The organism is Streptomyces sp. NBC_01298, from assembly GCF_035978755.1.
In the GTDB taxonomy this organism is placed as follows: Bacteria; Actinomycetota; Actinomycetes; order Streptomycetales; family Streptomycetaceae; genus Streptomyces.
The window spans coordinates 6943486-7000539 of record NZ_CP108414.1; the positions used below are offsets into that span (position 1 = coordinate 6943486).

Annotated in this window: 50 protein-coding genes, 3 rRNA genes and 1 pseudogene (2 of these 54 cut by a window edge); 35 read left to right on the top strand and 19 right to left on the bottom strand. The window is 70.5% G+C overall.

Annotation, left to right across the window (positions count from 1 at the left end; genetic code table 11):
- A protein-coding gene (locus tag OG730_RS31565; RefSeq protein ID WP_327307416.1) for a zinc-dependent alcohol dehydrogenase family protein crosses the window boundary here: on the top strand, window positions 1–622 show its 3' portion. 422 nt of this gene lie to the left of the window's left edge; the window shows 622 of its 1044 coding nt (coding positions 423–1044); its start codon lies beyond the left edge, outside the window; its stop codon occupies window positions 620–622.
- An 86-nt stretch (window positions 623–708) separates the two neighbouring features.
- Here OG730_RS31565 and OG730_RS31570 read toward each other — a convergent pair whose 3' ends face one another.
- Window positions 709–2256 carry a S8 family serine peptidase gene (locus OG730_RS31570; protein ID WP_327307417.1) on the bottom strand — a complete coding sequence of 516 codons (1548 nt, stop codon included), beginning with the start codon at window positions 2254–2256 and terminating at the stop codon, window positions 709–711.
- A 276-nt stretch (window positions 2257–2532) separates the two neighbouring features.
- Here OG730_RS31570 and OG730_RS31575 point away from each other — a divergent pair, with 276 nt between their 5' ends.
- The 3 genes from OG730_RS31575 (at window position 2533) to moaA (ending at window position 5760) form a co-directional block, all read left to right on the top strand.
- Window positions 2533–2907, top strand: coding sequence for a DUF485 domain-containing protein (locus OG730_RS31575; protein WP_327307418.1), 375 nt, complete (start codon window positions 2533–2535; stop codon window positions 2905–2907).
- The gene (locus OG730_RS31580) at window positions 2904–4559 is read left to right on the top strand and encodes a monocarboxylic acid transporter (RefSeq protein WP_327307419.1); all 1656 of its coding nucleotides are present in this window, start codon (window positions 2904–2906) and stop codon (window positions 4557–4559) included. The genes OG730_RS31575 and OG730_RS31580 overlap by 4 nt, the downstream gene beginning before the upstream one ends.
- A gap of 211 nt (window positions 4560–4770) precedes the next feature.
- Window positions 4771–5760: a GTP 3',8-cyclase MoaA gene (moaA, locus tag OG730_RS31585; RefSeq protein ID WP_327307420.1), complete on the top strand. Its 990-nt coding sequence runs from the start codon at window positions 4771–4773 to the stop codon at window positions 5758–5760.
- A gap of 52 nt (window positions 5761–5812) precedes the next feature.
- Here the strand turns inward: moaA and OG730_RS31590 are convergent, their stop codons facing one another.
- Window positions 5813–6052, bottom strand: coding sequence for a hypothetical protein (locus OG730_RS31590; protein WP_327307421.1), 240 nt, complete (start codon window positions 6050–6052; stop codon window positions 5813–5815).
- Window positions 6053–6209: 157 nt separating this feature from the next.
- Window positions 6210–6542 (bottom strand): DUF3099 domain-containing protein, encoded by a 333-nt coding sequence (locus OG730_RS31595; RefSeq protein ID WP_327307422.1) that lies wholly within the window; start codon window positions 6540–6542, stop codon window positions 6210–6212.
- 178 nt (window positions 6543–6720) lie between these two features.
- Here OG730_RS31595 and OG730_RS31600 point away from each other — a divergent pair, with 178 nt between their 5' ends.
- Entirely contained in the window at window positions 6721–6999 is a 279-nt protein-coding gene (locus OG730_RS31600; RefSeq protein WP_327307423.1) for a GlsB/YeaQ/YmgE family stress response membrane protein, read from the top strand.
- A gap of 116 nt (window positions 7000–7115) precedes the next feature.
- Here OG730_RS31600 and tyrS read toward each other — a convergent pair whose 3' ends face one another.
- The 3 genes from tyrS to OG730_RS31615 form a co-directional block, all read right to left on the bottom strand.
- A complete protein-coding gene (gene tyrS, locus OG730_RS31605; protein WP_327307424.1) occupies window positions 7116–8381 on the bottom strand; it encodes a tyrosine--tRNA ligase in 1266 nt (421 codons plus the stop codon).
- 155 nt (window positions 8382–8536) lie between these two features.
- Window positions 8537–9937: a metallopeptidase TldD-related protein gene (locus OG730_RS31610; protein WP_327307425.1), complete on the bottom strand. Its 1401-nt coding sequence runs from the start codon at window positions 9935–9937 to the stop codon at window positions 8537–8539.
- On the bottom strand, window positions 9934–11457 hold the full coding sequence (locus OG730_RS31615) for a TldD/PmbA family protein (protein WP_327307426.1): 1524 nt from the start codon (window positions 11455–11457) through the stop codon (window positions 9934–9936). The genes OG730_RS31610 and OG730_RS31615 overlap by 4 nt, the downstream gene beginning before the upstream one ends.
- 185 nt (window positions 11458–11642) lie before the next feature.
- Between OG730_RS31615 and fabG the strand changes: the two genes are divergently transcribed.
- The 3 genes from fabG (at window position 11643) to OG730_RS31630 (ending at window position 13841) form a co-directional block, all read left to right on the top strand.
- Window positions 11643–12362, top strand: coding sequence for a 3-oxoacyl-[acyl-carrier-protein] reductase (gene fabG, locus OG730_RS31620; RefSeq protein WP_327307427.1), 720 nt, complete (start codon window positions 11643–11645; stop codon window positions 12360–12362).
- 5 nt (window positions 12363–12367) lie between these two features.
- Window positions 12368–13141, top strand: a complete 774-nt coding sequence (gene fabI / locus OG730_RS31625; protein WP_327307428.1) for an enoyl-ACP reductase FabI — start codon at window positions 12368–12370, stop codon at window positions 13139–13141.
- 244 nt (window positions 13142–13385) lie between these two features.
- A complete protein-coding gene (locus tag OG730_RS31630; RefSeq protein WP_327307429.1) occupies window positions 13386–13841 on the top strand; it encodes a hypothetical protein in 456 nt (151 codons plus the stop codon).
- Here OG730_RS31630 and OG730_RS31635 read toward each other — a convergent pair.
- Window positions 13822–14529 carry a FadR/GntR family transcriptional regulator gene (locus tag OG730_RS31635; protein WP_327307430.1) on the bottom strand — a complete coding sequence of 236 codons (708 nt, stop codon included), beginning with the start codon at window positions 14527–14529 and terminating at the stop codon, window positions 13822–13824. The genes OG730_RS31630 and OG730_RS31635 overlap by 20 nt on opposite strands.
- Before the next feature lie 99 nt (window positions 14530–14628).
- Here OG730_RS31635 and OG730_RS31640 point away from each other — a divergent pair, with 99 nt between their 5' ends.
- The 4 genes from OG730_RS31640 to OG730_RS31655 all read left to right on the top strand — a co-directional run bounded on the left by OG730_RS31640 (window position 14629) and on the right by OG730_RS31655 (window position 17078).
- Window positions 14629–15924, top strand: coding sequence for a CynX/NimT family MFS transporter (locus OG730_RS31640; protein ID WP_327307431.1), 1296 nt, complete (start codon window positions 14629–14631; stop codon window positions 15922–15924).
- Window positions 15925–15929: 5 nt separating this feature from the next.
- A complete protein-coding gene (locus tag OG730_RS31645; protein WP_327307432.1) occupies window positions 15930–16049 on the top strand; it encodes an SGM_5486 family transporter-associated protein in 120 nt (39 codons plus the stop codon).
- A gap of 149 nt (window positions 16050–16198) precedes the next feature.
- Window positions 16199–16429: a hypothetical protein gene (locus OG730_RS31650; protein ID WP_327307433.1), complete on the top strand. Its 231-nt coding sequence runs from the start codon at window positions 16199–16201 to the stop codon at window positions 16427–16429.
- Window positions 16430–16559: 130 nt separating this feature from the next.
- The gene (locus tag OG730_RS31655) at window positions 16560–17078 is read left to right on the top strand and encodes a SixA phosphatase family protein (protein ID WP_327307434.1); all 519 of its coding nucleotides are present in this window, start codon (window positions 16560–16562) and stop codon (window positions 17076–17078) included.
- A gap of 111 nt (window positions 17079–17189) precedes the next feature.
- Here OG730_RS31655 and serB read toward each other — a convergent pair whose 3' ends face one another.
- Entirely contained in the window at window positions 17190–18389 is a 1200-nt protein-coding gene (serB, locus tag OG730_RS31660; RefSeq protein WP_327307435.1) for a phosphoserine phosphatase SerB, read from the bottom strand.
- 66 nt (window positions 18390–18455) lie between these two features.
- Window positions 18456–20027: a glycosyltransferase family 39 protein gene (locus OG730_RS31665; protein ID WP_327307436.1), complete on the bottom strand. Its 1572-nt coding sequence runs from the start codon at window positions 20025–20027 to the stop codon at window positions 18456–18458.
- A gap of 354 nt (window positions 20028–20381) precedes the next feature.
- Between OG730_RS31665 and OG730_RS31670 the strand changes: the two genes are divergently transcribed.
- A complete protein-coding gene (locus OG730_RS31670; RefSeq protein WP_327307437.1) occupies window positions 20382–22913 on the top strand; it encodes an ABC transporter ATP-binding protein/permease in 2532 nt (843 codons plus the stop codon).
- Between the two features lie 121 nt (window positions 22914–23034).
- Here OG730_RS31670 and OG730_RS31675 read toward each other — a convergent pair whose 3' ends face one another.
- The 3 genes from OG730_RS31675 to OG730_RS31685 all read right to left on the bottom strand — a co-directional run bounded on the left by OG730_RS31675 (window position 23035) and on the right by OG730_RS31685 (window position 25950).
- The gene (locus tag OG730_RS31675) at window positions 23035–23736 is read right to left on the bottom strand and encodes a transglycosylase SLT domain-containing protein (RefSeq protein ID WP_327307438.1); all 702 of its coding nucleotides are present in this window, start codon (window positions 23734–23736) and stop codon (window positions 23035–23037) included.
- 307 nt (window positions 23737–24043) lie between these two features.
- Window positions 24044–25156 (bottom strand): S-adenosylmethionine:tRNA ribosyltransferase-isomerase, encoded by a 1113-nt coding sequence (locus OG730_RS31680; RefSeq protein ID WP_327307439.1) that lies wholly within the window; start codon window positions 25154–25156, stop codon window positions 24044–24046.
- Window positions 25153–25950: an SDR family NAD(P)-dependent oxidoreductase gene (locus OG730_RS31685; RefSeq protein WP_327307440.1), complete on the bottom strand. Its 798-nt coding sequence runs from the start codon at window positions 25948–25950 to the stop codon at window positions 25153–25155. The genes OG730_RS31680 and OG730_RS31685 overlap by 4 nt, the downstream gene beginning before the upstream one ends.
- Before the next feature lie 221 nt (window positions 25951–26171).
- Between OG730_RS31685 and OG730_RS31690 the strand changes: the two genes are divergently transcribed.
- The 3 genes from OG730_RS31690 to OG730_RS31700 all read left to right on the top strand — a co-directional run bounded on the left by OG730_RS31690 (window position 26172) and on the right by OG730_RS31700 (window position 28324).
- Complete coding sequence (locus OG730_RS31690; RefSeq protein ID WP_327309504.1) at window positions 26172–27329, top strand: GAF domain-containing sensor histidine kinase; 1158 nt, start codon at window positions 26172–26174, stop codon at window positions 27327–27329.
- Complete coding sequence (locus OG730_RS31695) at window positions 27322–27966, top strand: response regulator (protein WP_327307441.1); 645 nt, start codon at window positions 27322–27324, stop codon at window positions 27964–27966. Before OG730_RS31690 ends, OG730_RS31695 begins: the two co-directional genes overlap by 8 nt.
- A 112-nt stretch (window positions 27967–28078) precedes the next feature.
- Window positions 28079–28324, top strand: coding sequence for a chaplin (locus OG730_RS31700; RefSeq protein ID WP_327309505.1), 246 nt, complete (start codon window positions 28079–28081; stop codon window positions 28322–28324).
- Window positions 28325–28750: 426 nt separating this feature from the next.
- Here OG730_RS31700 and OG730_RS31705 read toward each other — a convergent pair whose 3' ends face one another.
- Window positions 28751–29530 carry an Rv1486c family protein gene (locus OG730_RS31705; protein WP_327307442.1) on the bottom strand — a complete coding sequence of 260 codons (780 nt, stop codon included), beginning with the start codon at window positions 29528–29530 and terminating at the stop codon, window positions 28751–28753.
- 142 nt (window positions 29531–29672) lie between these two features.
- Here OG730_RS31705 and OG730_RS31710 point away from each other — a divergent pair, with 142 nt between their 5' ends.
- The 4 genes from OG730_RS31710 (at window position 29673) to OG730_RS31725 (ending at window position 33006) form a co-directional block, all read left to right on the top strand.
- Window positions 29673–30467, top strand: coding sequence for an ABC transporter ATP-binding protein (locus OG730_RS31710; protein WP_327307443.1), 795 nt, complete (start codon window positions 29673–29675; stop codon window positions 30465–30467).
- A 96-nt stretch (window positions 30468–30563) separates the two neighbouring features.
- Window positions 30564–30995 (top strand): NfeD family protein, encoded by a 432-nt coding sequence (locus OG730_RS31715; RefSeq protein WP_327307444.1) that lies wholly within the window; start codon window positions 30564–30566, stop codon window positions 30993–30995.
- Between the two features lie 154 nt (window positions 30996–31149).
- The gene (locus OG730_RS31720; RefSeq protein WP_327307445.1) at window positions 31150–32145 is read left to right on the top strand and encodes an SPFH domain-containing protein; all 996 of its coding nucleotides are present in this window, start codon (window positions 31150–31152) and stop codon (window positions 32143–32145) included.
- Between the two features lie 90 nt (window positions 32146–32235).
- On the top strand, window positions 32236–33006 hold the full coding sequence (locus OG730_RS31725; protein ID WP_327307446.1) for a sulfite exporter TauE/SafE family protein: 771 nt from the start codon (window positions 32236–32238) through the stop codon (window positions 33004–33006).
- 79 nt (window positions 33007–33085) lie between these two features.
- On the opposite strand, the gene OG730_RS31730 is transcribed toward OG730_RS31725, so the two are convergent.
- The 3 genes from OG730_RS31730 to OG730_RS31740 form a co-directional block, all read right to left on the bottom strand.
- On the bottom strand, window positions 33086–33589 hold the full coding sequence (locus OG730_RS31730) for an HNH endonuclease (protein ID WP_250742212.1): 504 nt from the start codon (window positions 33587–33589) through the stop codon (window positions 33086–33088).
- 161 nt (window positions 33590–33750) lie between these two features.
- A complete protein-coding gene (locus OG730_RS31735; protein ID WP_327307447.1) occupies window positions 33751–34284 on the bottom strand; it encodes a YbhB/YbcL family Raf kinase inhibitor-like protein in 534 nt (177 codons plus the stop codon).
- 77 nt (window positions 34285–34361) lie between these two features.
- A complete protein-coding gene (locus OG730_RS31740; RefSeq protein WP_327307448.1) occupies window positions 34362–35144 on the bottom strand; it encodes a sporulation protein in 783 nt (260 codons plus the stop codon).
- Between the two features lie 165 nt (window positions 35145–35309).
- On the opposite strand from OG730_RS31740, the gene OG730_RS31745 reads away from it, so the two are divergent.
- The 6 genes and pseudogenes from OG730_RS31745 (at window position 35310) to OG730_RS31770 (ending at window position 44366) form a co-directional block, all read left to right on the top strand.
- Window positions 35310–35951 carry a DNA-3-methyladenine glycosylase gene (locus tag OG730_RS31745; RefSeq protein ID WP_327307449.1) on the top strand — a complete coding sequence of 214 codons (642 nt, stop codon included), beginning with the start codon at window positions 35310–35312 and terminating at the stop codon, window positions 35949–35951.
- Window positions 35952–36488: 537 nt separating this feature from the next.
- Window positions 36489–38013, top strand: a 16S ribosomal RNA gene (locus OG730_RS31750).
- Between the two features lie 286 nt (window positions 38014–38299).
- A 23S ribosomal RNA gene (locus OG730_RS31755) occupies window positions 38300–41422 on the top strand.
- Window positions 41423–41529: 107 nt separating this feature from the next.
- Window positions 41530–41646 (top strand): 5S ribosomal RNA (gene rrf, locus OG730_RS31760).
- The 16S, 23S and 5S rRNA genes sit together here, the layout of an rRNA operon.
- A 233-nt stretch (window positions 41647–41879) precedes the next feature.
- Window positions 41880–43406: pseudogene (locus OG730_RS44355) on the top strand (hypothetical protein); the annotation flags it as partial.
- Between the two features lie 87 nt (window positions 43407–43493).
- Window positions 43494–44366 (top strand): tetratricopeptide repeat protein, encoded by an 873-nt coding sequence (locus OG730_RS31770; protein WP_327309506.1) that lies wholly within the window; start codon window positions 43494–43496, stop codon window positions 44364–44366.
- Between the two features lie 64 nt (window positions 44367–44430).
- Here OG730_RS31770 and OG730_RS31775 read toward each other — a convergent pair whose 3' ends face one another.
- Window positions 44431–45702, bottom strand: a complete 1272-nt coding sequence (locus OG730_RS31775) for a DUF1015 family protein (RefSeq protein ID WP_327307450.1) — start codon at window positions 45700–45702, stop codon at window positions 44431–44433.
- A gap of 114 nt (window positions 45703–45816) precedes the next feature.
- On the opposite strand from OG730_RS31775, the gene OG730_RS31780 reads away from it, so the two are divergent.
- From OG730_RS31780 to OG730_RS31795, 4 genes are all read left to right on the top strand, one after another.
- The gene (locus OG730_RS31780) at window positions 45817–46866 is read left to right on the top strand and encodes an HAD-IIA family hydrolase (RefSeq protein WP_327307451.1); all 1050 of its coding nucleotides are present in this window, start codon (window positions 45817–45819) and stop codon (window positions 46864–46866) included.
- An 85-nt stretch (window positions 46867–46951) separates the two neighbouring features.
- Window positions 46952–48001 carry a FecCD family ABC transporter permease gene (locus OG730_RS31785; protein ID WP_327307452.1) on the top strand — a complete coding sequence of 350 codons (1050 nt, stop codon included), beginning with the start codon at window positions 46952–46954 and terminating at the stop codon, window positions 47999–48001.
- Entirely contained in the window at window positions 47998–49074 is a 1077-nt protein-coding gene (locus OG730_RS31790; protein WP_327307453.1) for a FecCD family ABC transporter permease, read from the top strand. Before OG730_RS31785 ends, OG730_RS31790 begins: the two co-directional genes overlap by 4 nt.
- Window positions 49071–49934: an ABC transporter ATP-binding protein gene (locus OG730_RS31795; protein WP_327307454.1), complete on the top strand. Its 864-nt coding sequence runs from the start codon at window positions 49071–49073 to the stop codon at window positions 49932–49934. The genes OG730_RS31790 and OG730_RS31795 overlap by 4 nt, the downstream gene beginning before the upstream one ends.
- 25 nt (window positions 49935–49959) lie before the next feature.
- Here OG730_RS31795 and OG730_RS31800 read toward each other — a convergent pair whose 3' ends face one another.
- A complete protein-coding gene (locus tag OG730_RS31800; RefSeq protein ID WP_327307455.1) occupies window positions 49960–50307 on the bottom strand; it encodes a sterol-binding protein in 348 nt (115 codons plus the stop codon).
- 66 nt (window positions 50308–50373) lie between these two features.
- Between OG730_RS31800 and OG730_RS31805 the strand changes: the two genes are divergently transcribed.
- The 5 genes from OG730_RS31805 to OG730_RS31825 all read left to right on the top strand — a co-directional run bounded on the left by OG730_RS31805 (window position 50374) and on the right by OG730_RS31825 (window position 55583).
- A complete protein-coding gene (locus tag OG730_RS31805; protein ID WP_327307456.1) occupies window positions 50374–50634 on the top strand; it encodes a hypothetical protein in 261 nt (86 codons plus the stop codon).
- 7 nt (window positions 50635–50641) lie between these two features.
- Window positions 50642–51457, top strand: a complete 816-nt coding sequence (locus OG730_RS31810) for a TlyA family RNA methyltransferase (RefSeq protein ID WP_327307457.1) — start codon at window positions 50642–50644, stop codon at window positions 51455–51457.
- The gene (locus OG730_RS31815; protein WP_327307458.1) at window positions 51454–52440 is read left to right on the top strand and encodes an NAD kinase; all 987 of its coding nucleotides are present in this window, start codon (window positions 51454–51456) and stop codon (window positions 52438–52440) included. The genes OG730_RS31810 and OG730_RS31815 overlap by 4 nt, the downstream gene beginning before the upstream one ends.
- 144 nt (window positions 52441–52584) lie before the next feature.
- Window positions 52585–54312 carry a DNA repair protein RecN gene (gene recN / locus OG730_RS31820; protein WP_327309507.1) on the top strand — a complete coding sequence of 576 codons (1728 nt, stop codon included), beginning with the start codon at window positions 52585–52587 and terminating at the stop codon, window positions 54310–54312.
- 182 nt (window positions 54313–54494) lie between these two features.
- Window positions 54495–55583, top strand: a complete 1089-nt coding sequence (locus OG730_RS31825; RefSeq protein ID WP_327307459.1) for a glycosyltransferase family 4 protein — start codon at window positions 54495–54497, stop codon at window positions 55581–55583.
- 350 nt (window positions 55584–55933) lie between these two features.
- On the opposite strand, the gene OG730_RS31830 is transcribed toward OG730_RS31825, so the two are convergent.
- Window positions 55934–57054 carry the 3' portion of a PucR family transcriptional regulator gene (locus OG730_RS31830; RefSeq protein ID WP_327307460.1) on the bottom strand. It continues 502 nt past the right edge of the window, so the window shows 1121 of its 1623 coding nt (coding positions 503–1623); its start codon lies off the right edge, out of view; it ends in the stop codon at window positions 55934–55936.

Below are 57054 nucleotides of genomic sequence, written 5' to 3' on the forward strand. Positions count from 1 at the left end.
CGACCACCTGCTGACCGCGCTCCTCGCGCTGTCCGACGTCATGGGCACCGGCCACCACGCCGCGCTCGGCGCGGGGGTCCGCAAGGGCTCCACGGTCGCCGTCGTCGGCGACGGCGCGGTCGGCCTGTGCGGGGTCCTCGCGGCCAAGCGCCTGGGCGCCGACCGGATCATCGCACTGGGCCGGCACGCCGTCCGTACGGACATCGCCAAGCTCTTCGGAGCCACCGACGTGGTCGCCGAGCGCGGCGAGGCCGCCGAGGCGGCCGTGCGCGAGCTCACCGGCGGCCAGGGCGCCCACTCCGTCATCGAGGCGGTCGGCACCGAGCAGTCCATGCGCACCGCGGTGAACATCGCCCGCGACGGCGGGGCCATCGGCTACGTCGGCGTGCCGCACGGCAGCGGCACCGGCCTCGACCTCGGTGTCATGTTCGACCGCAACCTCACCCTGCGGGGCGGGGTCGCGCCGGTCCGCGCGTACATCCCCGAGCTGCTCGCGGACGTGCTCAGCGGTGCGATCGACCCGTCGCCGGTCTTCGACCGGGCCGTCACCCTGGACGAGGTCCCGGAGGGCTACCGGGCGATGGACGACCGCAGCGCGCTGAAGGTCATGATCAAGCCCTGACCGACGCGGCAACGTACTGAAGGGCCGGGCGGGATGTTCCCCGCCCGGCCCTTCAGCGTGTCAGCGTGTCAGCGGGTTCAGCCGGCTTACTTGACGGCCTTCAGCGCGTCGACCACGCCGTAGCCGTCGTAGCTGTTCTGGCCCCACTTGCTGTTGCAGGTGGTGGCGTCGACCAGCACGCCCGTGGCGTCGTAGACCTGCTCGGGGCAGGCCGTCTTCGTGGCCTGGGCCTTGAGGAGCAGCTGGAGCTGCGCCGGGGTCGCCCACGGGTGGCGGCTCTTGAGCAGGGCCGCGACACCGGCGACGTGCGGGCCGGCCATCGAGGTGCCCTGCTTGTAGCCGTAGCCGCCGCCCGGGAGGGTGGACAGCACGCGGCCGTTGGCGTCCGGGGTGGCGGGTATCTGCCACTTGTCGCCGCCGGGGGCCGCGACGTCGACGACGCCCAGGCCGTAGCTGGAGTAGTACGACTTGAAGCCCTTGTCGCCGGTCGCGCTGACCGTGACCACGCCCGGGAGCTGGGTGGGCATGTCCAGGCAGACGTGCGGGTCGATCGTGCGGGGCACCGGGGTGGCGTCGTCCGGGCTGGTGTCGTCCAGGATGGCGTCGGACGCCAGGTCGTGGTTCGAGTTGCCCGCCGAGGCCACGCTGAGCACGCCCTTGCGCTCGGAGTACTGCGTCGCCCGGCTGAGGGCCTCCACCAGCGCCTTCTGGTCGTCGTCCGACTTGCAGTTGTAGAGCCAGGGGTCGACGTAGTAGCTGTTGTTGGTCACCTCGATCCCCTTCTCGGCGGCGAACATGAAGGCGCAGACGACGGCCTCGGTGTAGAAGAGGCTGGTCGCCGGCTCGCTCACCTTGATCGCGGCCACCTGCACGCCGGGCGCCACACCGCTGATGCCGACCCCGTTGCGCGGGGCCGCGATGGTGCCCGCCACGTGGGTGCCGTGGTCGCTGCCGTCGGCGTACGGGCGCCAGGCGCCCTCGGTGGTGTCGGCGACGCCGCCGACACAGTTGGCGGACTGGCCCTTGGAGAAGTTCGCGGCGAGATCCGGGTGAGTGTCATCGACACCCGTGTCGATGACGCCCACCGTCACGTTCCGGCTGCCATCGTTGATCTTGTGAGCCTGGTCGGCCTTGATCGCGCGCAGGTCCCACTGGTTGGACTCCAGGGGCTCCTGCCCGGGCTCGGCCTGCGCCGAGGCCTTGGCGGCGTCCGCGTCGCTGAGGCGCTGCGTCGAGCCCTCCTCGTCGGTCTGCACGACCGACAGGGGGGCGACGCGGGTGGCGCCGACCGAGGCGAACAGGCTCCGCTGGCCGCGCAGCTGCTTGGCGAAGTCCGGGTTCTGCGAGTGGGCTACGACCACTCCGATCTGCTCATATGCGATCACCACGGTGCCACCGGCACGTTCGATCGACTTCTTCGCCTGCTTCACGCTTCCGTACGAGGTCAAGTTGGCCACGTAGGACAGCTTGGGGCCGGAGGTGTCGGGCGTGGCGGTGGCCGAGGCGTCAGCCGTGATGCCGAGCGGAGCGGCGGAGGCCGCGACCGAAGGCAGGAAGGCGAGCGAGGCCGTGAGCGCCAGGCCGACCGGAACGGCGAGAGCGCGCCGCCGGTTACCGGTTCCCAGATGAGCCATGGGTTCTCCACATCATCGTGAAAAAGCCGTGCGGGCGCGGTCGCGCCCGACGGGTTCATGTCACGTGAACCTAGTGCCGACGTTCGACTTCGCGCCATCAGTTCGAGGAATCAGTTCGAGGAATCAGTTCCCAAAGAAACACACAGGTGTTGAACCGCCCCGACGCGCCGGCCGTGCCGTTGACAGGGGGATCGGCACCACCGTCCCCACACGGAGGTTGTTTTGTCCGCCGTCCCCGCTGTCCCCACCGCCCCCGCGTCACAAGGAGAGTCCCCCGTGACCACCGAAGCAGCGCCGCCCCCGGGCAGCGCGGGAACGCCGCCGGCGAGCCCCGCGGCCCCCACGGCCGAAGAGTTCGTACGCGTCCAGCAGAGCGAGGAGTTCGCCGAACTGCGCCGGGCCCACCGCTCCTTCGCCTTCCCGCTCACCGTGGCGTTCATCGCCTGGTACCTGCTCTACGTCCTGCTCTCCAACTACGCGGGCGACTTCATGGGGACGAAGCTCTTCGGCAACATCAACGTCGCCCTCGTGCTGGGCCTCGGCCAGTTCGCGACGACCTTCCTCATCGCCTGGCTGTACTCGCGCCACGCGGCGACCCAGCTCGACCCCAGGGCCTCGGCCATCAAGGCAAGGATGGAGGCCGGCGAATGAGCGCCCCGCTGTACGTGGCGGTCGCCGGTGCGGCCACGGCGGGTACGACCACCGCCGCCGGCGCCTCCGAGCACCGCCCGCTGATCATCACCCTGTTCGGGGCGTTCGTCATCGCCACCCTGGCCATCACCATCTGGGCCGGACGCCAGACCAAGGACGCCGCCGACTTCTACGCGGGCGGCCGCCAGTTCACCGGATTCCAGAACGGCCTGGCCATCTCCGGCGACTACATGTCCGCCGCGTCCTTCCTCGGCATCGCCGGAGCCATCGCGCTCTTCGGCTACGACGGCTTCCTCTACTCGATCGGGTTCCTCGTCGCCTGGCTGGTGGCCCTGCTCCTGGTCGCCGAGCCGCTGCGCAACTCCGGCCGCTACACGATGGGCGACGTGCTCGCGTACCGGATGCGCCAGCGCCCCGTACGCACGGCCGCCGGCACCTCCACCATCGTGGTCTCGATCTTCTACCTGCTCGCCCAGATGGCCGGCGCCGGCGTGCTCGTCTCGCTGCTCCTCGGCATCACCAGCGACTTCGGCAAGGTCGTGATCGTCTCGCTGGTCGGCGTCCTGATGATCCTCTACGTCACCATCGGCGGGATGAAGGGCACCACCTGGGTCCAGATGATCAAGGCCGTGCTGCTGATCGCGGGCACCCTGCTGATCACCTTCCTGGTCCTGTGGAAGTTCAACTTCAACATCTCCGACCTGCTGGGCAAGGCCGCCGACAACAGCGGCCAGGGCGTGAAGTTCCTGGAGCCGGGCCTGAAGTACGGCAAGGACTCGCTCTCGAAGCTGGACTTCCTCTCGCTGGGCCTCGCCCTGGTCCTGGGCACCGCCGGCCTGCCGCACATCCTGATCCGCTTCTACACGGTCCCCACGGCCAAGGCCGCCCGTAAGTCCGTGAACTGGGCCATCGGCATCATCGGCGCCTTCTACCTGATGACGATCGTCCTCGGCTTCGGCGCCGCGGCCCTGCTCAAGCGGGCCGACATCATCGCCTCCAACAAGGCCGGCACCACCGCGGCCCCGCTGCTCGCCCAGGAGATCGGCGGCGGCTCGGGCTCCACCGGCGGCGCCGTCCTGCTCGCCGTGATCTCGGCGGTGGCCTTCGCCACGATCCTCGCGGTCGTCGCGGGCCTGACGCTGGCCTCCTCCTCGTCCTTCGCGCACGACATCTACGTGAACGTGATCCGCAAGGGCAAGGCCACCGAGAAGGAAGAGGTACGGGCGGCCCGCTGGTCCACCGTGGTCATCGGAGCCGTGGCCATCGGTCTCGGCGCCCTGGCCCGCGACCTCAACGTGGCCGGCCTCGTCGCCCTCGCCTTCGCGGTCGCCGCCTCCGCCAACCTGCCGACGATCCTCTACAGCCTCTTCTGGAAGCGCTTCACCACCCAGGGCGCGCTGTGGTCGATCTACGGAGGCCTGATCTCCTCGGTCGTCCTGGTGCTCTTCTCGCCGGTCGTCTCCGGCAAGCCCACCTCGATGTTCAAGGGCGCCGACTTCTACTGGTTCCCCCTGGAGAACCCCGGCATCGTCTCCATCCCGCTCGGCTTCCTGCTGGGCTGGCTGGGAACCGTCCTGTCCAAGGAGAAGGCCGACCCGCGGAAGTTCGCCGAGCTCGAAGTCCGCTCGCTGACCGGAACCGGCGCGCACTGACACGCTGCGCCTCAGCGGCAGTACACCTGAAGCGAATGTACGAACACCCAGCGTGGCCGTGTCGTATTTCCCTACGACACGGCCACGTCCCGTCTCGTTCATTCGGGCACCCCTACAAGTCACGGGTGTCGCGTAGGCTCGTTGATAGCGCTCGTACTCTCATCCATCACGGCGCGAACCTCTACAAACCGGACAGGGGAGGGGGCTTACAGTGCTTCTCGACACCTACGGCCGCGTAGCCACTGACCTGCGCGTCTCACTCACCGACCGGTGCAATCTGCGCTGCACTTACTGCATGCCCGAGGAGGGTCTGCAGTGGCTCGGCAAATCGGATCTGCTCAGTGACGACGAGATCGTCCGCCTGATCCGCATCGCGGTCACCCAGCTCGGCATCAAGGAAGTCCGCTTCACCGGCGGCGAACCGCTGCTCCGCCCCGGCCTCGTCGGGATCGTCGAGCAGTGCGCGGCCCTGGAGCCCCGCCCCAAGATGTCGCTGACCACCAACGGCATCGGCCTCAAGCGCACCGCGCAGGCCCTCAAGGCCGCCGGCCTGGACCGGGTAAACGTTTCCCTGGACACCCTGCGGCCCGAGGTCTTCAAGACCCTGACCCGGCGCGACCGCCACAAGGACGTCATCGAGGGCATGGCCGCCGCCCGCGACGCCGGCCTCACCCCCGTCAAGGTCAACGCCGTGCTGATGCCCGGACTCAACGACGACGAGGCCCCCGACCTGCTGGCCTGGGCCGTCGAGAACGAGTACGAGCTCCGCTTCATCGAGCAGATGCCGCTCGACGCCCAGCACGGCTGGAAGCGCGACGGCATGATCACCGCCGGTGACATCCTGGAATCCCTGCGCACCCGCTTCACCCTCACCGAGGAGGGTTCCGAGGAGCGGGGCTCCGCCCCGGCCGAGCGCTGGGTCGTCGACGGCGGTCCGGCCACCGTCGGCGTCATCGCCTCGGTCACCCGCCCCTTCTGCGGAGCCTGCGACCGTACGCGCCTCACGGCCGACGGCCAGATCCGTACGTGCCTCTTCGCCACCGAGGAGTCCGACCTGCGCGCCGCCCTGCGCTCGGGCGCCCCGGACGAGGAGATCGGCCGCCTGTGGAAGGTGGCGATGTGGGGCAAGAAGGCCGGGTCCGGCCTCGACGACCCGACCTTCCTGCAGCCCGACCGCCCGATGTCGGCGATCGGCGGCTGATCCCGCACCGCCCTGACCGGCGGTTTCGAGCGAACCCGAGGGCTCGCGGTGGCTACGGCCGCTGCGAGCCCTCGGGCGCTTCCCACTCGTCGAGCTTCACGACGTCCTTGAGGAAACCGCGGACCCCCAGGAACTGGGACAGGTGCTCGCGGTGCTCCTCGCACGCCAGCCAGGTCTTGCGGCGCTCGGGGGTGTGTAGCTTCGGGTTGTTCCACGCCAGGACCCAGACGGCCGCCTCGCGGCAGGCCTTGGCGGAACAGGTGGGCGCTTCCGCGGCGGAAGAGTCGTTCATGAGTGCGTCTAGGGGAGTCACGGCTCAACCCTAAGACGGAATGGCGACGCCGAGCAGCCACGGGGGGAGCTGCCCGGCGTCGGTCCGTCGCTCCGACGGGGGATGCGGAGCGCGTAGGCAGTATGTCACGCAGGACCCGGTGCGGTGCACTGGAACTTCATGATTGATCTGAGCTTTTCTTGAGGTTTCCGTCACCCACCGCGGGGCGCACGGGCGCCGGAACGAAGTGGGACGGCAGGGAGGGCGTCGATTCGCGCCCCGCGTTGGCGATGACCACCGCGATGTACGGCAGCAGCGCCCCCGCGACGAGCGTCACGACGGCCACGGGCCGCTGCACGTTCCACAACACGATCGTCGCGATGACCGACAGGGTCCGGATCAGCATCGAGATCACGTACCGGCGCTGGCGTCCCCGTACGTCCTCGGCGAGGCTCATCCGCGCCCCCGTGATCCGGAAGACCTCGGACCCGTTCCGCTTCGTCCGCTCCACAACCCACCACCCGATCGATCGCCGGACACTCCCCGGCCCGGACGCCTCCACGGTACGCCGCGTGCCCGCCGACGGGCAGAGGGGGTGTCCCCCGAATGGAGGTGCCCGAAATGCGCAGTAGGCCGGACGGGTCGAGACTGGGCCCACATGCGCACAACGCGCCAGGAGGAGGCTCGACATGGGTTGGTTGTGGGCGATCATCGTCGGCTTTGTACTGGGACTGATTGCCCGGGCGATCCTGCCGGGCAAGCAGCACCAGCCCCTTTGGCTGACCACCATCTTCGGCATCATCGGCGCCGTCCTCGGCAACGCCGTGGCCACGTGGATCGGCGTCAACGAGACGCGCGGCGTCGACTGGATCCGGCACCTGCTGCAGCTCGCCGGAGCCGTGGTCGTGGTCGGGCTCGGCGACCTGATCTACAGCTCGCTGCGCGGCGGCAAGAAGCAGATGACCTGAGACCGAGGGCTCCCGCCCGCCTCCGCGGCGGAGCACGACGCAGGGGCCGGCCCGGACACAGTGTCCGGGCCGGCCCCTCCGTCGTGCCTGCGAGGTTCGGGGGTGGCGAGCCGGCCCTAGCCGGTGACCTCGACCGCCGCCAGGTTCTTCTTGCCGCGGCGCAGCACCAGCCAGCGCCCGTGCAGCAGGTCCTCCTTGGCGGGGACCGCGTCCTCGGAGGCGACCTTCACGTTGTTCACGTAGGCGCCGCCCTCCTTGACGGTCCGGCGGGCCGCCGACTTGCTCGCGACCAGTCCGGTCTCCGCCAGCAGGTCGATGACCAGGCCCGGCTCCGCCACCTTCGCGTGCGGCAGCTCGGACAGGGCCGCGGCCAGCGTGGCCTCGTCCAGGTCCGCCAGCTCGCCCTGGCCGAACAGCGCCTTGGACGCCGCGATCACGGCGGCGCACTGGTCGGCGCCGTGCACCAGCGTGGTCAGCTCCTGCGCCAGCGCCCGCTGGGCGGCACGCGCCTGCGGCCGCTCGGCGGTCTGCGCCTCCAGCGCCTCCAGCTCTTCCTGGGTCTGGAAGGACAGGATGCGCATGTAGGTGGAGACGTCACGGTCGTCCACGTTCAGCCAGAACTGGTAGAACGCGTATGGGGTGGTCATCTCCGGGTCGAGCCAGACGGCGCCGCTCTCGGACTTGCCGAACTTGGTGCCGTCCGCCTTGACCATCAGCGGGGTCGCGATGGCGTGGACGTGCGCGTCCGGCTCCACCCGGTGGATCAGGTCGAGACCGGCCGTCAGGTTGCCCCACTGGTCGGACCCGCCCTGCTGGAGCACGCAGCCGTGCCGGCGGTACAGCTCCAGGAAGTCCATGCCCTGGAGCAGCTGGTAGCTGAACTCCGTGTAGCTGATGCCCTGGTCGGACTCCAGCCGCTTGGCGACCGAGTCCTTCGTCAGCATCTTGTTCACGCGGAAGTGCTTGCCGATGTCCCGGAGGAACTCGATGGCGGACAGGCCCGCCGTCCAGTCCAGGTTGTTGACCATGAGCGCCGCGTTCTCGCCCTCGAAGGACAGGAACGGCTCGATCTGGGTGCGCAGGCGCGTCACCCAGTTCGCGACGGTCTCCGGGTCGTTCAGGGTGCGCTCGGCGGTCGGGCGCGGGTCGCCGATCTGCCCGGTGGCCCCGCCGACCAGCGCCAGCGGACGGTGGCCCGCCTGCTGGAGCCGGCGCACGGTGAGGACCTGCACCAGGTGACCCACGTGCAGCGAGGCCGCCGTCGGGTCGAAGCCGCAATAGAACGTGACGGGACCGTCCGCGAAGGCCTTGCGCAGCGCTTCTTCATCGGTGGACTGGGCGAAGAGCCCGCGCCACTTCAGTTCGTCGACGATGTCCGTCACGGTTCTGGGTCTCCTTGAACGAGATGCAACGAGGTGAAACGAGGTGAAAACGGAAAGCTGAGGTTTCCCCGCCAGTCTAGGCGGGGAAGGCCCGCACCTCTCACGCTTTGTTGATCCATCCCGTTGGTCGGACGCCGTTGATCAGACTCGGTTGATCAAACGCCCTTGCTGACCGAGCTCATGTTGAAGTCCGGGATGCGCAGCGCCGGCATCGCGGTCCGGGTGAACCAGTCGTTCCATTCGCGCGGCAGGGTCTTCTCGGTCCGCCCGGCCTCCGAGGCCCGGGACAGCAGGTCCACGGGGGACTCGTTGAACCGGAAGTTGTTGACCTCGCCGACGACCTGGCCGTTCTCCACCAGGTAGACGCCGTCCCGGGTGAGCCCGGTGAGCAGCAGCGTCGCCGGGTCCACCTCGCGGATGTACCAGAGGCAGGTCAGCAGCAACCCGCGTTCGGTGGCGGCGACCATCTCCTCCAGCGACTTCTCCCCGCCCGCGTCCAGGATCAGGTTCCCGAACGACGGGGCGACCGGCAGCCCGGTCAGTTCCGCCGTGTGCCGGGTCGTGGTCAGCCGGGCCAGCTCGCCGTCCTTGATCCACTCGGTCGCCGGGACCGGCAGGCCGTTGTCGAAGACGGAGGCGTCGTCCCCGGAGCTGTGCGCGATGACGAACGGCGCGGACTCCAGGCCCGGCGCGTTCGGGTCGCTGCGCAGGTTCAGCGGCAGCGGGGAGAGCCGCTCGCCGATCCGGGTGCCGCCGCCGGGCTTGGAGAAGACCGTCCGGCCCTCCACCGCGTCCCGGGCCGCCGCCGACCACATCTGGTAGATCACCAGGTCGGCCACGGCCGTGGGGGGCAGCAGCGTCTCGTACCGTCCGGCCGGCAGGTCGATCTTCCGCTCCGCCCAGCCGAGCCGGACGGCCAGCTCCGCGTCCAGCGCGGTCGGGTCCACGTCCTTGAAGTCCCGCGTCGCCCGGCCGGCCCAGGCGGAGCGCTGGCGGTCCGGGGACTTCGCGTTGAGCTCCAGGGTGCCGTTGGGCTGGTCGTGGCGCAGGCGCAGCCCCGTAGAGGTGCCCACGTAGGTGGAGACCAGCTCGTGGTTGGCGAACCCGTACAGCTCGCGGCCGCCCGCGCGGGCCCGGGCGAAGGCCTCGCCGAGGGCCGGGGCGAAGTCCGCGAACACCGCCGAGGAGGTCTCGGCGGGGGCGTCGGCGAAGTCCGGTGAGGACGGGGTGCCGGTGACCAGCGGCCGGGCGTCCTCCGCCGGTCCGGCGCCGCGGGCGGCCGCCTCGGCGGCCCGGACCAGCGGCTCCAGTTCCGCGGCCGTGACGGCGGAGCGCGAGACGACCCCCGAGGCCGTGCCCTCCTTGCCGTCGACGGTCGCGATGACCGTGAGGGTCCGGCCGCGGGTGACCCCGTTGGTGGTCAGGGCGTTGCCCGCCCAGCGCAGGTTCGCGCTGGACTCCTCGTCGGCGATGACGACGCAGCCGTCCGCGGTGGACAGCTCCAGCGCGCGCTCGACGATCTCATGGGGCTTGGTGGTACGAATCGACGAGCTCATCGCCCGGCCTCCTGCGTGGTGTTCAGGATGTTCACGTCGCGGAACAGCGCGGACGGGCAGCCGTGCGAGACCGCCGCGACCTGGCCCGGCTGGGCCTTGCCGCAGTTGAAGGCGCCGCCCAGGACGTAGGTCTGCGGACCGCCGACCTTCTCCATCGAGCCCCAGAACTCCGTGGTCGTGGCCTGGTAGGCGACGTCGCGCAGCTGCCCGGCGAGCTTCCCGTTCTCGATGCGGAAGAAGCGCTGCCCGGTGAACTGGAAGTTGTAGCGCTGCATGTCGATGGACCAGGAGCGGTCGCCGACCACGTAGATCCCGCGTTCCACCCCGCCGATCAGGTCCAAGGTGGAGAGTCCGCCCGGATCCGGCTGGAGCGAGACGTTCGCCATGCGCTGGACGGGCACGTGCCCGGGGGAGTCGGCGTAGGCGCAGCCGTTGGAACGGCCGAGGCCGGTCAGCTTCGCGATCCGCCGGTCCGTCTGGTAGCCGGCCAGGGTGCCGTCCTTGACCAGGTCCCAGCTCTGCGCCTCGACGCCCTCGTCGTCGTACCCGATGGTCGCCAGCCCGTGCTCGGCGGTCCGGTCGCCCGTCACGTTCATGATCGGGGAGCCGTACGCCAGCTTGCCCAGCTGGTCGAAGGTGGCGAAGGAGGTCCCGGCGTACGCGGCCTCGTAGCCCAGCGCCCGGTCCAGCTCGGTGGCGTGGCCGATGGACTCGTGGATGGTGAGCCACAGGTTCGAGGGGTCCACGACCAGGTCGTAGCGCCCGGCCTCGACGCTCGGCGCCCGCATCTTCTCGGCGAGCAGCCCGGGGATCGCCTCCAGTTCGGAGTTCCAGTCCCAGCCGGTGCCCGTCAGGTACTCCCAGCCGCGCCCGGCCGGCGGGGCGATGGTGCGCATCGAGTCGAACTCGCCCGTGGTGGCGTTCACGGAGACGGCGGTGAGCTGCGGGTGGATGCGGACCCGCTGCTGGGTGGTGGAGGTGCCCGCGGTGTCGGCGTAGAACTTGTTCTCGTGGACCGCGAGCAGCGAGGCGTCCACGTGGGCCACCCCGTCGGCCGCCAGGAGGCGCGCGCTGAAGTCGGCGAGCAGCGCGGCCTTCTCCGTGTCGGGAACCTCGAAGGGGTTCACGTCGTAGGCGGAGATCCAGGTCTTGTCGGCGTGCACCGGCTCGGCGGCGAGCTCGACCCGCTCGTCCGATCCGGCCGCCTTGATGATCTGGGCGGAGAGCTTCGCCATGGCCACGGCCTGCGAGGCCACCTTGGCGGCGGCGTCCATGGTCAGGTCCACGCCGGAGGCGAACCCCCAGCTGCCCCCGTGCACCACGCGGACCGCGTAGCCGAGGTCCGTGGTGTCGGAACCGCCGGAGGGCTTGGCGTCGCGCAGCCGCCAGGAGGCGCTGCGGATGCGTTCCAGCCGGAAATCGGCGTGATCGGCGCCCAGCGCGCGCGCCCGCGCGAGCGCCGCGTCGGCGAGCGCCCGCAAGGGCAGCGCGGTGAAGGCCGCGTCGATGGAATGGGGCACGGAGGTCCTCCCGGGGGTTGGGGCAGCTGGCACGATCATGTCGCGCCGGGGCTCGCGGTGCCTACATCTTTCTGTAGGGACTCGACAGAGCGCGTACCGAGGCCCTGTCGGAGCCGGATTCTCCGTAAGGGGTACTTGACCTATAGGTTTTTGGTATTCAGACCGCTAGTCGAAAGGGTGATCCGTTGAGCCGCTCGGTTCTCGTCACCGGAGGTAACCGGGGCATCGGCCTCGCCATCGCCCGAGCCTTCGCGGAAGCGGGGGACAAGGTCGCGATCACGTACCGGTCGGGCGAGCCCCCCGCGGAGCTCACGGCCCTGGGCGTCCTGGCGGTCCGCTGCGACATCACGGACTCCGACCAGGTCGACCAGGCCTACAAGCAGGTCGAGGACGCGCACGGCGCGGTCGAGGTCCTGGTGGCCAATGCCGGCATCACCAAGGACACGCTGCTGATGCGCATGTCCGAGGACGATTTCGCCTCGGTGGTCGACACCAACCTCACCGGCACCTTCCGGGTGGTCAAGCGCGCGAACCGCGGCATGCTCCGTGCCAAGAAGGGCCGCGTCGTCCTGATCTCCTCGGTCGTCGGCCTCCTCGGCTCGGCCGGTCAGGCCAACTACGCCGCCTCCAAGTCGGCGCTGGTCGGCTTCGCCCGTTCCCTCGCCCGCGAGCTGGGCTCCCGCAACATCACCTTCAACGTCGTCGCGCCCGGCTTCGTGGACACCGACATGACGAAGGTGCTCACCGACGAGCAGCGGGCCGGCATCGTCGGCCAGGTGCCCCTGGGGCGCTACGCGCAGCCCGAGGAGATCGCGGCCGCTGTCAGCTTCCTGGCGTCCGACAACGCCGCGTACATCACTGGTGCCGTCATTCCCGTTGACGGCGGATTGGGCATGGGTCACTGATCACCATGAGCGGAATTCTCGACGGCAAGCGCATCCTCGTCTCCGGGGTGCTGATGGAGTCCTCCATCGCCTTCCACGTCGCCAAGCTGGCTCAGGAGCAGGGCGCCGAGGTCATCCTCACCGCGTTCCCGCGTCCGACGCTGACCGAGCGCATCGCCCGCAAGCTGCCCAAGCCCGCCAAGGTGATCGAGCTCGACGTCACCAACGACGAGCACCTGGCCCGCGTGGAGGAGCTCGTCCGTGCGGAGCTCGGCGGCCTCGACGGCGTCGTCCACTCCATCGGCTTCGCGCCGCAGGACGCGCTCGGCGGCAACTTCCTGAACACCCCGTTCGAGTCGGTCGCCACCGCCATGCACGTCTCGGCGTTCTCGCTGAAGTCGCTGACCATGGCCTGCAAGCCGCTCTTCCCGGAGAACGAGGGCGCCTCGGTCGTCGGCCTCACCTTCGACGCGCAGTACGCGTGGCCGCAGTACGACTGGATGGGCCCGGCCAAGGCCGCCCTGGAGGCCACCAGTCGCTACCTCGCCCGTGACCTGGGCAAGGAGAAGATCCGCTGCAACCTGATCTCGGCGGGTCCGATCGGCTCGATGGCCGCGAAGTCCATCCCGGGCTTCTCCGGCCTCGCGGACATCTGGGACCAGCGTTCCCCGATGGCCTGGGACATGTCGGACCCGGAGCCGGCCGCCAAGGGCGTCGTCGCCCTGCTGTCGGACTGGTTCCCCAGCACCACCGGCGAGATCATCCACGTCGACGGCGGCCTGCACGCCGTGGGTGCCTGACCCTCGCGAGCGTTCCGTTCCGCCCGATCCGGGCGGCCCGTTCCATCCGTACGGCGGCGGCCGCGTCTTCCCTTCCGGGAGGCGCGGCCGCCGCCGTTCCGGTGCGCGGGGTGGGGGCCGTACGGGATGGCTCGATCAGATGTCCGCCCCCGGAGCGGATCTTCCCGAGTCGAAAATCAGGACATTTCCCTGCAAACTGGGCCTGTCGGGATCTTCCCGGCTCCTGCGGGGAGGGGGTACGGGAGTGCGCGCGAGGCGGAGCCGAGCGGTATCCCTGCTGGTCACCTCGGTGGTCCTGACCGGATTCCTGCTCCCGGGAGCCGTCGCGCGGGACGAGGGGCCGGCCCCGATGCCCGGTACCGACCTCCAGGCCCCCGGGCCCGGTACGGACGTGCAGGCTCCGGCCGTGGTCGATCTGGCCCAGATCCCCGCCGAGCCGCCCGTACAGCCCGCGAAGCCCGCCAAGGAGCTCTTCGGGGCCGACTGCGACACCGAGATCAACGGCTCCCAGGTGGTGGCGTTCTGCCACAACGGCTACCCCCAGACCGACCTGGTCCGCCTGCACGTGGAGTGCGACCGCTGGTGGGACGTGGACGGGGACGGCGCCGCCGTGGCCGTCGGACCGGCCGGCCGGGTGGAGCTCTCCGGCCGCTGCTGGAAGGAAGTCCGCTCCGCCTGGGTCAGCCACCAGCGGCAGTGACCCCCGTGGGCCGCCGCCCCTCCTCGGCCAGGCAGACGAACGGGTAGCCGGCCGCCTCCGAGGCCGCCGCGTCCCCGTCGCCGCGCCGGATCGCCTCGATCAGCCGCTCGTGGTCCAGGTGCGAGGCGGGATCGAGCTCCGTCCCCACGTCGGTGCGCAGCCAGTCGGCCACCAGGTCGCCGAGGTCCGCGTACAGCTCGATCAGCACCTCGTTGTGCGAGGCCGCCACCACCGCCATGTGCAGGGCCACGTCCGCCGCGATGAACGGCTCCGCGTCCCCGCCCCGCCACGCCTCCTCGCGCCGCGCCAGCAGCGCGTCCAGCTGTACGAGGTCCCGCGCGGTCCGCCGCTCCGCCGCGAGACGGGCCGCCGAGGACTCCAGCGTCGAGCGCAGCTCCGCGATGTGCCGGGGGTCGGCGCCGGCGAAGCGGCGGTGCATGACCCCGGCCAGCTCGCTGGTGGCGATGACGTAGGTCCCCGAGCCCTGGCGAATGTCGAGGAGGCCGTTGTGCGCGAGGGCCCGGACGGCCTCCCGGACCGTGTTGCGGGCGACTCCCATCAGCTCCACGAGCTCCGGCTCGGTCGGGATGCGGGAGCCCACGGGCCATTCGCCGGTGGTGATCTGGTTCCTGAGCTGGGCGATCACCTGGTCGACGAGGGCGGATCGCCGGGGCGAGGTCAGCGGCATGCGGTCGGGGTTCCTCTCGGGGCGTGCGCGATGGGGGCGGGGGTCACGATACGGCCGCGGGGTGGACAACCAATCATCCCATGATTCTATGATGGTTGTATGCCCGACGAAGAAGTCCAGACCCTGAACCGGCCCCAGGCCGCCCGCACGGCTGCCCCGCGGTCCCTTCCCGCCCCCGCCGCCGCCCCGCAGCCGGCGTGGCTCGGACCCGTGCTCCTCGTCGGCATCGTGCTGGCCGCCCTCAACCTGCGGCCCGCCATCACCAGCCTCGGCGCCCTGTTCGAGGAGACCCGCGAGGGCCTCGGCATGAGCGGGACCGTCGCCGGACTCGTCACCTCCGTACCCGCCCTCTGCTTCGCCGTCTTCGGCGTCACCGCGCCCCGGCTCTCCCGCCGCTTCGGCCCGGCCGCCGTCGTCTGCGCCGGCATGGCCGCCGTCGCCGCGGGCCTGCTGATCCGGCCCTTCGCCACCAACGCCGCCGGATTCCTCGCGGCCAGCGCCCTGACCCTGGCGGGCATAGCCCTGACCAACGTGCTGCTCCCGGTCATCGTCAAGCGCTGGTTCCCCGACCGGGTCGGCACCATGACGGGGCTCTACTCCATGGCCCTGGCCGCCGGCACCTCGCTCGCCGCCGCCGCGACCGTCCCGATGACCCGGGGCCTCGGCGGCAGCTGGCGCACCGGCCTGCTGGTCTGGGCCTTCCTCGCCCTGGTCGCCGTCCTGCCCTGGCTGGCCATCGCCGCGGCGGCCCGCAAGGAGAAGGCCGCGGCCACCGGCGTACCCGCCGCCCGCCCCGACGCCGGACCCGGCGTCGTGCGCAGCCGCACCGCGTGGGCCCTCGCCTGCTACTTCGGGCTCCAGGCCACGGGCGCGTACATCACCATGGGCTGGCTCCCGCAGATCTTCCGCGACGCCGGGGTCTCCGCCTCCACCGCGGGCATCCTGCTCGCCGTCACCATGGTCATGGGCGTCCCGCTGGCCTTCATCATCCCCGGCCTGGCGGGCCGGATGAAGAACCAGGGGCCCATCGCGGTCGTCCTCGGCCTCTTCGGCCTCGCCGGCTACCTCGGGCTCTACTTCGCCCCCGCCGCCGGGGCCTGGGCCTGGGTCCTGATGCTCGGCGTCTCCAACTGCGCCTTCCCGCTCGTCATCACGATGATCGGGCTGCGCGCCAAGTCCCCGGCGGGCGTGGTCAAGCTCTCCGCCTTCGCCCAGAGCACCGGGTACCTCATCTCCATCCCCGGACCGCTCGTCGTCGGCGTCCTCTACCAGCACAGCGGCGGCTGGGACCTTCCCCTCGCCCTGATGGCCGGTCTGCTCGTCCCGCAGATCGTGCTCGGGATCCTCGCGGGCCGGGACCGCACGATCGAGGACGAATGCGGCATGCGAGACTGATCGGCATGTCGCCCGTACTTGAACCGAACCCCCAGAACGGCCACCGCAAGCTCGGCCTCGTGCTGGGCGCGATGCTCCTGGTGACCGTGGTCATCGCCGTCATCGCGACCCTCGCCTCCCCGTAGGAGCGTCGTGGGGGTGGGGTTAACCCCCCAACCCCTAGGGGGTCAGGCTCAGGGACATCTGGGGTGCGTCCCGGATGGGAACCGCCAGCTCGAATCCTTAGATTCGAAGAGCAAGAGCGAGCCCGTCCGACGCACCCACGGAGGCGGCCATGTCGGCCCCCACGCAGCTGGCCCCCACAGGCCAGGCCCCCCGCCACCGGTCCTCTCCCCGCGCCGCCGGGGCCGAGGCCCGGCTGCCCTGGTGGGCGCTCGCCCTGCCCGCCCTCGGATTCGGCCTCCTGCTCATACTCCTCGCCGGATCCGGCCCGGCCCACGCGGCCTCCGGCGACGGCTCCGTGCTCGTCCACGTCACCGAACGGCTGCTGAGCGCCGTCGGCTGACGAGGCGCCAGCCACGGGGAGCCCGCCCGCGCGGCCGCGCGCCGGGGTGCGCCCCACACCCGCCACACCTGCGGGGGGACCCTCTCAACACCCTGCGCCCCGTGGCTCGATTCATGCGAAGCTGGGAGCCATGAGCGCCGACACACCCCGCAGGATCGTCCTCCTCCGGCACGCCAAGGCCGAATGGTCGGACGGCACGGACCACGACCGCCCCCTGGCGGAGCGAGGCCGTCACGACGCCCCGGCCGCGGGCCAGAAGCTGGCCCAGACCGGCATCACCTTCGACCTGGCCCTCTGCTCCAGTGCGGCCCGGACCAGGGAGACCTGGAAGCTGGCCGTCCAGGAGCTGCCGCACCGGCCGAAGACCACGTACGAGGAACGGCTCTACGAGGCCTCGCTGGGCGAGCTCATCGCCCTGGTCAACGAGACCTCCGACGAGGTCGAGAACCTCCTCGTCATCGGCCACAACCCCGGCATGCACGCCCTGGCCGACGCCCTCGCCGGGAGCGCGCAGGGCGATGCGCTCGCCCGGATGAACCGCAGCGGCTTCCCGACCTCCGGGATCGCCGTCGTCTCCTTCACCGGCTCGTGGAAGTCCGTGGAACACGGAGTGGGCACCCTGCTGGACTTCTGGACCCCGCACGGCTGACACGCTCGCCCCGCCGACCACACCGACCCATACCGGCCACGCCGACGCGGCGGGCCCCGGCACTGTGGAAGTGCCGGGGCCCGCCGCCTCGTAGGAAGCCGGACGTCTTCGTCACGCCAGGTCGGCGGCCTCTACCTCTTCGCGGGTGATCCCGAGCAGGTAGAGCACCGCGTCCAGGAAGGGCACGTTCACCGCGGTGTGCGCTGCCTGGCGGACCACCGGCTTGGCACAGAAGGCCACGCCCAGCCCGGCGGCGTTCAGCATGTCCAGGTCGTTGGCACCGTCGCCGATGGCCACCGTCTGGGCCAGCGGTACGCCGGCCTCCGCGGCGAAGCGGCGCAGCAGCCGGGCCTTGCCGGCCCGGTCCACGATCTCTCCGGTGACCTTGCCCGTCAGCTTTCCGTCGACGATCTCCAGGGTGTTGGCCGAGGCGAAGTCCAGCCCGAGCCGCTCCCGCAGATCGTCCGTCACCTGCGTGAACCCGCCGGACACCACGCCCACCTGGTACCCGAGGCGCTTGAGCGTACGGATCAGGGTCCGCGCACCCGGAGTGAGGCGCACCTCGGAGCGGACCTTGTCCACCACGGAGGCGTCCAGCCCCGCCAGCAGCGCGACCCGGGCGTGCAGGGACTGCTCGAAGTCCAGCTCCCCGCGCATGGCCCGCTCGGTCACCTCGGCGACCTCGGCCTCACAGCCGGCGTGCGCGGCGAAGAGCTCGATGACCTCGTCCTGGATCAGGGTCGAGTCCACGTCCATGACGACGAGGCGCTGGGCCCGCCGGTGCAGCCCGGCCGAGACCACGGCCACGTCGACGCCGATCTGCGCGGCGGCGGTGGCCAGCGCCGTGCGCAGCGGCTCGGTCGCGGTGCCGGAGACGGCGAACTCCACGGCCGTCACCGGATACTTCGCGAGCCGGAAGATGCGGTCGATGTTGCCGCCGGTCGAGGTGATCCGCGCGGCGATGGCGGCCGTGGACTCGGCGGTGAGCGGATGCCCGAGCACGGTGACGTGCGAACGGCCACTTCCGCGCGGCCGGTTGTCACCGGTGCCGGAGAGGATCTCGGCCTGCAGTTTGAGGGACTCGGCCCAGCTGTGGACAGTGGCCCGCAGCTCGCCCTCGGTGCCGGCCGTCGGGTGGGTGACGAGGGCGCACAGGACGATGCGGCCCCGGGTGACGACCTGCTCGATGTCGACGACGTCGACGGAGTAGGCGGCGAGGGTGTCGAACAGCCCGGCGGTGATCCCGGGACGGTCCTTGCCGAAGATCTTGACGAGGAGGGTGGGGACGTCGGAGGTCTGCGAAGCGCTCATGGTGCCCTCACCGTATCTTCCCCGCCCCCGGCTCAGGACCCCCGTCCCACCCTCCGGGACCGGATGTCAGCGGTGCACGAGCAGGGCGACGGAAATGCCGGAGACCTGCCGGTAGCTCTTCTGCGCGTACCGGTCCTGGAGGACCTTGGCGTAGGGGGGCGGCAGGGTCGAGAAGGGGTCGCCGCCGTCATCCTTGGAGACCAGCCAGATCCGCGGGGGCGCGACGGCGTCCAGCGTCGCGGCGGGGTCGGTGGACAGGGTCGGCCACAGGTCGTTGAGCTGTTCGCCGCTCTGGCCCGTCAGCATGTCCCGCAGGTGGACGCGCGACGGCAGGTAGTACGCGACACCGGTGTCCACGCCCCACCACGGGGAGAACTGCTGCTGCCCGTACGCCGCCGCGTCGCCCGGCTTGTAGCCCGCCGCGACGATCTCCGCCGCCGCCCGGTAGTCCAGCGGCGTGAACCAGGTGACCGGCTCGGGGTAGGTGTACGCGCCGTGCGAGAGCGGCCCGTGCACGGCCACGTGGTCCGGGGCCACCAGCACCACCACCGCCAGCAGCGCCGCCACCGTCCCGCGCACCCGGACCAGCGCGAGGCCGGCGCCGGCCAGCACCGCCCACGCGGGCAGTACGAAGAACAGGTACTTCGGCATGAAGTAGGAGACGTCGGCCCGCTGCGAGATCGCCCACAGCGCGAGGACCGGCAGCAGCGCCGAGACCGTGCCGAAGAGCACCGACCGCCTGCGGTCGCTGCCCCAGGCGAGCGCGGCGGCCAGGAACAGCACCGCAGCCATCGCCGTGCTGGAGAAGATCTGCGGCCAGACCTCCGCCAGGTCGCCCGGCCGCGGCTTGGCTATCCACCCGATCTGCCGGCCGGCCTGCCCCTCGCCCAGCGTGATCAGCGGGTAGGTGCAGGCCACGCCCAGTCCGGCCGCCAGGACGAAGCCGACGGGGATCCGCCACTGGCTCCGCTCCTTCCACCAGTACAGGGCGACGCCGACCGCGTGGGCGCCGAGGAAGACCAGCGACACCAGGTGGAAGTAGCCGGCGGCCGCCACCGAGGCCCCGTAGCAGAGCCAGCGCACCGGGCCGGGCCGCTCCAGGGCGCGCAGCAGCAGGAGCAGCGCCGCTGCCGCGACCAGCACCACGAAGGCGTACGACCGGGCCTCCTGCGCGTACCGGGTGACGGACGGGATCAGCGCGAAGAGGAGGCCGCCGGTCAGTCCGGCGCGCGCACCGAACATCCGCTTGCCGGCGAGCGCCGCGCAGGCCGCCGAGGCGGCCATCGCCAGCACGGTGGGGAGCCGGAGCATCGCGGGGGAGTCGCCGAAGAGACCGATCCAGTAGTGCAGCAGCAGGTAGTAGGCGCCGTGCACGGCGTCCACGTTCTGCAGCATGGCCAGCAGCGCGCCCACGGGACGGCGGACCACCGTGAGGGTCGCCAGCTCGTCGTGCCACAGCACCGGGGTGCTGATCCGGTACAGGCCGGCGCCGAGGGTGGCCAGCGCGGGCAGCAGCCAGACCAGCGCGGCAGCCGGGCCCTGCCGCAGCGCCCGGCGGGCCCTGAGGGCGGAGCTCCGGGGGCCGGGCGGCGGAGGTCGCTCGGTCTCGGTCCGCGCGGCGTGGTCTGTACGCGTCATTGCAGTCCTGGGGGGTGGAGCGGGGGCGTGGGGGAGCGGACGTCCATGGTCCGATAACCATTGTGTCGGGACCGGCGAGCGTACGCCGAAACCGGCCGTTCCGGCTGTCAGGGCCGTCCTGCCGGGCGGACCTGTCCCGATCCGAGGGCGAGGCCCGGCCCGCACGCGGGCGAGAAGTCCCCTTATCGCACTCTCCGGGTGTCTTTCGGCCCCCTCCGTCCGTCCTTTCGGACACCCCCGGCGGGGCCGGATTCCCCTTGTGGCCGTGCGCCTGAAATAGTTCCCCCGGATGTTCGCCATCCCTAGACTCCCTGACGTCATGGGGGATTCTCGGGGGACTTAAGTGGGGCTGGAGTGCCGGAACTCGTACTGGAATTGAATGGAAGGACCTGGACGCTCGATTCGTCCAGGTCGTACTCGCTGGGGCGCGATCCCCAGGGAGATGTGGTGATCGATGATGCCCGGGTGTCGTGGCGGCACGCCACCATCGCCTGGAACGGGCGAGGTTGGGGAATCGAGGACCACGGCAGCACCAACGGCACGTACGTGCGCGGGGCGCGGGTCCAGCACGCCGAGCTCGTACCCGGCACGCCGGTGCACCTGGGCAACGCCACCGACGGGCCGAGGCTGAACCCCGTCGCGGGCGCGGCCGCCCCGGCGCCGCAGCCGGCGGCCGCCCAGGCGTACGCGCAGCAGCCGCAGGCGCAGCAGGCGCAGCCGCAGGCCTGGGAACAGCAGGTGCAGCAGGCCCCGCCGTTCCCGCAGCAGCAGGCCCAGCAGCCGCACCAGGCGCAGCCGTTCCCGCAGCAGCAGGCTCAGCAGCACCAGCCGCCCCAGCAGCAGGGCGGCGGCGGTACCCCGGGCTACGGCGACCACCGCAGCCCGACGACGTTCCACCAGCTCGCGCTGGGCCACGTCATGCGCATCGGCCGTGCGCTGGAGAACGAACTGGTGGTCTCCGACCTCCAGGTCTCCCGCCACCACGCCGAGTTCCACTCGATGCCGGGCGGCCGCTTCGAGATCCGCGACCTCGGCAGCCACAACGGCACCTACGTCAACGGCCAGCCGCTGGCGAAGTCGGGCACCGCGCTGCTCGGCCCGAACGACATCGTCGGCGTCGGCCACTCGACTTTCCGGATCGTCGGCGACCGCCTCGAGGAGTTCGTCGACACCGGTGACGTCTCCTTCTCGGCCCGCCACCTCACGGTCACGGTCGACGGCGGCAAGCAGATCCTCAAGGACGTCACCTTCGGCGTCCCCGAGAAGTCGCTGATCGGCGTCATCGGCCCCTCCGGCTCCGGCAAGTCGACGCTGCTCAAGGCACTGACCGGCTACCGTCCGGCCAACCAGGGCGACGTCCTGTACGACAACCGCAACCTGTACAAGCAGTTCGCGGAGCTCCGCCAGCGCATCGGCCTGGTCCCGCAGGACGACATCCTGCACAAGGAGCTGCGGGTCCGCACCGCCCTGAAGTACGCGGCCAAGCTGCGCTTCCCGGCGGACACCACCGAGTCCGAGCGCGCGGCCCGCATCGACGAGGTGCTGCGCGAGCTCAAGCTCGACATCCACAAGGACAAGAAGATCACCGCGCTCTCGGGTGGTCAGCGCAAGCGCGTGTCCGTGGCCCTGGAGCTGCTCACCAAGCCGTCGCTGATCTTCCTGGACGAGCCCACCTCGGGCCTCGACCCGGGCATGGACCGCGACGTCATGCAGCTGCTGCGCGGCCTCGCCGACGACGGCCGCACGGTCCTCGTCGTCACGCACTCGGTCGCCGAGCTGGCCATCTGCGACAAGCTGCTGGTCATGGCCCCGGGCGGTTCGGTCGCGTACTTCGGCCCGCCGGACGAGGCGCTGAACTTCTTCGGCTACTCCACCTGGGCCGATGTGTTCTCCGCCTTCGAGAGCTACCGCGACTACGACTGGGCCGGCCGCTGGAAGGGCTCGCAGCACTACCAGCTCTACGCCGCCGACATCGACGCGGTCGCCCCGCAGTCGGTGCAGCCCGCCGTGCAGCAGACCCGGCCGCCGAAGCCGCAGGGCTGGGGCTCCCAGCTCTGGACGCTGATGCGCCGCTACATGTCGGTCATCGCGTCCGACAAGGGCTTCATCGGGCTGATGCTGATCCTCCCGGCGGTCCTCGGCGTGGTCTCCGTCGTCATCCCCGCGAAGTTCGGGCTCGCGCCGCCCGTGGCCCCGTCCCGCTTCAACGGCGACGCCGGCACGATCATGCTGATCCTCGCGGTCGGCATGTGCTTCTCGGGCGCCGCGAACTCGGTCCGCGAGCTGATCAAGGAACGCGTGATCTACGAACGCGAGCGCGCGACCGGCCTGTCCCGGTCGGCGTACCTCGCCTCGAAGGTGATCGTCCTCGGGTTCATCACGGCCATCCAGGGCGTGATCATCTGCGCGATCGGCTTCTACCCGCGCGACCTGCCCGCCGAGGGTCTGCTGATGCCGCCGGCCGTGGAGATCTGCCTCTCGGTCATCGCGCTCGGCTTCACGTCCATGATGTTCGGCCTGGTGATCTCCTCGCTGGTGAAGACCGCCGAGAAGACCATGCCGCTGCTCGTCATGTTCGCGATCGTCCAGGTCGTGTTCACCGGCATCCTCTTCCAGGTCTACGACTCCCCGGGCCTGGAGCAGTTCGCCTGGCTGATGCCGTCGCGCTGGGCGATCGCCGCCGCCGGCACCACGCTGAACCTCGGGGTGCTCATGCCGCCGTGGGACGCGGAGAACCCGACCAACACCGACCCGCTCTGGGACGCCACGGCCGGCCAGTGGGGCCTGAACATCACGATCCTGCTGCTCCTCGGCGTCGCGTGCGGCTTCGCCGTCCAGCGTCTGCTGCGCCGCCACGAGCCCGAGGTCATGCGCGCGGGCAAGTAGGCCGGCGGGCAAGTGAGCCGGCGGGCACGCCGGTGATCGAACACGCACGAACGCCTCAGGGCGGCTCCGGAACACCGGGGCCGCCCTGAGGCGCATGGGGGGCTGGAAGGACGCCAGAGGCCTAGTAGGCGCTGTTGACGTTGTCCATGGAGCCGTAGCGGTCGGCCGCGTAGTTGCAGGCCGCGACGATGTTGGCGACCGGGTCGTACAGGTCGAACTTGGTGCCCTTGACGTGGTACGCCTTGAAGGTCGGGGCGATGACCTGGAGCAGACCCTTGCTGGGGATGCCGTTCTGGGCGTTGATGTCCCAGTTGTTGATCGCCATCGGGTTACCGCTGGACTCGCGCATGATGTTCTTGTGGATCCCGGCGTAGGTGCCCGGAATGCCCTCCCGCTTCATGATGAAGAGGGCTTCCTTGATCCAGCCGTCCAGGTTGTTCGCGAAGACCGGCGCGCGGTTCGCGGAACGGCTGGCGGCCGCCTTCTGCTCGCGGTCCTTCTTCGCGTCCGCCTCGGCCTTGGCCTTCGCGGCTGTGTCCTTGGCGGCCTGGGCGGCCTGGGCGGCCTTCGCGACCTTGGCCTGCTGGTCCGCGACGACCTGCTGAACGGTGAGGTGCTGCTGCACGGCCTGCGTCTGCGCGCCGTCGACGACCTTGGACCAGGCGACCGGGGCAGCGGCGACGACCGTCTGCGTCTCGGCGGCGTTGGCCGGCACGAGGGAGAAGGCGAGGGCCGCGGCGCCCAGGGTGGCTACACCGGCGACGGAAAGCTTGTGGGCCTTCGTCAGACGACGACTGTGGCCGGGAGTGGTGGTCTCGGTCATGAGTAGCAACCTCTTCGAATAGCGGGGGCCGCAGGAAAGCGCCTGCCGGATCCGAGATCCGCGGCGCTGTGCGGCGAGAGCAATTCTTAGCGGTGGCAAAATCCTGTGGCAAAGGTGTGACGTACGATCCCGCTTAGTGGATCAGGGCCCGCGACCGGGCCCCGATTTCGGGGCCCGGTGCATACGAAACCAGCGCTAACAGGGTCCTTACGCGTCCACTAGGGAGCTTCGTAAGTGATGTGCGTCCTATGTGCGGGCTCACATCGGGCATGTATCAATCTCACCAACCGTTGCGGCAGCAATCCACTCAGTGACCGTTCTCATCCTTGAGTAGCAGATGAACGTCTCCGAACTCATGCCAAAGGCACAGGTTCGCTACGGCTGAGGCGTACCCGCGCAGTACGGCCTCCCGTCCGGCCACCGCCTCCAGCATCAGCAGGTGCGAGGCCTCGGGCTCGTGCAGCCCGGTCAGCAGCCCGTCCACCACCCGCACCCCGCGCTCCGGCGTCACGACGAGGCCGGTCCAGCCCCCGGCGGCCCGCACCACCCCGTCCCCGCCGGCGGCCGACTCCAGCGCCCGCACCGCCGTGGTCCCCACCCCGATCACCCGCCCGCCCGCCGCCTTCGCCGCGTTCACCAGCCGGGCCGTGACCGCGGGCACCTCGTACCGCTCCGGGTACGGCGGCTCGTGCGCCTCCTGGGAGGCCACCCCCGTGTGCAGGGTCAGCGGGGCCAACAGCACCCCCCGGCGCACCAGCTCCGCCACCAGCTCCGCCGTGAAGGGCCGGCCCGCGCTCGGCATCTCCGCCGAACCCGCCCCGTCGGCCCGGGGCACCGCGAAGACCGTCTGGTACGCCGACAGCGGCTGGTCCCGCTCCGTGTAGGCGTACCGGATCGGCCGCCCGTACGAGCCCAGCAGCGCCGGCACCTCCTCCGGACGCCCCCCGGGCGGTGCCGGCCGCGCCCACCACAGCCGGTCCGCCCTCGGAACCAGCGGCTCCTCCAGTACGAGGCGCCACCCGCCCGGCAGCTCCACGACGCCCCCGGCGGGCCCGCCGGCCCGGGGCACGGTCGTCCCCCGTGCGAACCGGTCCCGGCCGCGCAGCTCCACCGCCCAGCGGCCGTCGTTCCCGTGCGTGGAGAAGTGCACGACGAGCTCCTCGCCGCCGAGCCGCCCGTCGACGGCGGCCGCCAGCGTCACCGAGGTGTTCACCACCAGCACGTCCCCGGCGCGCAGCAGCCCCGGCAGCTCCCGGAAGGCGCGCAGGGACACCTCGGAGGCGCCCTGCGAGACCAGCAGCCGCACCGAGTCCCGCCCCCGGCCCGGCCCCCGCTGCTCGGCGGGAACCCGGGCCGCAAGACCCGGCGAAATGTCCCTTATATACAGTCCCTTTTCCCGTAGCCCTTGCTCCCCGCTCACCGCTCCACCCCGTCCGCCTTGTCCGCCCCGGCTGCCGCGGAGGCGCCGTCGGCGTGGCCTTCCGCCCCGGCGTGGCCCTCCACGCCGTCGCGCCGCCCCCGCGACCCGGCGAGCTCCTCGGCCGTGTACCGCCCGCTGGGCGCGGGTGCCGTCAGCAGGGTCAGCAGCACCGGAGCCACCTCCTGCGGAGTCGGCAGCCCCGTCAGGTCCTCCCCGGGCTCGGCCGCCGCCATCATCCGCGTCCGCATCGAGCCGGGGTCCGCCCACCACACGCGCAGCCCCGGCTCCTCCACCGCCAGGACCGCCGACATCAGGTCCCCCGCCGCCTTGGTCGCCCCGTAGCCGCCCCAGGTCCGGTAAGGCACCACCGCCGCGTCCGAGCTGATGTTCAGCACCGCCCCGGCGGCCGACGCCCGCAGCAGCGGCAGCGCCTCCTGGACCAGCCCCAGCGGTCCCACCACGTTCACCTCGAACGCCTCGCGCAGCCCCTCCAGCGGGTGCACCGCCAGCGGCACCAGCGGCTCCGCGCCCAGCACGCCCGCGTTGTTCACCAGCAGGTCCAGCCCGCCCAGCGCCCGCGCCGCCGCCACCAGCTCCGCCCGGTGCGCCCCCGAGGACACGTCCCCGGCCACCACCGAGACCCGCGCCCCCGCGGCCCGCAGGGCCTCCCCGGCCTCCGCGAGCGGGCCCGCGCCCCGTGCGCTCAGCACCAGGTCCCAGCCCCGGGCCGCCAGCTCCCCGGCCACCGCCCGCCCCAGCCCCCTCGACGCCCCCGTCACCATCGCCACAGACATGACCGCACCCTCGCCTTCCGAACCGCCCGGCAGATGCCCCCAACGTAGGAACCCGGCCACCCCCGCCGCCTCGGCCACGGGCCACCCCCCTTCAGGTCCCTTCGGCCTAGGCCGAGCCCTAGGCCGAGCCCTAGGCCACGACCCCGCCGGGCCTACGCCCAGGGCCCGATCCGCCCGGCCGGCGCCGCGAGTACGGTGAGGCCATGAACTCGCGCGAGGCCATGCACTGCGGACCCCGAGGCCCCCGCGGGGGCGGCCTGGCCGCCGTGAGCACCGCACTGCTCGCCATGAGCCGCCGGCTGGAGGTCCGCGACGTGCTGCGCACGATCGTCGCCTCGGCCCGCGAACTGCTCGACGCCGAGTACGCGGCGCTGGGAGTCCCGGACGACCACGGCGGCTTCGCCCAGTTCGTCGTGGACGGCATCAGCGAGGAGCAGTGGCGCGCGATCGGCCCGCTGCCCCGCCAGCACGGCATCCTCGCCGCGATGCTGCACGAGGACGGCCCCGAGCGGCTGGCCGACGTGCGCGAGGACCCGCGCTTCGAGGGCTGGCCCTCCGCCCACCCCGACATGTCCGACTTCCTGGGCATGCCCATCCGGGACGGCGAGGAGACCCTCGGCGCGCTCTTCCTCGCGAACAAGCGAAGCGCCCCGGGCAGCGGACGCGGCTTCACCGACGCGGACGAGGAGCTCCTCTCCCTGCTCGCCCAGCACGCGGCGATCGCCCTCACCAACGCCCGCCTCTACGAGCGCAGCCGCGAGCTGACCATCGCCGAGGAGCGCTCCCGCCTGGCCCACGAGCTGCACGACGCGGTCAGCCAGAAGCTCTTCTCCCTCCGTCTCACCGCCCAGGCCGCCGCCGCCCTGGTGGACCGCGACCCGGCCCGTGCCAAGGACGAGCTCCAGCAGGTCGCCCTCCTCGCGGCCGAGGCCGCCGACGAACTGCGCGAGGCCGTCACCGAGCTCCGCCCCGCCGCCCTGGACGAGGACGGCCTGATCGCGACCCTCCGCAACCAGGTCCGGGTCCTGGACCGGGCCCACACCGCGCACGTCACCTTCACCTGCGACGGCGTACGGGCCCTGCCCGCGGCCCAGGAGGAGGCGGTCCTGCGCGTGGCCCAGGAGGCCCTGCACAACGCCCTGCGCCACTCGGCGGGCGAGCGGATCGAGGTCACCCTGACCCGCCGCGAGACCGGAGGGGCCCTGCTCCGGGTGACCGACGACGGTTCCGGCTTCTCCCCTCCCACCGTCCGCCGGGCGGGCCGGCACCTCGGCCTGGTCTCCATGCGGGACCGGGCCGCCGGAGTCGGCGGCCGGCTCACCGTACGGTCCGAGCCCGGCACCGGCACCACGATCGAACTGGAGGTACCCGGTGGCTGAGCGAGGCATCAAAGTACTGCTCGTGGACGACCACCAGGTGGTCCGTCGGGGACTGCGCACCTTCCTGGAGGTCCAGGACGACATCGAGGTGGTCGGCGAGGCCGCCGACGGCGACGAGGGCGTCGACCGAGCCGAGGAACTGCGCCCCGACGTCATCCTCATGGACATCAAGATGCCGGGCACCGACGGCATCGAGGCCCTGCGCAGGCTGCGTACGCTGGCGAACCCGGCGCGCGTGCTCATCGTCACCAGCTTCACCGAGCAGCGCACGGTGGTCCCGGCCCTGCGCGCGGGCGCGGCCGGCTACGTGTACAAGGACATCGACCCCGATGCCCTGGCCGCCGCCATCCGCTCGGTGCACGCGGGCCACGTCCTCCTCCAGCCGGAGGTCGCCGGAGCACTGCTCGCCGAGGAGGGCGCCGGCCCGTCATCCGGCCGCGGCGGCAACCTGACGGACCGCGAGCGCGAGGTGCTGCAGCACATAGCGGACGGACGCTCGAACCGGGAGATCGCCCGCGCGCTGGTCCTCTCGGAGAAGACGGTCAAGACGCACGTATCGAACATCCTGATGAAGCTGGACCTCGCGGACCGTACGCAGGCGGCGCTGTGGGCGGTCAGACACGGCATCGCGCCGTGATTCATACGGTCGGGTGTACGTAGCCCACATGGCGTATCCCGTTCGTCGGATGAGCGTTCTTCATGACGTGCCGCGGCGGCTGGCCGCGGCAGACGTACTGGAGGACGAGAACGTGAAGAACTTCAAGAAGGCCACCGCCGTCACCATGATCGCGGGTGGCCTCCTGGCCGCCGGCGCCGGTGTCTCGTCGGCGCACGGCGGTGCGTCGGCGCAGGGTGAGGCCCTGAACTCGCCCGGCGTGGCCGCGGGGAACCAGGTCCAGCTCCCCGTGCACATCCCCGCGAACGTCGTGGGCAACTCGGTCAACGTGATCGGCCTGCTGAACGGCGCCTTCGGCAACACGGGCGTGAACAACTAGCCCGCCCCCTTTTAGACGCGGCGCTCACACTGCTCCGCAGGCTTCGCCCCGCTGCGCCGGCCTCCGGCCGGCATGGCAGTCGGGCCCCGCGTGGCGGCCTCGCGCCCCGGCCCCGCTTCCCCTCCTCTCCCTGGGAAGCGGGGCCGTGTCATGTCCGTCGCGGGTACGGGTACGGGGCGGCCGGCCTTGCACCCCCGGTGAGCCGGGCACGCTTGCGCACGCAGCATCGGCCCGATGGCGCAGCCGGCCAAAATCAGCCCCTCCGGCGTTCGAGGAGCGGGGTCCGGGGCGGCGCCCCGGAAGCCCCGGCGCGGCCGGGGCCGCTCGCGCGGCGCTGCCGCACGGGACTCCTCCCACCGCCGGAGGCAGGCGCAGCCGGGGCCGCTCGGGCAGCGAAGCCGCACCCCACCCCCGCGCGGCCAGCGCCTAGCGCAACCGCTCCTCGACGGCCGAGTTGTACGCCGCGACCAGCGCCCGCCGGGCGACCCGCTCCACCGGCCGCAGCGCCTCCGCCCGGGCCGCCATCTCCGAGGCGGCCACCGCCGCGCCGTGCCCCCGCTCGGTCGCCAGCGACACCATCAGGTCCACCCGCTGCGCCAGCGAGAGGACCCGTACCGCCCGCGCCGGATACCCCGGCGCCAGCGCGTCCCGTCCGGCCTCCGTCCGCGCCCGGTACGCGGACAGCGCCGCGTCCGCGACCGGCCCGGATCCGGCCACGTCCAGCCGGGTCAGCACCACCGTGGCCTCGCGCAGCGCCTCCGCCAGTTCCCGTTCCGCCTCCCCGAGCGACGGCACGTCCGCCGGCGGGGCCTCCCGTACCGGCAGGCAGTGCCAGGTCACCGACACGTGCACATCACCCGCGGGTCCCACCTCGCGCACGTCCGGCACCAGCCCGAGCGCCGCCCCCACCGCGACGACCGCCTCCTGCGCGTCCAGCGCCCTCGCGTTGAACTCCGGCGGTCCGCTCAGCCCCAGCGGATGCCCGGGCGCCGGGAGCGCGATCCGCAGCCCGGTCACCCCCAGCGCCCGCAGCCGGCCCAGCGCCAGGGTCAGACCCACCGGGCCGGATTCCCCGGGCAGCCCTTCCACCCGGTGCACCGAGTCCTCGCCCACGATCGACACCACGGCCTCGTCGGGCGAGACGAGACCGGCCAGCAGAGCGTTCCCCCAGGCGGCCAGCCGCCCTGAACGTGGTTCGAAAAGCATCCCCCCACTTTACGGACGACCCCCTGGACCCGGGCCCGCGCCCGGACCCCTCCCCGAGTGGCGTAGGTTTTCCCCTGGGGCTGCGCCCACGGACGGGGCGGCGCACAGACGTACCGAGACTGCAAGGGGAGACAACACGCTCATGAGCGATGTTCTGGAGCTGGTGGACGTATCCGTGGTCCGCGAGGGCCGGGCTCTGGTGGACCAGGTCTCCTGGTCGGTCAAGGAGGGGGAGCGCTGGGTGATCCTCGGCCCCAACGGCGCCGGCAAGACCACGCTGCTGAACCTCGCCTCCAGCTACCTCTTCCCCACCAAGGGTTCCGCCACCATCCTCGGCAGCACCCTCGGCAAGGTCGACGTCTTCGAGCTGCGCCCCCGCATCGGCATGGCCGGCATCGCGATGGCGGACAAGCTGCCCAGGCGCCAGACCGTCCTGGAGACCGTCCTCACCGCCGCGTACGGCATGACGGCCACCTGGCAGGAGGAGTACGAGGAGATCGACGAGCAGCGCGCCCGCGCCTTCCTCGACCGCCTCGGCATGACGCCCTACCTCGACCGGAAGTTCGGCACCCTTTCCGAGGGCGAGCGCAAGCGCACCCTGATCGCCCGCGCGCTGATGACCGACCCCGAGCTGCTGCTGCTCGACGAGCCCGCCGCCGGGCTCGACCTCGGCGGTCGCGAGGACCTCGTACGGCGCCTCGGCCGGCTCGCCCGCGATCCGCTCGCCCCGTCGATGATCATGGTCACGCACCACGTCGAGGAGATCGCCCCCGGCTTCACCCACGTCCTGATGATCCGTCAGGGCAAGGTGGTCGCGGCCGGACCCGTCGAGCTCGAACTGACCTCCCGCAACCTCTCCCTCTGCTTCGGCCTGCCGCTCGTCGTCGAGCGCAACGACAGTGACCGCTGGACCGCCCAGGGCCTGCCCCTGCGGTAGTTGGCGTACGGGGCCCTGTCGTCAGCGGGGTCCCGCACGCCGGCCGGGCCTCCCGCACCCTGTCCGGACCGCGCCCACCCGACCTACCATGACCATGTGGACATCGACGCGTGGGTGTGGTGGCTCATCGGCGCGGTCGGACTGGGCATACCCCTCGTCCTGACCGCGATGCCCGAATTCGGCATGTTCGCCGCCGGAGCGGTGGCGGCCGCCGTCACGGCGGCCCTCGGCGGGGGACTGGTCGCCCAGATCCTGGTCTCCGTGGCCGTGTCGGTCGCACTCCTCGCGGTCGTCCGCCCGATCGCCGCCCGACATCGCAACCAAAAACCCCAACACCGCAGCGGAATCGATGCGTTGAGGGGCCGCAGCGCCCTCGTCCTGGAACGCGTGGACGCGGGCGGCGGGGGCAGGATCAAGCTCGCCGGCGAGATCTGGTCGGCGCGCTCCCTGGACGCCGACACCACCTTCGAACCGGGCCAGTCCGTCGACGTCGTGGAGATCGACGGGGCGACCGCCGTCGTCATGTGACGGATCATGTGATGGATCATGTGACGGACCAGCACGTGAGCAACTCCCCTGTGTGCACGCCACATGTGGGCAAGCAGCCGACCCGCGGCCCCGGGGTCTGCGAGACTCCGCTGAACGGGGCAGCACAGACAGCCGGAAGGGCACGGGGAACCGCATGCAACCGATCATCATCGTTCTGATCATTCTGGTGGTTCTGGTCTTCATCGCACTGGTCAAGACGATCCAGGTGATCCCGCAGGCCAGCGCCGCCATCGTCGAACGGTTCGGGCGCTACACCCGCACCCTCAACGCGGGCCTCAACATCGTCGTCCCGTTCATCGACTCGATCCGCAACCGGATCGACCTCCGCGAGCAGGTCGTTCCCTTCCCGCCGCAGCCCGTCATCACCCAGGACAACCTGGTCGTCAACATCGACACCGTCATCTACTACCAGGTGACCGACGCCCGCGCCGCGACCTACGAGGTGGCCAGCTACATTCAGGCCATCGAGCAGCTCACCGTCACCACGCTGCGCAACATCATCGGCGGCATGGACCTGGAGCGGACCCTGACCTCCCGCGAGGAGATCAACGCGGCCCTGCGCGGAGTCCTCGACGAGGCCACCGGCAAGTGGGGCATCCGCGTCAACCGCGTCGAGCTGAAGGCCATCGAGCCGCCGACCTCCATCCAGGACTCGATGGAGAAGCAGATGCGCGCCGACCGCGACAAGCGCGCCGCGATCCTCCAGGCCGAAGGTGTCCGCCAGTCCGAGATCCTGCGCGCCGAGGGCGAGAAGCAGTCCTCCATCCTGCGCGCCGAGGGTGACGCCAAGGCCGCGGCCCTGCGCGCCGAGGGCGAGGCCCAGGCCATCCGTACGGTCTTCGAGTCCATCCACGCCGGCGATGCCGACCAGAAGCTGCTCGCCTACCAGTACCTCCAGATGCTCCCGAAGCTCGCCGAGGGCGATGCCAACAAGCTCTGGATCGTCCCGAGCGAGATCGGCGACGCCCTCAAGGGCCTCTCCGGAGCGATGGGCAACTTCGGCCCGATGGGCGCCGCATCCGGCTTCAACCCGCAGAACACCGGTAAGGACGGCGGCGGCAGCGGCGGGATCCCCGCCGCCCGCGACAAGGACGCCGCGGAACGCCGCGAGCAGCCCCCCATCGACTGAACGGGCCGTCCCCTCCGGCATGATCAGTGAGGCCCCCCGACCTTCACGGCGGGGAGGCGACTCACTCATGCAAAGGGGACGACCCCTCCCATGTCCATCTGGGAATCACTCGCGGTCTTCGCGGCCGGCATCGGCGCCGGCACCATCAACACCATCGTCGGTTCCGGCACCCTGATCACCTTCCCGGTGCTCCTGGCCACCGGCCTGCCGCCCGTCACGGCCAATGTGTCCAACACCCTGGGCCTCGTACCGGGTTCCATCAGCGGAGCCATCGGCTACCGCAAGGAGCTCCAGGGCCAGCGCGCCCGCATCATCCGGCTCGGCGCCGTCTCCCTCGTCGGCGGGCTCGCCGGCGCGATCCTGCTCCTCACCCTGCCGTCGGACTCCTTCGACACGATCGTGCCCGTCCTGATCGGCCTGGCCCTCGTGCTCGTCGTCTTCCAGCCCCGGCTCGCCGCCGCCCTGCGCAGGCGCCAGGAGGCGGCCGGAGGCGACACGAGCCACCCGGACGGCGGCCCGCTGCTGCTGTCGGGCATGCTGCTCTCCAGCGCGTACGGGGGCTACTTCGGCGCCGCCCAGGGAGTGCTCTACGTCGGCCTGATGGGCCTGCTGCTGCGCGAGGACCTCCAGCGGATCAACGCGGTGAAGAACGTCGTCGCGGCGATGGTGAACGGCATCGCGGCCGTCTTCTTCCTCTTCGTCGCGGAGTTCGACTGGACGGCCGTCCTGCTCATCGCCGTCGGCTCCACCATCGGCGGCCAGCTCGGCGCCAAGGTGGGCCGCCGCCTGCCGCCGACCGTGCTGCGCGCGGTCATCGTGACGGTAGGGATCATCGCGATCGTCCAGTTGCTGCTCCGCTGAGCGACGTAGAAAACGTACGTCGCCCAGCGCAGCCGTCTATCCGGCGGGACGATCCCGCCCTACGCGATCACTGACCGCCCTACGCGGAACGCTCCAGCCACTCCGGCAGCGCGTCCCGCCCGCCCACCCCCAGCGCGAGCAGCATCGCGTCGGCCGGCGAGGGCACGAAGGGCTTCCGGAGGAGCGGCATCCCCGCCTCCTCCGGAGTCCGGGCCGCCTTGCGGTGGTTGTCCTCGGAGCAGGAGGCCACCGTGTTCAGCCAGGTGTCCCCACCGCCCTGAGCCCGCGGAAGCACGTGGTCCACGGTCGTCGCACGCTTCCCGCAGTAGGCGCACCGGTGTTGGTCCCGGATCAGCACCCCCCTCCGTGACCAGGGAGCATGTCTCCGGAAGGGCACCCGGACGTACCGGCAGAGTCTGATCACCCGTGGCAGCGGAAGCTCCATCGTGGCCGCGCGCACACGGAACTCGGGATGCGCCTGTTCAACCACGGCCTTGTCCTGGAGCACCAGCACCACAGCCCGGTTCATCGTCACCGTCGACAGCGGCTCGAAGCTCGCGTTCAGCACCAGCGTGTCCCGCATCTCGCCCACCTCCCGTGTGCAGGCCCGCGACCACCCTGGCGGCAAGGCCCGCGACCACTCTGGTCGCGCGCGCCACGCGGGACAACGCAATAAAAATGCCCGGTCCCGGCCGTCTTTAGACCAGGACCGGGCAAACACCCGGAGAACGGAGTCGGGAATGCTCAGCTGGCGGGAGCCTCGTACTCACCGACGAGCTGCGCACGCCCCAGCGTGTGGAACCGCAGATTGAACCCGACGGCGGCCGGCGACACGTCCGCACCGGGACCGAGCTTCTCCTGGTCCACCGCGTACACGGTGAACACGTAACGGTGCCGCTCCCCGGCCGGGGGAGCCGCCCCGCCGAAGTCCTGGGTGCCGTAGTCGTTGCGCACGTGCACGGCCCCGGCGGGCAGCCCCTCGAACTTCCCGCCGCCCGCCCCGGCCGGCAGCTCGGTGACCGAGACCGGCAGGTCGAAGAGCACCCAGTGCCAGAACCCGCTGCCCGTCGGGGCATCCGGGTCGAAGCAGGTCACCGCGAAGCTCTTCGTCTCCTCGGGGAACCCCTCCCACCGCAGGTGCGGAGACACGTTCCCACCGGACAGCACCTGGGCGGACCCCAGATCGGCCCCGGGCTCCAGGTCCTCGCTGCTCACGCTGAACGTGTGCACCGCCGGATGGAAATCGTGGGGGAGCGGCGCCCTGCTCTGCTCGGCCACTGCGGAACCTCCTACTGGATCGAGTCGACGCTGACCGGTACCTGTACCGGCACCGAGCCTAGGGGCTGGCTCGCCCCTCAGAGCCAGTTGCGCTGCGAACCCACCGAGGAGATCCACTGGTTCAGGTAGGCGGCCCAGTCGGTGCCCTGGTAGGACTGCAGACCCACCTGGAAGCAGCGGAAGGTGTCACTGCCCTCGCTGAACAGACCGGGCTTCTTGTCCATCTCCAGGACGACGTCCATCTCGCGCCCGTCGGAGACGAAGGTCAGCTCGACCTGGTTCAGCCCCCGGTACTGCGACGGCGGCAGGAACTCGATCTCCTGGTAGAACGGCAGCGTCTGCCGCGTCCCCCGGATGTGCCCGCGCTCCATGTCCGCGCTGCGGAAGGTGAAGCCCAGCTGCGCGAAGGCGTCGAGGATCGCCTGCTGCGCCGGCACCGGGTGCACGTTGATCGCGTCGAGGTCGCCGGCGTCCACCGCACGCGCGATCTCCAGCTCCGTGCTGACCCCGATGTTCATCCCGTGCAGCTGACGCCCCCCGAAGTGGGTGATCGGCGTCTCCCAGGGGATCTCCAGACCGAACGGCACCACGTGCAGGGCGCCCGCCTGCACCTGGAAGGCACCACCGAGGCGCTGCTTGGTGAAGACCACGTCCTGCTTGTACTCCTGGTCGTTGCCCTCCACCTCCACCCGCGCCTGGAGCCCGACGGACAGCCCCTCGATCTGCTGCTCCACGGACCCGCCCTGGATCCGCACCTCGCCCTGGACGATCCCGCCCGGGACGACGTTCGGCTCGGTGATGACGGTGTCGACCGAAGCACCACCGGCACCCAGGCTCGCGAACAGCTTCCTGAACCCCATGCTCTGACTCCCCTATACGACTACGACTACGACTACGACGTGCTTGAAAGATTCCTGCGCGGCAAGACGCGCGCCACTGCGCGCGGTACTACCTCTGCCTACCTCTACAAACGCGGAACCTTAGGCCCCGGTTGCAGGAGTACGCAGTCCACTACGCTCGACTGGATGAGCGCGCGCCCCGACCGTACGCCCCTGCCCCGGTCCTTCTTCGACCGCCCGGTCCTCACCGTGGCCCCGGACCTCCTCGGCCGCACCCTGGTCCGCCGCACCCCGGACGGCCCCATGGAACTGCGCATCACGGAGGTGGAGGCGTACGAGGGGGAAGCCGACCCGGGCTCCCACGCCTACCGCGGCCGGACGGCGCGCAACGCGTCGATGTTCGGTCCACCCGGACACGCGTACGTCTACTTCATCTACGGCATGTGGTTCAGCCTGAACCTGGTCTGCGGCCCGCCGGGCCACGCGAGCGGAGTCCTGCTCCGGGCCGGAGAGATCACGGTGGGCGCGGACCAGGCCCGCAAACGCCGGATTTCAGCCAGAAACGACCGGGAACTGGCCAAAGGCCCGGCCCGCCTGGCCACCGCCCTGGCTGTGGACCGCTCCCTGGACGGCACGGACCTCTGCACCGGCCCGGATTCCCCCTTGTCCCTGCTGACCGGCACCCCCGTGCCACCGGACCAGCTGAGCAGTGGCCCGCGCACCGGGGTGGGCGGTGCCGGCGCGGCCCACCCGTACCGCTACTGGATCACCCACGACCCGACGGTGAGCCCGTACCGGGCCCACGCGCCACGCCGCCGCCCAACTTGACTCGGTGCGGGCGGACGCCTAACGTAGCCCGAGCCGCTTGAACGGGGCACTGCTATCAGCAGACCCCCAGAGCGACCAACCCAACACCTACGACTTACCCCTGGCGGGGTCTTATTCGGCATGTCCGAATTCGATTCCGAACGGCCGATTATGAGCCGCACGGGATAAGCGCTAATGTGGTGGAGCGCCGAAAGGCAAAGACCCCCAACGGTCACCGAATTCAAATCCACAGTCGGAAACGACAACGGAAATGATCTGGTAGAGTTGGAAACGAAGGAAGCGCCCGGAGGGCCTGGAAACAGGAACAAAGGAAGCGTCCGTTCCTTGAGAACTCAACAGCGTGCCAAAAATCAACGCCAAAAAGTTGATACCCCGTCCATTTCGGTGGATGAGGTTCCTTTGAAAAAGACCTGTGAGGTCGCGGTTCTGCCGTGATGCTTGCAGGCAATTACACAGCGAGGACGCAGTGGACGGTCGGTCTTATTCCGACATGACTGTCCCGCTCTAAGTGCGTGTGCACCCGATTACGGGTAAACATTCATGGAGAGTTTGATCCTGGCTCAGGACGAACGCTGGCGGCGTGCTTAACACATGCAAGTCGAACGATGAAGCCCTTCGGGGTGGATTAGTGGCGAACGGGTGAGTAACACGTGGGCAATCTGCCCTTCACTCTGGGACAAGCCCTGGAAACGGGGTCTAATACCGGATAACACTCCTGCCTGCATGGGCGGGGGTTAAAAGCTCCGGCGGTGAAGGATGAGCCCGCGGCCTATCAGCTTGTTGGTGGGGTAATGGCCCACCAAGGCGACGACGGGTAGCCGGCCTGAGAGGGCGACCGGCCACACTGGGACTGAGACACGGCCCAGACTCCTACGGGAGGCAGCAGTGGGGAATATTGCACAATGGGCGAAAGCCTGATGCAGCGACGCCGCGTGAGGGATGACGGCCTTCGGGTTGTAAACCTCTTTCAGCAGGGAAGAAGCGAAAGTGACGGTACCTGCAGAAGAAGCGCCGGCTAACTACGTGCCAGCAGCCGCGGTAATACGTAGGGCGCAAGCGTTGTCCGGAATTATTGGGCGTAAAGAGCTCGTAGGCGGCTTGTCACGTCGGATGTGAAAGCCCGAGGCTTAACCTCGGGTCTGCATTCGATACGGGCTAGCTAGAGTGTGGTAGGGGAGATCGGAATTCCTGGTGTAGCGGTGAAATGCGCAGATATCAGGAGGAACACCGGTGGCGAAGGCGGATCTCTGGGCCATTACTGACGCTGAGGAGCGAAAGCGTGGGGAGCGAACAGGATTAGATACCCTGGTAGTCCACGCCGTAAACGTTGGGAACTAGGTGTTGGCGACATTCCACGTCGTCGGTGCCGCAGCTAACGCATTAAGTTCCCCGCCTGGGGAGTACGGCCGCAAGGCTAAAACTCAAAGGAATTGACGGGGGCCCGCACAAGCAGCGGAGCATGTGGCTTAATTCGACGCAACGCGAAGAACCTTACCAAGGCTTGACATATACCGGAAAGCATTAGAGATAGTGCCCCCCTTGTGGTCGGTATACAGGTGGTGCATGGCTGTCGTCAGCTCGTGTCGTGAGATGTTGGGTTAAGTCCCGCAACGAGCGCAACCCTTGTCCTGTGTTGCCAGCATGCCCTTCGGGGTGATGGGGACTCACAGGAGACCGCCGGGGTCAACTCGGAGGAAGGTGGGGACGACGTCAAGTCATCATGCCCCTTATGTCTTGGGCTGCACACGTGCTACAATGGCCGGTACAATGAGCTGCGATACCGTGAGGTGGAGCGAATCTCAAAAAGCCGGTCTCAGTTCGGATTGGGGTCTGCAACTCGACCCCATGAAGTCGGAGTTGCTAGTAATCGCAGATCAGCATTGCTGCGGTGAATACGTTCCCGGGCCTTGTACACACCGCCCGTCACGTCACGAAAGTCGGTAACACCCGAAGCCGGTGGCCCAACCCGTAAGGGAGGGAGCTGTCGAAGGTGGGACTGGCGATTGGGACGAAGTCGTAACAAGGTAGCCGTACCGGAAGGTGCGGCTGGATCACCTCCTTTCTAAGGAGCACAGTACCGATTGCAGACAAACGTTCTGCACGGTCAGCTCAGGGTGGAACGTTGATTAGTTGGCACGGTTTCCTGGATGGATCACAAGTACTGCTTCGGCGTGGAAAGTGACTCACTGACGGGGGATCGTGCTTGGCACGTTGTTGGGTATCTGAGGGTACGGCCGGAAGGTCTTATCTTCGTGATGCCGGCCCCAGTGAACTCGCCAGCTTGTCTGGTGGGGTGATGGGTGACTGGTCGTTGCTTGAGAACTACACAGTGGACGCGAGCATCTGTAGGCCAAGTTTTTAAGGGCGCACGGTGGATGCCTTGGCACCAGGAACCGATGAAGGACGTGAGAGGCCGCGATAGGCCCCGGGGAGCTGCCAACTGAGCTTTGATCCGGGGGTGTCCGAATGGGGAAACCCGGCAGTCGTCATGGGCTGTCACCCATGCCTGAACACATAGGGCATGTGGAGGGAACGCGGGGAAGTGAAACATCTCAGTACCCGCAGGAAGAGAAAACAACCGTGATTCCGGGAGTAGTGGCGAGCGAAACCGGATGAGGCCAAACCGTATGCGTGTGATACCCGGCAGGGGTTGCGCATGCGGGGTTGTGGGAATTCTTTTGATCGGTCTGCCGGCCGGTCGGCGAGTCAGAAACCGTTGATGTAGTCGAAGGACATGCGAAAGGTCCGGCGTAGAGGGTAAGACCCCCGTAGACGAAACATTAACGGCTTGCTTAAGAATCTCCCAAGTAGCACGGGGCCCGAGAAATCCCGTGTGAATCTGGCGGGACCACCCGCTAAGCCTAAATATTCCCTGGTGACCGATAGCGGATAGTACCGTGAGGGAATGGTGAAAAGTACCGCGGGAGCGGAGTGAAATAGTACCTGAAACCGTGTGCCTACAAGCCGTGGGAGCGTCGCCGTTATTCTTCGGAATAACGGTCGTGACTGCGTGCCTTTTGAAGAATGAGCCTGCGAGTTAGCGGTGTGTAGCGAGGTTAACCCGTGTGGGGAAGCCGTAGCGAAAGCGAGTCCGAATAGGGCGATTGAGTTGCACGCTCTAGACCCGAAGCGGAGTGATCTAGCCATGGGCAGGTTGAAGCGGAGGTAAGACTTCGTGGAGGACCGAACCCACCAGGGTTGAAAACCTGGGGGATGACCTGTGGTTAGGGGTGAAAGGCCAATCAAACTCCGTGATAGCTGGTTCTCCCCGAAATGCATTTAGGTGCAGCGTCACGTGTTTCTTGCCGGAGGTAGAGCACTGGATAGGCGATGGGCCCTACCGGGTTACTGACCTTAGCCAAACTCCGAATGCCGGTAAGTGAGAGCGTGGCAGTGAGACTGTGGGGGATAAGCTCCATGGTCGAGAGGGAAACAGCCCAGAGCATCGACTAAGGCCCCTAAGCGTACGCTAAGTGGGAAAGGATGTGGAGTCGCAGAGACAACCAGGAGGTTGGCTTAGAAGCAGCCACCCTTGAAAGAGTGCGTAATAGCTCACTGGTCAAGTGATTCCGCGCCGACAATGTAGCGGGGCTCAAGCGTACCGCCGAAGTCGTGTCATTGCAGCAATAGGGCCAACGCCCGCTGTGATGGGTAGGGGAGCGTCGTGTGCCGGGTGAAGCAGCAGCGGAAGCTAGTTGTGGACGGTTCACGAGTGAGAATGCAGGCATGAGTAGCGATACACACGTGAGAAACGTGTGCGCCGATTGACTAAGGGTTCCTGGGTCAAGCTGATCTGCCCAGGGTAAGTCGGGACCTAAGGCGAGGCCGACAGGCGTAGTCGATGGACAACCGGTTGATATTCCGGTACCCGCTTTGAAACGCCCAATATCGAATCAGGCGATGCTAAGCCCGTGAAGCCGTTCCGGACCCTTCGGGGAAAGGAAAGTGGTGGAGCCGGTGACCCAGACTTGTAGTAGGTAAGCGATGGGGTGACGCAGGAAGGTAGTCCAGCCCGGGCGGTGGTAGTCCCGGGGTAAGGGTGTAGGCCGAGGGGTAGGCAAATCCGTCCCTCATTAAGGCTGAGACCTGATGCCGAGCCGATTGTGGTGAAGTGGATGATCCTATGCTGTCGAGAAAAGCCTCTAGCGAGTTTCATGGCGGCCCGTACCCTAAACCGACTCAGGTGGTCAGGTAGAGAATACCGAGGCGTTCGGGTGAACTATGGTTAAGGAACTCGGCAAAATGCCCCCGTAACTTCGGGAGAAGGGGGGCCATCACTGGTGATCGGATTTACTCCGTGAGCTGGGGGTGGCCGCAGAGACCAGCGAGAAGCGACTGTTTACTAAAAACACAGGTCCGTGCGAAGCCGTAAGGCGATGTATACGGACTGACGCCTGCCCGGTGCTGGAACGTTAAGGGGACCGGTTAGTCACATTTCGGTGTGGCGAAGCTGAGAACTTAAGCGCCAGTAAACGGCGGTGGTAACTATAACCATCCTAAGGTAGCGAAATTCCTTGTCGGGTAAGTTCCGACCTGCACGAATGGCGTAACGACTTCTCGACTGTCTCAACCATAGGCCCGGTGAAATTGCACTACGAGTAAAGATGCTCGTTTCGCGCAGCAGGACGGAAAGACCCCGGGACCTTTACTATAGTTTGATATTGGTGTTCGGTTCGGCTTGTGTAGGATAGGTGGGAGACTTTGAAGCGGCCACGCCAGTGGTTGTGGAGTCGTCGTTGAAATACCACTCTGGTCGTGCTGGATGTCTAACCTCGGTCCGTGATCCGGATCAGGGACAGTGTCTGATGGGTAGTTTAACTGGGGCGGTTGCCTCCCAAAAAGTAACGGAGGCGCCCAAAGGTTCCCTCAGCCTGGTTGGCAATCAGGTGTTGAGTGTAAGTGCACAAGGGAGCTTGACTGTGAGACCGACGGGTCGAGCAGGGACGAAAGTCGGGACTAGTGATCCGGCGGTGGCTTGTGGAAGCGCCGTCGCTCAACGGATAAAAGGTACCCCGGGGATAACAGGCTGATCTTCCCCAAGAGTCCATATCGACGGGATGGTTTGGCACCTCGATGTCGGCTCGTCGCATCCTGGGGCTGGAGTCGGTCCCAAGGGTTGGGCTGTTCGCCCATTAAAGCGGTACGCGAGCTGGGTTTAGAACGTCGTGAGACAGTTCGGTCCCTATCCGCTGTGCGCGTAGGAATATTGAGAAGGGCTGTCCCTAGTACGAGAGGACCGGGACGGACGAACCTCTGGTGTGCCAGTTGTCCTGCCAAGGGCATGGCTGGTTGGCTACGTTCGGGAGGGATAACCGCTGAAAGCATCTAAGCGGGAAGCCTGCTTCAAGATGAGTATTCCCACCTCCTTGAGAGGGTAAGGCTCCCAGTAGACGACTGGGTTGATAGGCCAGATGTGGAAGCCCGGTAACGGGTGGAGCTGACTGGTACTAATAGGCCGAGGGCTTGTCCTCAGTTGCTCGCGTCCACTGTGTTAGTTCTGAAGCAACGAACTGTTGCTGGTTTCTAGAGCTAGAACATAACTATAAAGTGTGCTTGTTCGCTCGAAACCGATTAGGGTTTCGGTGGTCATAGCGTTAGGGAAACGCCCGGTTACATTCCGAACCCGGAAGCTAAGCCTTTCAGCGCCGATGGTACTGCAGGGGGGACCCTGTGGGAGAGTAGGACACCGCCGAACAATTTTTCAAAGGACCCCTGGTCCAGCGTTCAACGCTGGAGCAGGGGTCTTTTTTGTTTTCCGGAGCTTTATGGAGCTTCACGCAGCTTTACGCCGAAGCGCGGCCATGGGTTGGTTGCGCGAGAATGACTAGCGGTACCCCGACGACAGGAGTCACACCCATGTCCAACTCTTCCGACGATCGTCCGGAGCGCGAGCCTCGGCGCAACGACGGCGGTGACAGGGGCGGCTACCGCGGGGGCCGTGACGACCGTGGCGGCGAGCGTCCGCCGTTCCGTCGCGATGACCGTCCCACTGGTGGTGGCGACCGTCCCTCCAGTGGTGGCTTCCGTCGTGACGACCGTGGCGGCCGTCCGGCCGGCGGCGGCGACCGCCCGTCGTACCCGCGCCGCGATGACCGCCCCTCCGGTGGTGGCGACCGTCCCTCCGGCGGTGGCTTCCGTCGTGACGACCGTGGCGGCCGTCCGGCCGGCGGCGGCGACCGCCCGTCCTTCCCGCGCCGTGACGACCGGCCTTCTGGTGGGGACCGTCCCTCTGGTGGTGGCTTCCGTCGCGATGACCGTGGCGAGCGTCCCTCCGGTGGTGGCTTCCGTGGCAATGACCGCGGTGACCGTCCGTCGTACCCGCGTCGTGACGACCGTCCCTCCGGTGGCGACCGTCCCTCGTACCCGCGTCGTGATGACGACCGCGGTGGGTTCCGTGGCGGCCGTCCGGCCGGCGGCGGCGACCGCCCGTCCTTCCCGCGCCGTGACGACCGGCCTTCTGGCGGGGACCGTCCCTCCGGTGGTGGCTTCCGTGGCAATGACCGCGGTGACCGTCCGTCGTACCCGCGTCGTGACGACCGTCCCTCCGGTGGCGACCGTCCCTCGTACCCGCGTCGTGATGACGACCGCGGCGGGTTCCGTGGCGGCCGTGACGACCGTGGCGGCGACCGTCCGTCCTTCCCGCGCCGCGATGACCGGCCCTCCGGTGGCGACCGTCCCTCCGGTGGTGGCTTCCGCGGCAACGACCGCGGTGACCGTCCCTCTGGTGGTGGCTTCCGTCGCGATGACCGTGGCGAGCGTCCCTCCGGTGGCGGCTTCCGTGGCAATGACCGTGGTGACCGTCCGTCGTACCCGCGTCGTGACGACCGTCCCTCCGGTGGCGACCGTCCCTCGTACCCGCGTCGTGATGACGACCGTGGCGGGTTCCGTGGCGGCCGTGACGACCGTGGCGGCGACCGTCCGTCCTTCCCGCGCCGCGATGACCGGCCCTCCGGTGGCGACCGTCCCTCCGGTGGCGGCTTCCGTGGGAACGACCGTGGTGACCGTCCCTCGTACCCGCGTCGTGATGACGACCGCGGTGGCTTCCGCGGCGGCCGTGACGACCGTGGCGGCGACCGCCCCTCGTACCCGCGTCGCGACGACCGTCCCTCCGGCGGCGACCGTCCCTCCGGCGGTGGGTTCCGTCGCGACGACCGTGGTGGCGACCGTCCCTCCGGTGGCGGCTTCCGCGGCAATGACCGTGGTGACCGTCCGTCGTACCCGCGTCGTGACGACCGTCCCTCCGGTGGCGACCGTCCCTCGTACCCGCGTCGTGATGACGACCGCGGCGGGTACCGTGGCGGCCGTGACGACCGTGGCGGCGACCGCCCCTCGTACCCGCGTCGTGACGACCGGCCTTCTGGTGGAGACCGTCCGTCGTACCCGCGTCGCGATGACCGCGGTGGCGACCGTGGTGGGTTCCGTGGTCGTGACGACCGTGGTGGCGACCGTGACTTCCGTGCGGACCGGGACCCGGTCAAGCGGCTTCCGATCGATGACGACGTCACCGGCTTCGAGATCGACTCCGACGTTCGCCAGGAGCTGCTGAGCCTGCCCAAGGGCCTGGCCGAGGAAGTCTCCAAGAACCTGGTCATGGTGGCCCGGCTGATCGACGAGGACCCGGAGCAGGCGTACGCGTACTCGCGCATCGCCCTGCGTCTGGCCTCCCGTGTCGCCGCCGTGCGCGAGGCCGCCGGCTTCGCCGCGTACGCCAACCAGAAGTACGCCGAGGCGATCGCGGAGTTCCGCGCCGCCAAGCGGATGACCGGTTCGGTCGAGCTGTGGCCCGTCATCGCCGACTGCGAGCGCGGCCTCGGCCGTCCGGAGCGGGCGCTGGCCATGGCCGGCGAGCCCGAGGTGCAGAAGCTGGACAAGGCCGGACAGGTCGAGATGCGTCTGGTCGCGGCCGGTGCCCGCCGGGACATGGACCAGCTCGACGCTGCCATCGTGACCCTGCAGAGCCCGGAGCTGGCCTCCAACTCCGTCCAGCCGTGGACCGCGCGTCTGCGGTACGCCTACGCCGACGCCCTGCTGGCGGCCGGTCGTGAGGACGAGGCGCGCGAGTGGTTCGCCAAGACCCTCGAGGCCGACAAGGACGGGGCCACGGACGCCTCCGACCGGCTCGCCGAGCTGGACGGTGTCGAGTTCGTCGACGCCTCCGCCGAGGACTCGGACGCGGACGTGGACGCGGACGTCGAGGTCGACGACGCGTTCGACGACGAGGACGAGGACGAGGACGACGACGACCCGGAGGTCGCGGCGGCCGAGCGTGCCTCGGACCAGGCCGAGTACTACGACGAGGACGACGACGAGTACGAAGGTGACGCCGATGACGACGTCACCGACGAGATCGTCGTGCTCGACGAGGACGACGAGGACGACGACCGTCGTGACGCCGGAGTCCGCGACGACGGCTGAGTGAGCTGAGAAGGGCGGTACCCCCGATGGGGGTACCGCCCTTTTTTCATTGGTCCGGGATCTTTCAGTCCACGCTGCGCAGCACCAGACCGGTGGCCGGCTTCGGGCCGAAGGAGGTGGACTTGCGGGGCATCGTCACGCCCTGGCGGGCCAGTTCCCGTACGACCGCCTCGCGTACGGGGTGCAGCAGGACGGCGGTGCCGCCGAGGCGCTCCGCCATCTCCACCGTGGCCTCGGTGTCGTGGATGTACGAGATCTGATCGGGTGCGTCGGGGACTGACCAGAGCGTGTCCAGCAGGGTCGCGTGGAGGACCGTGGCGTCCAGCCGGCGCCAGGCCTCGGGGCGGTCGCCCCGGACCGTGCGCTCGATCAGGGCCGGCTCCGGGTCGGTGACCAGGTGGAAGGTGCCGTCACCGGTGAGCAGGAAGGCGTTGCCGAGCTCCGCGGCCTCGGCCAGGGCCGCCATGGCCGCCGGCAGCGGGCCGTCGACGGTGCGGACCCGGAAACGGCCGTCGAGGGCGGCCAGGGCGTCGGCCGGGGCCAGGCGTCGGAGCAGCCGGTGGATCGCGCGGACCTGGAGCGGGTAGCGGGCGGTGTCGACGAGGAGGACCAGGCCGAAGTCCCAGGGGGTGGGGGAGCCGTGCTCCTCCTGGAGGCGCAGGTACGTGGCCCAGCGGTGGTGGCCGTCGGCGATGAGGGCCTGGCGCTCGCCCAGGTCGGCGGTGATCGCCGCCAGGTCGGCGGGGTCCGTGATCGCCCACAGGCGGTGCTGGAAGCCGTCCTCGGTGGTGGTGGAGAACAGCGGGGTGGAGCGGGCGGTGCGCTCGACGACCGCGGCCGCGCCCGCCGCCGGATCGTCGCCCAGGTAGGTCAGCAGGAGCGGTTCGAGGTTGGCCGAAGTGGCGCGCATCAGGCCGGCGCGGTCGGTGACCACGTGCGGCATGACGTCCTCGTGGGGGAGGACGATCCCGGCGTCCGCGGTGGAGAGGGCGAGGGCCCCGATGACCCCGCGCTGGAGGAGCTCGCCCCTGCGCTGCTCGTAGACGTAGAGCGCGGGCACCGGATCGGCGCTGAGGATGCCCTCGGCGAGCCAGTCGCGCAGGGTGTGCGCCGCCTGCTGGTTGCGGGCGGCGGGGGTGTCGGCCTGCGGGAGGATCAGGCGGACGATGTTGTGGGGGTCGGCGGACTCCAGGTGGTTGAGTCCGTCGGGGCGCACGACCACGTCGTACGGCGGCGAGGTCACGGCGGCCAGGCTGCCGACGCGCTCGGGGACATAGCGCAGGCCATGGAACGGGATCAGGCGCAGTCCGTGGTCCGCGGTGCCAGATGTGGTCATTGGTGAATCGTAAGACCCGTCTTGCCATGCGGGATGATCGGGGAGTACGGAAACCGGACAAGATCGATCTCCCCCAGCTACCGCTGGGAAGTGCCCCCAGGAGGAGCGGACACCATGACCCGGCAGAGCAGGACCCTTCCCGCGGGTAGTGAGCGCAGTCTGCACCAGGCGTACGACACGGCTCTGCTGGACCTCGACGGGGTGGTGTACGCGGGCGGAGAGGCCATCGCGCACGCCGTGGACTCGCTCGCGGCGGCCCGGGCCGACGGGATGCACCTCGCCTATGTGACGAACAACGCGCTGCGCACCCCGGACGCGGTCGCCGAGCACCTGAGCGAGCTGGGCATCCCGACGGAGGCCGGCGAGGTGATCACCTCCGCGCAGGCGGTGGCCCGGCTCATCGCCGAACAGGTGGAGCCCGGGGCGAAGGTGCTGGTCATCGGTGGCGAGGGGCTGCGGGTCGCGCTGCGCGAACGCGGGCTGGTGCCGGTGGACTCCGCGGAGGAGGAGGGGCTCGCCGCGGTGGTCCAGGGGTACGGAGGGCCCGATCTGCCGTGGGGGCGGTTCGCGGAGGCCTCGTACGCGATCAACCGGGGGGTGCCGTGGTATGCCTCGAACACCGACCTGACGATTCCGGGGGCGCGGGGGATCGCGCCGGGCAACGGGGCCGCCGTGGAGGTCGTACGGATCGCCACGGGCGCGGAGCCGCAGGTGGCGGGCAAGCCGCTGCCCCCGATGCACCGCGAGACCGTGCTGCGTACCGGGGCGAAGCGGCCGCTGGTGGTCGGTGACCGGCTGGACACCGACATCGAGGGCGCCTTCAACGGGGACGTGGACTCGCTGCTGGTGCTGACCGGGGTGACGGACGGGGCGCAGCTGCTGCGGGCGGAGCCGAAGTACCGGCCGACGTACGTGGACCGGGACCTGCGCGGGCTGCTGAGCGGGCAGCCGGAGGTGGTCCCGGCGGCCGGGGGCGGGTTCCGCTGCGGGGAGTGGACCGCGGTGGCGCTGGACGGCGTACTGGAGCTGCGCGGTGAGGACGGTGCGGGCGCCGACGGTGCGATGGACGGGCTGCGGGCGCTGTGCGCGGCGGCCTGGACGCAGGCGGGGGAGGGCTCGTGCGGGCTGGACGCGGGGAAGGCGCTGGCCCGGCTGGGGCTGTAGGGACCGGGCGGTAGGGACCGAAGGCCTGGTCGGAGGGCTGTTCGGGGGGACTGGGCAGGGTAGAGGGTAGGCTAACCTAACTTTTGTGTTGGTCGAGAGTCCCCCCGAAGAACCGAGCGCGGCGCCGCCCGCCGCCACCCGCTCGCGCCACGGTGCGCGAGCCGCCGGTCTGCTCGCCGCCTTCGGCGTGCTCGCGCTGATCGTGGTGGCGAGCGTCGCCGTCGGCGCCAAGCAGATGCCCCTCCACGAGGTCTGGCACGGCCTGTTCCACTACTCCGGGACGGCCTCCGACGTCGTCGTACGGGACCTGCGGGTCCCGCGGACGGTGCTGGGCGTGCTCGTCGGCCTCGGCCTCGGGCTGTCCGGCGCCGTGATGCAGGCCCTGACCCGCAATCCGCTGGCGGAGCCGGGCATCCTCGGCGTCAACGCGGGGGCCGCGGCGGCCGTCGTATCGGCCATCAGCTTCTTCGGGGCGTCCTCGCTGAGCGAGTTCGTGTGGTGGGCCTTCCTCGGCGCCGCCGTCGTCTCCGTGGTCGTGTACGTGCTCGGCGGCAGCCGCAGCGCCACTCCCGTGCGCCTGGCGCTCGCCGGTACGGCGGCCACCGCGGCCCTCGTCGGGTACATCAACGCCGTGCAGCTGATGGACAGCAAGGCGCTGGACAAGCTCCGCTTCTGGACCGTGGGCTCGCTGGCCTCCGCGACCATGGACACCGTCCGGCAGGTGGCGCCCTTCCTGGTGGTCGGCGCCGTCCTCGCGCTCTGCCTCGGCCGGCCGCTCAACGCCATGGCCATGGGCGACGACACCGCGCGGGCGCTCGGCGCGCACCTGACGCGGACCCGGATCGGCGCGATGATCGCCATCACCCTGCTGTGCGGGGCCGCGACCGCCGCCTGCGGGCCGATCGTCTTCGTCGGCCTGATGATCCCGCACCTCGTACGGTTCTTCACCGGCCCGGACATGCGCTGGGTGCTCGCGTACTCGGCGGTGCTCTCGCCCGTCCTGCTGCTCGGCGCCGATGTCATCGGCCGGGTCGTCACCCGGCCCGCCGAACTCCAGGTCGGCATCGTCACCGCGCTGATCGGCGGACCCGTCTTCATCCACCTCGTCCGGCGCAAGAGGATGGCCCAGCTGTGACAGTGACCGACGCACCCGACACGGCGCGCAGGGGCCGGACCGGGCCACGGCCGGTGCGCCTGCCCGGCGGACTGTCGCTGCGCCCGGAGCGGCGCGCGCTGGGCGTCGGGGTGCTGCTCCTGGTGCTCGTGGCGGCGGCGGCCGTCCTGCTCATCGGCACCGGCGACTTCGACATCGCCCCCTGGGACGTCGTACGGACCTTGCTGGGCAACGGCACGCCCGCGCACGAGTTCATCGTCAACGACCTGCGGCTGCCGCGGGTCCTGGTCGGCCTGCTGGTGGGCGCGGCCCTCGGCATGGCCGGAGCCGTCTTCCAGTCCGTCTCGCGCAACCCGCTCGGCTCGCCGGACGTGCTGGGCTTCGGCTACGGATCGTCCGTCGGCGCGCTGCTGGTCATCGTGCTGTTCCACGGCGGCGCCGGCGAGGTGGCCGCCGGGGCCCTCGTGGGCGGGCTGGTGGCCGGCGTCGCCGTGTACCTGCTCGCGTACAAGCGGGGCATCCACGGCTACCGGCTGGTCCTCGTCGGCATCGGCACCTCCGCGATGCTGGTCGCCGTCATCCAGTACCTGCTGACGAAGGCGCAGCTCGTCGAGGCCACCCGCGCGATGGTCTGGCTGACCGGCTCGCTGGCCGGCCGGGACTGGGCGCAGGTCTGGCCGCTGCTCGCGACCTGCGCGGTGCTGTTCCCGCTGGTCCTCGGCCAGAGCCGGGCCCTGCGGATGATCGAGATGGGCGACGACGCGGCGTACGCCGTCGGGGTGCGGGTCGAGCGGACCCGGCTGCTGCTGATGGTGGCGGCGATCCTGCTCACCACCGCGGCCAGCGCCGCGGCCGGGCCGATCAGCTTCGTCGCGCTGGCCGCGCCGCAGCTCGCGCGCCGGCTGACCCGTTCACCGGGGGCGAGCCTGCTGACCGGGGCGCTGATGGGCGCCCTCCTGCTGCTGGTGTCCGACTGGGCCGCACAGCGGGCCTTCGGCGCCGACCAGTTGCCGGTGGGAGTGGTGACGGGGCTGATCGGCGGCTGCTACCTGCTCTGGCTGCTCGTCACCGAGCGCAAGGCGGGCCGGGTATGAGCGACCAGAGGGGCCGGAAGGACATGAGCGACCAGAGGAGCAGGCAAGTGCAGCGGCTGACCGCGGAGAACGTGACCCTCGGCTACGACCAGCGGGTCATCGCCGAGAACCTGTCGGTGGAGATCCCCGACCGGTCCTTCACCGTGATCGTCGGACCCAACGCCTGTGGCAAGTCCACCCTGCTGCGCGCCCTGTCGCGGATGCTGAAGCCGACGGCGGGCCGGGTGCTGCTGGACGGTCAGGCGATCGGGTCGATGCCGGCGAAGAAGGTCGCCAAGACCCTGGGGCTGCTGCCGCAGTCCTCGATCGCCCCGGACGGGATCACGGTGTCGGACCTGGTCGCCCGGGGCCGCTACCCGCACCAGGGGCTGCTGCGGCAGTGGTCGGGGGAGGACGAGCGGATCGTGGAGGAGTCGATGGCCTCCACCGGGGTCGCCGAACTCGCGGACCGGGCGGTGGACGAGCTCTCGGGCGGGCAGCGCCAGCGGGTGTGGATCGCGATGGCGCTGGCGCAGCAGACGCCGCTGCTGCTGCTGGACGAGCCGACGACCTACCTGGACATCCAGCACCAGATCGAGGTGCTGAACCTCTGCGCGGAGCTGCACGAGGAGCAGGGGCGGACGCTGGTCGCCGTGCTGCACGATCTGAACCACGCGGCGCGCTACGCCACCCACCTGATCGCGATGCGGGACGGCAAGGTCGTGGCGGAGGGGCCGCCCGCCGAGGTGGTCACGGCGGAGCTGGTGGAGCGGGTGTTCGGGCTGCGGTGCCAGGTCATTCCCGACCCGGAGACGGGGACGCCGCTGGTCGTTCCCGCGGCGCGGGTGGCTCGTCGCCCGGTGGTGGCGCACGCGGAGTAGGGGTGCGGCGCCGCCTCCCGGGTCTCTACAGCATGCTCTTGAGGCGCAGGAGGTCGCGGAAGCCCGCTTCCAGGCGGATGCGGCCCGAGGCCCAGGCCTTGGGGAACTTCAGATCGCCGGCGACCAGGGAGACCAGGTCGTCGCCGGTCATCGCGAGCCGGATCTCGGCCTTGGCGGCCGGCGGGCCCGGGGCCACCGCGTCCACGCGGATCTCGCCTCCGGCGAGGCGGCCCGTGAACGTCCGGTCCAGGTCGGTGATGTGGCAGCTCAGCGAGCGGTCGAGCGCGGTCGCACCGCGCACGTCGCCTTCGGCCCGCGCCAGGTTGTCGGAGAGTTGGTCGAGTGCCGCACGGCACTCCTCGATCGTAGCCATCGTGATCCCGACCGTACCGCAGAGCCGTGCGCGGTCGCGGTCGCCCTACGCGGTAGCGTCGGGGGCATGAACGAAGAAGTGCCCGACGCGGTCCAGGACCCGGACGCGGGCCCGGCCGCGCCCGCGGGGCCGGCCGCGCTGGGACTCGTACGCACTCCCACCGGGCACGCCGGAGCGGACGCCGCGCTGGAGCGGCTGGCGGACGTGGACCACCTCCCGGCGGACGGACACGTCGAGGTGTACGAGGATGTGCACAGGGGGCTGCGCTCCGCGCTGACCGCGCTGGACGCGACCGAAGGCCCCCGTCGTTACGAAAACAGGAGCTGAACCGATCGTGGCAGGAGTGGCACGCCGCCGCCTGGACGCCGAACTGGTACGCCGCAGCATGGCCCGCTCGCGCGAGCACGCCGCGCAGCTGATCGCCGCCGGCCGGGTGACCGTGGGCGGCAACACGGCGACGAAGCCGGCCACCCAGGTCGAGACCAGTGCGGCCCTCGTCGTCCTCAAGGACGACGGCGACCCCGACTACGTCTCCCGGGGCGGCCACAAGCTCGCGGGGGCGCTCGCGGCCTTCCAGCCCGAGGGGCTGCGCGTGGAGGGGCGCCGGGCGCTGGACGCGGGCGCCTCGACCGGCGGGTTCACCGACGTGCTGCTGCGCGCCGGGGTGGACCACGTGATGGCGGTGGACGTCGGCTACGGGCAGCTCGCCTGGTCCCTGCAGAGCGACGGCCGGGTCACCGTCAAGGACCGCACCAACGTGCGCGAGCTGACGGTGGAGCTGATCGACGGGGTGCCCGTGGACCTGGTCGTCGGTGACCTGTCCTTCATCTCGATCGGGCTGGTGCTGCCCGCGCTCGTACGCTGCTGCGCGCCCGACGCGGATCTGGTGCTGATGGTGAAGCCGCAGTTCGAGGTCGGCAAGGACCGGCTCGGCAGCGGTGGCGTGGTGCGCAGTACGGAGCTGCGCGCCGAGGCCGTGCGGGACGTGGCGGCGCAGGCGTGGAAGCTGGGCCTGGGCGTGCTCGGGGTGACCGCGAGCCCGCTCCCGGGGCCCTCGGGCAACGTCGAGTATTTTCTGTGGCTGCGGGCGGGGGCACCGGTGCTCGACCCGGCGGATGTTGATCGTGCAGTGGCGGAGGGGCCGCAGTGAGTGATCTTTCGGGGGACCCGGCACAGTCGGGGAAGTCGGGGAAGTCGGAGCGGACGGGGGCGTCGGGGAAGTCCGGGGCGGCGGGGAAGCGGACCGTCTTCCTGCTCGCGCACACCGGGCGGCCGGCGGCCATCCGCAGCGCCGAGCTGGTGGTCCAGGGGCTGCTGCGCAGCGGGCTGGGCGTACGGGTGCTGCGGCACGAGGCGGTGGACCTGCCGCTGCCCCCCGAGGTGGAGCTGGTGGCGGAGTCCGAGTGCACCCCGGAGGTGCTCGACGGGTGCGAGCTGCTGATCGTGCTCGGCGGCGACGGGACGCTGCTGCGCGGCGCGGAGTTCGCGCGCGGCTCCGGGGTGCCGATGCTCGGCGTCAACCTGGGCCGGGTGGGCTTCCTCGCGGAGGCGGAACGGGACGACCTGGACAAGGTCGTGGACCGGGTCGTGACGCGGGAGTACGAGGTCGAGGAGCGGATGACCCTCGACGTGATCGTGCGGACCAACGGGGACGTCGTGCACCGGGACTGGGCGCTGAACGAGGCGGCCGTCCAGAAGGTGTCCCCGGAGCGGATGCTCGAAGTGGTCCTGGAGATCGACGGGCGCCCGGTGTCCGGCTTCGGCTGTGACGGGATCGTCTGCGCGACGCCGACGGGCTCGACGGCGTACGCCTTCTCGGCCGGCGGGCCGGTGGTCTGGCCGGAGGTGGAGGCGCTGCTGATGGTGCCGATCAGCGCGCACGCGCTGTTCGCCAAGCCGCTGGTGACCTCGCCGGACTCGGTGCTGGCCGTGGAGGTGCAGACCGGGACCCCGCACGGGGTGCTGTGGTGCGACGGGCGGCGGACGGTGGAGCTGCCGGCCGGGGCCCGTGTGGAGGTCCGGCGGGGCGCGGTGCCGGTGCGGCTCGCCCGGCTGCACCACGCGTCGTTCACCGACCGGCTCGTCGCGAAGTTCGCGCTGCCGGTGTCGGGGTGGCGCGGGGCTCCGCACTAGGGCCGCGGGACCGTCGCGTACGGGGTCACGGCCCCGTTCGCGCAGCATGCGTACGTAAATAGCATGATTGTTCGAGTTGCTTCGGGCGGGTGACGTCACATGGCACCCATGAAACCTCGGTATCGTCGTCCCGTGCTTGAGGAGATGCGGATACGGTCGCTCGGGGTCATCGACGACGCTGTGGTCGAGCTGTCACCCGGTTTCACCGCGGTGACCGGCGAGACCGGCGCGGGCAAGACCATGGTCGTCACCAGCCTCGGGCTGTTGCTCGGCGGACGGGCCGACCCCGCCCTGGTGCGGATCGGGGCCAAGGCGGCGGTCGTCGAAGGGCGCATCGTCATGCGCCCGGACGCCCCCGCCGCGCTGCGCGCCGAGGAGGCCGGGGCCGAGCTCGACGACGGCGCCCTGCTGATCAGCCGGACCGTTTCCGCCGAGGGCCGCTCGCGCGCCCACGTCGGCGGCCGCTCCGTGCCCGTCGGGCTGCTCGCCGAGCTCGCCGACGACCTCGTCGCCGTCCACGGCCAGACCGACCAGCAGGGCCTGCTGCGGCCCGCCCGGCAGCGCCAGGCCCTCGACCGGTACGCGGGCGACGCCGTCGCGGTCCCCCTGGAGAAGTACGCGGCCGCCCACCGCAGGCTGCGCGCCGTCGCCGGGGAGCTGGAGGAGATCACCACCCGGGCCCGGGAACGCGCCCAGGAGGCCGATCTGCTGCGCTTCGGGCTCGACGAGATCGCCGCCGTGGAACCGCTCTCGGGCGAGGACACCGAGCTGGCGGCGGAGGCGGAGCGCCTCGGGCACGCCGAATCGCTGTCCTCGGCCGCCCAGGTCGCGCACGCGGCCCTCGCGGGCAACGTCGAGGACCCGGAGGGCGTCGACGCGGGCGCGCTCGTCGCCGGCGCGCACCGCGCACTGGAATCCGTACGCTCCCACGACCCGGCGCTCGGCGCGCTCGCCGAGCGGATCGGGGAGTTGGGCATCCTGCTCGGGGACGTGGCCGGGGAACTCGCCGGGTACGCGGACGACCTGGACGCCGACCCGCTGCGCCTGGCGGCCGTGGAGGAGCGGCGGGCGGCGCTGACCCAGCTGATCCGGAAGTACGGATCCGCGGAGGGCGGGGTCGGCTCCGTCCTGGAGTGGGCCGAACGCGGTTCCGTACGGCTGCTGGAGCTGGACGGCGACGACGAGCGGATCGACGAGCTGACCGGCGAGCGGGACGGGCTGCGGCTGGAACTCTCCGCACTGGCGCAGGCGTTGACGGACGCACGGAACGAGGCGGCGACCCGCTTCGCGTCGGCGGTCACCGAGGAGCTGGCCTCCCTGGCGATGCCGCACGCACGGGTCACCATCGACGTCCGGCAGACCGAGGACCCCGAGGGGGTCGAGGTCGGCGGCCGGTTCGTCGCGTACGGGCCCTCCGGCGTCGACGAGGTCGAACTGCTGCTGGCCCCGCACCCGGGCGCCCAGCCGCGGCCGATCGCCAAGGGCGCCTCCGGCGGTGAGCTGTCCCGGGTGATGCTGGCCGTCGAGGTCGTCTTCGCCGGCTCCGACCCGGTGCCGACGTACCTCTTCGACGAGGTCGACGCCGGCGTCGGCGGCAAGGCGGCCGTGGAGGTCGGGCGGCGGCTCGCGAAGCTGGCCAAGGTGGCGCAGGTCGTGGTCGTCACGCACCTGCCGCAGGTGGCGGCCTTCGCGGACCGGCAGCTGCTGGTCGAGAAGACCAACGACGGGTCCGTGACCCGAAGCGGCGTCACCGTCCTGGAGGGCGAGGCCCGGATCCGCGAGCTGTCGCGGATGCTGGCCGGCCACGAGGACTCGGCATCGGCGCGGGCGCACGCGGAAGAGCTGCTCGCGGCGGCCCGGAGCGGCGAGTAGGGCTCCTCCTCGTCGGCAGGGTCAGCCCGCTGACGCCCGGCTAGCCCGTGTGGGTGAGGATCGGGGGGTCGTGGCGGTATCTCACACGGGATCCGCACCCGTATGGTCCCGGAACGCGCGTGCGGACTGGCATTCTGAGCGACGTCCTTGCCTCTTCCTCCCTCACCCTGGAGCTTCGGCCCGTGAGCAGCTCCCCGGTCCCGGTCCCCGTCCCCGTCCTTCGCACCGTCCAGGTGCTCGGCGGCGCGAGCGGTGGTGCGCACGTGCGGTCGCTGGCCACCGGGCTCGCCGCGCGCGGCGTACGGGTCACGGTGTGCGGGCCCGTCGAGACGGAGGGGGAGTACGACTTCACCGGTGCCGGGGCGAGCTTCACCCCGGACGCGGTGAGCGCGCTGCGGGCCGCGTGCGTGGAGGCCGACGTGGTGCACGCGCACGGCGTACGGGCGGGCATGCGCGCGGCGCTGGCCCTGCGCGGGCGGCGGGTCCCCCTGGTCGTGAGCTGGCACGGCGCCGGCCCCGGCGGCGGCCGCCTCAGCCTGCTGCTGGAACGGCACGTCGCGCGGGCCGCGGCGATCGTCCTCGGCGCCTCCTCGGCTCAGGTTGACCTGGCCCGGCTGCGGGGAGCGCGGGACGCGCGACTGGCGGCGGTGGCCGTCGCCGTCGCCGCCACCGAGTCCTCCGGCGCTTGGGATGCCCCGGACCACGGGAAGGTGCGGGCGGAACTCGGCGCCGTGGAGCGGCCGTTGCTGATCGCGGTCGGGAGCCTGGTGCCGCGGCGCGGGTACTCCGTCCTGCTGGACGCGGCGCGGGAATGGCGCGACCTGGACCCGATGCCGCTGCTGGTCATCGCGGGAGAGGGACCGATGCGGGCGGAGCTCGCGCGGCGCATCCAGTCGGAGCACCTGCCGGTGCGGCTGCTCGGCCGGCGGCGGGACGCCGCACGGCTGCTCGCGGCGGCGGACGTCGCGGTGCTGCCGAGCCGGTGGGAGGCGCGGTCGCCGCTCGCGCAGGAGGCTCTGCGGCTGGGCGTGCCGTTGGTGGCCACGGCGGTGGGCGGGGTCCCGGAGCTGGTGGGGGCGGCGGGGGTGCTGGTGCCCTACGGGGACGCGGGAGTGCTGGCCGCCGCGGTGGCCGGGCTGCTGGCGGATCCCGCGCGGCTTGGGGAGCTGGCGGTGGCGGGTCGGGCCCAGGCTCTGACGTGGCCGTCGGAGGACGACACGGTGGCGCAGGTCCTGTCGGTGTACGACGAACTGACCTCGCGCCGGCGGTAGCCCTGGCCGGGCTGTTCGTGGAGGGGTGCGGCGCCGTTGCCGGTCCCCGGGCCCCCGCGCCTCAATCGCCGGCGGGGCTGGGGTTGCCTGGGCCGGCGGGCTTGCTGCGGGTGGGGTCGGTGCCGGGGGCGGGGTACGCAGCCCCGGACCGGGGTCGTTCTTTTCAGCCGTCCGGCGTTTGAGGACCGGGTCCGGGCAGGGCCCGGGGAACGGGCGAAGGGCGGGTGGGGGAACCCCGCCCCGCAGGGCAGCCCACCCGCATTCGCCGACCGGGCCCGCGCCGGGACGGAGTTCGGCGCAGCGCGGCGAAGCCGGTAAGGCCCGCCGGGGCCGCGCCGTGCGGGCGTGCGTCAGGAACCAGTGGTGTGGCGGCGGGCCCGGAGGGCCAGGCTCAGGGAGAGGACCGTTTCCGGGTCGTCCAGGTCCGCGCCCAGGAGTTCCGAGATGCGGGCCAGGCGGTTGTAGAGGGTCTGGCGGTTCAGGTGGAGCTCGCGAGCGGTCTCCGCCTTGCGGCCCGCGTGGGCCAGGTACGTCTCCAGGGTGGGCAGGAGCGGCGGCCGGGAGACCGTGTCGTGGACGCGCAGGGCGCCGATCGCGCGGTCCACGAAGGCCGCCAGGTCGGGGTGTTCGCGCAGCCGCCACAGGAGCAGGTCGATGTCCAGGCGGCGGGCGTCGTACCAGGGGCGGGCGGGGAGTCCGTGCGCGGCCGTGGCCGTCTCGGCCGCGTGGCGCAGCCCCGCCGAGACCGTCGCCCAGCCGCCGCACACGCCGACGACCACCGCCGGCGCGGCCCCCGCACGGTCCAGGCCCGCCCGCTCCACGCCGGTCCGCAGGGCCACCGCGACCCGGTCGGACACCGTCGTGCGCTCGGCGTCGGAGCGCAGGGAGACCAGGAGGGGGACGCGGCCTTCCACCGGGCGGACGCCGAGCAGCACCGGTACGCCGACGGAGGCGAGTTCCTCCAGGACGGCCCGGGCCAGCACGGCCCAGTTGCCGGACGGGGCCAGGTCCGAGGACAGCCGCATGACGATGGGCAGGAGCGGGCCGGGGCCCGGCTTGAAGCCCAGGACGCGGGCCTGGGCGGGGGCGTCCTCCGCCGAGATCCGTCCCTCGGCGAGGTCCGTGAGGAAGTCGCCGCGGCCGCGCGCCGCCAGCTCGTCCTCCTGCCGGGCCTGCATCAGCACGACGGCCAGTACGCCGGCGGTCCGCTCCGCGGCCATCCGGTGCACGGGCAGCAGCGGCGCGGACACCCCCAGCAGGACCAGCCGGGCCCGCACCGAGCCGGTGCCGCGGCCGCCGCCCGGGACATCGACCACCACGGCGTTGCCGGAGGGCTCCGGGTCGCGCTGGCCCCGCAGGCCCTCCCACACCTGGAGCGGGTCCGCCGCGGCCTCGCCGGCGACCGGGCCCGCCGCGTACAGCAACTGGCCGTCGGGGGTTTCCAGGAAGACCGGGTTCGCGGTGAAGTCCG

Coding starts and splice junctions, on each gene's coding strand:
- OG730_RS31570 (WP_327307417.1), bottom strand. CDS start 2,256: ATGGCTCATCTGGGAACCGGTAACCGGCGGCGCGCTCTCGCCGTTCCG.
- OG730_RS31580 (WP_327307419.1), top strand. CDS start 2,904: ATGAGCGCCCCGCTGTACGTGGCGGTCGCCGGTGCGGCCACGGCGGGT.
- OG730_RS31590 (WP_327307421.1), bottom strand. CDS start 6,052: ATGAACGACTCTTCCGCCGCGGAAGCGCCCACCTGTTCCGCCAAGGCC.
- OG730_RS31600 (WP_327307423.1), top strand. CDS start 6,721: ATGGGTTGGTTGTGGGCGATCATCGTCGGCTTTGTACTGGGACTGATT.
- OG730_RS31610 (WP_327307425.1), bottom strand. CDS start 9,937: ATGAGCTCGTCGATTCGTACCACCAAGCCCCATGAGATCGTCGAGCGC.
- fabI (WP_327307428.1), top strand. CDS start 12,368: ATGAGCGGAATTCTCGACGGCAAGCGCATCCTCGTCTCCGGGGTGCTG.
- OG730_RS31635 (WP_327307430.1), bottom strand. CDS start 14,529: ATGCCGCTGACCTCGCCCCGGCGATCCGCCCTCGTCGACCAGGTGATC.
- OG730_RS31640 (WP_327307431.1), top strand. CDS start 14,629: ATGCCCGACGAAGAAGTCCAGACCCTGAACCGGCCCCAGGCCGCCCGC.
- OG730_RS31645 (WP_327307432.1), top strand. CDS start 15,930: ATGTCGCCCGTACTTGAACCGAACCCCCAGAACGGCCACCGCAAGCTC.
- OG730_RS31650 (WP_327307433.1), top strand. CDS start 16,199: ATGTCGGCCCCCACGCAGCTGGCCCCCACAGGCCAGGCCCCCCGCCAC.
- OG730_RS31655 (WP_327307434.1), top strand. CDS start 16,560: ATGAGCGCCGACACACCCCGCAGGATCGTCCTCCTCCGGCACGCCAAG.
- serB (WP_327307435.1), bottom strand. CDS start 18,389: ATGAGCGCTTCGCAGACCTCCGACGTCCCCACCCTCCTCGTCAAGATC.
- OG730_RS31665 (WP_327307436.1), bottom strand. CDS start 20,027: ATGACGCGTACAGACCACGCCGCGCGGACCGAGACCGAGCGACCTCCG.
- OG730_RS31675 (WP_327307438.1), bottom strand. CDS start 23,736: ATGACCGAGACCACCACTCCCGGCCACAGTCGTCGTCTGACGAAGGCC.
- OG730_RS31685 (WP_327307440.1), bottom strand. CDS start 25,950: ATGTCTGTGGCGATGGTGACGGGGGCGTCGAGGGGGCTGGGGCGGGCG.
- OG730_RS31690 (WP_327309504.1), top strand. CDS start 26,172: ATGCACTGCGGACCCCGAGGCCCCCGCGGGGGCGGCCTGGCCGCCGTG.
- OG730_RS31705 (WP_327307442.1), bottom strand. CDS start 29,530: ATGCTTTTCGAACCACGTTCAGGGCGGCTGGCCGCCTGGGGGAACGCT.
- OG730_RS31710 (WP_327307443.1), top strand. CDS start 29,673: ATGAGCGATGTTCTGGAGCTGGTGGACGTATCCGTGGTCCGCGAGGGC.
- OG730_RS31720 (WP_327307445.1), top strand. CDS start 31,150: ATGCAACCGATCATCATCGTTCTGATCATTCTGGTGGTTCTGGTCTTC.
- OG730_RS31725 (WP_327307446.1), top strand. CDS start 32,236: ATGTCCATCTGGGAATCACTCGCGGTCTTCGCGGCCGGCATCGGCGCC.
- OG730_RS31730 (WP_250742212.1), bottom strand. CDS start 33,589: ATGCGGGACACGCTGGTGCTGAACGCGAGCTTCGAGCCGCTGTCGACG.
- OG730_RS31740 (WP_327307448.1), bottom strand. CDS start 35,144: ATGGGGTTCAGGAAGCTGTTCGCGAGCCTGGGTGCCGGTGGTGCTTCG.
- OG730_RS31745 (WP_327307449.1), top strand. CDS start 35,310: ATGAGCGCGCGCCCCGACCGTACGCCCCTGCCCCGGTCCTTCTTCGAC.
- OG730_RS31775 (WP_327307450.1), bottom strand. CDS start 45,702: ATGACCACATCTGGCACCGCGGACCACGGACTGCGCCTGATCCCGTTC.
- OG730_RS31780 (WP_327307451.1), top strand. CDS start 45,817: ATGACCCGGCAGAGCAGGACCCTTCCCGCGGGTAGTGAGCGCAGTCTG.
- OG730_RS31795 (WP_327307454.1), top strand. CDS start 49,071: ATGAGCGACCAGAGGGGCCGGAAGGACATGAGCGACCAGAGGAGCAGG.
- OG730_RS31800 (WP_327307455.1), bottom strand. CDS start 50,307: ATGGCTACGATCGAGGAGTGCCGTGCGGCACTCGACCAACTCTCCGAC.
- OG730_RS31805 (WP_327307456.1), top strand. CDS start 50,374: ATGAACGAAGAAGTGCCCGACGCGGTCCAGGACCCGGACGCGGGCCCG.
- recN (WP_327309507.1), top strand. CDS start 52,585: ATGCGGATACGGTCGCTCGGGGTCATCGACGACGCTGTGGTCGAGCTG.